We start from the raw sequence: 55,895 nt of genomic DNA, 5'->3' as shown, positions 1-55,895 counted from the left end.
GTTTCACCGGGGCCCTCCGGGCGCTTCCCTTCGTTCTTGCGTTTCCGACTCTATCAGACTCTTTCGTGTCCGATTCCCGGCCGAAGCGGGTCAAGCAGTCTTTGCTTTCCAGGTTCTTCGCTTTCGCGTTTTCCCTTTCCGGCGGTTCCAACTTTACCAGACTCTTTTTCGTTCCGTTTCCGGTCCGAATTTGATTTCCGGTGGCCTGTGGAGCGGCCTTGCCTTTCGGCGTGTTCACTACGTTAGCCGATTCTCTTGGCAGCTCATAATCGAGTCGATGGGGCAAATTACGGGCATGCCGAATTTGCACCCGCCAGGGTGAGTCGTAGGTAGTGGTTTGGCTGCTTCAGGTGGCTCGATCCGATCCGATGGACCGCGTCGAGAGCTGTACCCGTGTCAAGCTGCTCGGACTACATTAGGCGTCCGCCGAAGGTGCGTCAAGTTGCCTCGCGGCTCGGGCGGCGGCGCGGCGCGTGGGCGCGGTACGGGCTCACCGTGGGGTCTCCCTCGATCCAGAAGCGCCAGGGCTGGTGGGCGCCGTCGCCGCCCACCCCGGTGCGGGGGCCACTGCGTACGAGGTCACGGGGCGGCGGGGTGCCGTGCAGTACGGAAAGCGCCGGAGCGGAGCCGTCGAAGAGGTCGCTGCCGTTCAGGTCGCGATCCACGTCGAGGGCGGTGGCGAGGCGGGCCGGGCCCTTGGCCAGTTCCTTGTCGTTGCGGGCCGAGACGCGTCGGTCGCGGGCCAGGCCGGCGCCGACGTCGATCTCACCGGCCCGGAGCAGGACTCCGGCGGCATGTCCTTCCGGGCCGCAGACCAGGTTGAGGCAGTGCCACATCCCGTACGTGAAGTAGACGTACGTGTGACCGGGTGGACCGAACATCACGCCGTTGCGGGCGGTACGGCCCCGGAAGGCGTGCGAGCCGGGGTCGATCTCGCCCGCGTACGCCTCCACCTCGGTCAGGCGCAGCTCGATCGTGCCCTCCTCGGCACGCCGGACGAGCGTGCGGCCCAGGAGGTCGGGGGCGACTTCCAGTACGGAGCGGGCGAAGAAGTCCCGCGTCAGCGGTGTTCGGTCCGGGCTCTTGGTCATGGCGTCCGAGGGTACTGGGATCGCCATGACGGGAACCGGCTACCGTCATGGCGCGTATGTAGGGGTCAGGACCAAGAAGGAGTGACTATGGGCTTCAAGCGGCTGCTCGCGAGCATGGGTGCCGGCGGTGCCTCGGTGGAGACCGAGCTCACCGAGGTGAACGTCGTCCCCGGTGGGGTCGTCCAGGGGGAGGTGCGGATCCAGGGTGGTTCGGTCGCCCAGCAGATCGAGGGGCTCAATGTCGGGCTCCAGGCGCGGGTCGAGGTCGAGAGCGGGGACCAGGAGACCAAGCAGGACATCGAGTTCACCAAGCTGAACCTCGGGGGCGCCTTCGAGGTGCAGGCGGGCGCGGTGCACGTGGTGCCGTTCGGCCTGGAGATTCCGTGGGAGACACCGGTCACGATGTTCGGCGGCCAGCAGCTGCGCGGGATGAACATCGGGGTGACCACCGAGCTGGAGATCGCCCGCGCGCTGGACTCCGGTGACCTGGACCCGATCAACGTGCACCCGCTGCCGGCGCAGGAGGCCATCCTGAACGCCTTCGGGCAGCTGGGCTTCGGCTTCCGCAGCGCGGACATGGAGCGCGGTCACATCCGCGGTACGCGTCAGCGGCTGCCGTTCTACCAGGAGATCGAGTTCGTTCCGCCGACGCGGTACCGCGGGCTGAACCAGGTGGAGCTGACGTTCGTCGCCGACGACCGCGAGATGGACGTCATCCTGGAGATGGACAAGAAGCCGGGGCTGTTCAGCGAGGGCAGCGACTCCTACCGCGCGTTCAAGGTGGGGCTGCACGACTATCAGCAGACCGACTGGGCGGCGTACCTCAACCAGTGGCTCGCCCAGGTCGGCGGACAGCGCAACTGGCTCTAGAGGGCCCTACGCCCCCTAAGGTCGGGGAAGAAGGCAGACGAACCGATCAGGAGAGGTGCGAGACGTGACCGAGCCGAAGAGGGCCCCGCTGCCGCACGACTTCCATCCGGAGGTTCCGTCGTTCACCGTGGTGAGCGACGACCTCGCGCCGGGGGCCGTGCTGGGCGATGCCCAGGTGCTTGCGGGCGGAAACACTTCGCCGCAGCTTCGGTGGGAGGGTTTCCCCGAGGGGACCAAGAGCTTCGCCGTGACGTGTTTCGACCCGGACGCCCCGACGGGCAGCGGGTTCTGGCACTGGGTGCTCTTCGATGTCCCGGCCTCGGTGACGGAGCTTCCGGCCGGTGCGGGCAGCGGAACGTTCGAGGGGCTGCCCGAAGGGGCCGTCCACGCCCGTAACGACTACGGCTCCAAGAACTTCGGCGGTGCGGCTCCGCCGGCCGGGGAGAACCACCGGTACGTGTTCACCGTGTACGCGGTGGACACCGAGAAGCTCGGGATCGACAGCGACGTGTCCCCCGCGGTGGCCGGATTCAATCTCCGGTTCCACACGCTGGGGCGTGCTCGGCTGATCGGTGAGTACACGGCTCCCGTCGGCGATTAGTTCGTTTGCTGTTTGCCCTGCTCCGGTCTTGGAGAGACCAGAGCAGGGCATTTTTTATTGCGTTGTCCATCGCGGCCTGCCCAGCCAGAGTTGATCCGGGCCTGCCAGGGGGCGGGCGGCACACGGGAGGTGGGCAGGATGCGTGACACGCTGGTTCTCAACGCGAGCTTCGAGCCGCTGTCGACAGTGACGCTCAACCGTGCGGTGGTCCTGATCCTCACGGACAAGGCCGTCGTCGAGCAGTCGCATCCCGAGCTCCGTATGCGTGGTGCCGCCGTGGACATTCCGGCGCCCCGGGTGATCAGGCTCTGCCGGTACGTACGGGTGCCGTTCCGAAGACAGGCGCCGTGGTCCAGAAGGGGTGTGCTGATCCGGGACCAGCACCGGTGCGCGTACTGCGGGCGGCGGGCGTCCACCGTCGACCACGTGGTGCCACGCGCCCAGGGCGGGCAGGACACCTGGCTGAACACGGTGGCCTCCTGCGCCGAGGACAACCACCGCAAGGCTGCCCGGACGCCGGAGCAGGCGGGGATGCCGCTGCTGAAGCAGCCGTTCGTCCCCTCCCCCGCCGAGGCGATGCTGCTGGCGATGGGGGCCGGCGACCGCTCGGCACTGCCCGGGTGGCTGGACCGGGCGGCTGCCGCGTAGAGCGGTGCCGTGATCGACGTACGCCTGGTGGTGTATCCCTGGGCCCGTCCCTGTGAGGGGGCGGGCCCACGTGCGTCAGCGGAGCAGCAGTTGGACGATGGCCACCGTGCCGACGGCCACGATGAGGGCGCGCAGGACGGTGGGGCTCAGGCGGCGGCCGACCTTGGCGCCTATCTGGCCGCCGATGGCCGAGCCGGCCGCGATGAGTACGACGGCCGTCCAGTCGAAGTGGGCGACGAAGAGGAAGAACAGCGCGGCGATGGTGTTGACCACGGCGGCCAGGACGTTCTTGACCGCGTTGAGGCGCTGCATCGTGTCGTCGAGCAGCATTCCCATCAGGGAGAGGTAGATGATCCCCTGGGCGGCGGTGAAGTAGCCCCCGTAGACGCTGGCGAGCATCAGGCCCATGAAGAGGAGCGGGCCGCCGTCGGCGCGGGGCGGGGCGCCGATGTGCTCGTGACGGCGCTGGACGGCTTTGCTGATACGTGGTTGCAGGATCACCAGGACGAGCGCCAGGGCGACCAGGACCGGGACGATCGTCTCGAAGGCCGTGGAGGGCAGGGCGAGCAGGAGGGTCGCACCGCAGAGGCCGCCGATCGCCGCGCCGACGCTCAGCTTGAGGATGCGTCGGCGCTGTCCTACGAGCTCCTTGCGGTAGCCGATGGCCCCGCTGATGGACCCGGGGATGAGGCCCAGCGCGTTGGACACGGTCGCGGTGACCGGGGGGAGGCCGGTGGCGAGCAGGACGGGGAAGGTGATCAGGGTGCCAGAGCCGACGATCGTGTTGATCGTGCCGGCTCCGACTCCGGCCGCGAAGACGGCGAGTATTTCCCAGATGGACAACGCCATCTCCTTCGGTGGTCAGTGACGCCTCCCCGCCATGAAGGTCGAGGGGCCTCACTGATCATGCACGAAGGGGGACGGGGTCAGGAGACGGGGGGTTCCTCGCGTCGTTCCACCGCGGGCGCCCCGTAGTTGCCGCCGTTGCCGTTGCCGTTGCCGCCGTTCCCGCCGTTTCCGCCGTTTCCGCCGGTGTTGAAGCCGGGCATGCCTCCGCCGAGGTTGCCGAAGGCTCCGCTGAGGCCCTTGAGGGCGTCGCCGATCTCGCTGGGAACGATCCAGAGCTTGTTGGCGTCGCCCTCGGCGATCTTCGGGAGCATCTGGAGGTACTGGTACGAGAGCAGCTTCTGGTCCGGGTCCCCGGCGTGGATGGCCTCGAAGACCGTGCGGACGGCCTGGGCTTCGCCTTCGGCGCGCAGGGCGGCGGCCTTGGCCTCACCCTCGGCGCGCAGGATCGCGGACTGCTTCTCGCCCTCGGCTGTGAGGATCTGGGACTGCCGGATGCCCTCGGCGGTGAGGATCGCGGCGCGCTTGTCGCGGTCGGCGCGCATCTGCTTCTCCATCGAGTCCTGGATGGAGGTCGGCGGCTCGATCGCCTTGAGCTCGACGCGGTTGACGCGGATGCCCCATTTGCCGGTCGCTTCGTCGAGGACTCCGCGCAGGGCCGCGTTGATCTCCTCACGGGAGGTGAGGGTCCGCTCCAGGTCCATGCCGCCGATGATGTTCCGGAGGGTGGTGACGGTGAGCTGCTCGATCGCCTGGATGTAGCTGGCGACTTCGTAGGTCGCGGCGCGGGCGTCGGTCACCTGGTAGTAGATGACGGTGTCGATGTTGACGACCAGGTTGTCCTGGGTGATCACCGGCTGCGGCGGGAAGGGCACCACCTGTTCACGGAGGTCGATCCGGTTGCGGATCGAGTCGATGAACGGGACGACGATGTTGAGGCCCGCGTTCAGGGTGCGGGTGTAGCGGCCGAACCGCTCCACGATGGCGGCGCTGGCCTGCGGGATGACCTGAATCGTCTTGATCAGGGCGATGAAGACGAGCACCACCAGGATGATCAGAACGATGATGATCGGTTGCATCGTGTCTCTCGTGTCCTTCGGTTGGCAGGTGGATCGCGGTGATCGGGGTCGGTCCTCATGTGCGGCCGGTGGTCGGCGAGTTGCGGGCCGGGCCGGGTTCTCATGATGATCGGCATGATCGACTTCGAGTCTGGCAGACCGCGGCCCGCCTCGTGCACGCTTCGGTCACATGACGACGGCCGTTGCCCCGTCGATGTCCACGACATCGACCTGGCCGCCGGGTTCGAAGACCTGGTCGGCGTCGAGCGAGCGGGCCGACCAGACCTCGCCGGCGAGCTTGATGCGGCCACCGGAGGCCGATACCCGTTCCAGCACGACCGCCTGACGGCCTTTCAAGGCATCGATACCGCTGGCCTGCCCGGTCTGTCCGGCCCGGTGTCTGGCGGCGATCGGGCGCACGACGGCGATCAGCGCGACCGAGACCACGACGAAGACCAGCACCTGGGCGACGATTCCGCCGCCGAGGGCGGCGACGGCCGATGCGGCCACCGCCCCGACGGCGAACATTCCGAATTCGGGCATCGCGGTCAGGACGAGGGGGATGCCCAGTCCCACCGCGCCGATCAGCCACCACACCCATGCGTCGATGTCCACGTGGTCATCGTAGGACTGTCGGTGCGTCACCGACAGGGCGCACGGGTGGCCAACTGCGGTGAACGGCCTGTCGATCGCGGTGCGCAAGCAGTTGCGGTGCCCGGTCGGTCCCGGGGTGGGGCGGGCGGGGCCGTCAGGACAGCGGCAGGCCGCGGGCGGTGTAGCGGTCACCGGTGTGCTCGACGATGAGCGGCAGGCCGAAGCAGAGGGAGAGGTTACGGGAGCTGAGCTCGGTCTCCATGGGGCCGGCCGCGAGGATCTTGCCCTGGCGGATCATCAGAACGTGGGTGAAGCCGGGCGCGATCTCCTCGACATGGTGGGTGACCATGATCATGGAGGGGGCGAACGGGTCGCGGGCGAGACGGCCGAGCCGGCGGACGAGGTCCTCGCGCCCGCCGAGGTCGAGTCCGGCGGCGGGCTCGTCCAGGAGCAGCAGTTCGGGGTCGGTCATCATGGCGCGGGCGATGAGCGTGCGCTTGCGCTCTCCTTCGGAGAGCGTGCCGAACTTGCGGTCCAGGTACTCGGTCATGCCGAGGCGGTCGAGGAAGGCGCGGGCGCGTTCCTCGTCGACGGCTTCGTAGTTCTCGTGCCAGGTGGCGGTCATGCCGTACGCGGCGGTGAGGACCGTCTGCAGCACCGTCTGGCGCTTGGGCAGCTTGTCGGCCATCGCGACGCCCGCCATGCCGATGCGGGGGCGGAGCTCGAAGACGTCGGTGCCGACGCCGCCGAGCTGCTCGCCGAGGATCGTGGCCGTTCCCTTGCTCGGGAAGAGATAGCTGGACGCGAGGTTGAGGAGGGTCGTCTTGCCGGCACCGTTGGGGCCCAGGATGACCCAGCGCTCCCCTTCCTTGACCGACCAGGAGACATCGTCCACCAGAGCACGTCCGTCGCGGACCACGGATACGTCCACCAGCTCCAGTACATCGCTCATGGCGCGTTGTCTCCCCATGCAGTCTCGTCGATCGTCGCGTGCCGGTGGGCACGGCTCCCAAGGGAAAACCTACGCCACCGCGCGAGCGCTTCAGGCGTGAGGGCCGATCCCCGGCCGTTGCCTAGGCTGTCGGCATGCTTGTCGAACCACGTTCAGGGTTGTTGGCCGCTTGGGGAAACGCGCTTCTGGCGGGACTCGTCTCGCCGGACGAGGCGGCCCTCGCGATTGTCGGACAGGACGCGGTGCACCGCGTCGAGGGGGTGCCGGGTGAGGCGGGGCCGGTCGGGCTCACGCTGGCGCTCGGCCGGCTGCGGGGGCTCGGGGCGACCGGGTTGCGGGTCGCGTTGCCGGTGCCGGGGCACCCGCTGGGGCTGAGCGGTCCGCCCGACTTCAATGCGCGGGCGCTGGAGGCGGAGGAGGCGGTGGTCGCGTACGGGGTGCCGTACGGGCTGGTGCCCGAGGTGAGCGGAGTGGGGCCGGAGGGGGATCTGCACGTCGAGGTGGTGTGGCGGGTGCTGCCGGTACGGGAGGCGCCGCCCGCGGACGTGCCGTCTCTGGGCGAGGCGGAGCGGGAGCTGGCGGAGGCGTTGCGGGATGCGACGGCGGTGCTGTCGCGGCTGGACGTGGCCGGGTCCGGTCCGGTGGCGGAGGCGGCGGTGGACGCGTACCGGGCGCGGGCGGAGCGGAGTCGGGGGCGCGAGGTGCTGGCGCCAGGGTATCCGCCGCGGGCGGTGCGGGTGCTGGAGATGGCGCAGCGGGTGGGGCTGCTGGTCTCGGTGGCGTACGAGAACGGGCACGGCGGTGCGGTGAGCGCGTCGGAGATCGCGGCGCGGGGGGAGGCGTTGCGGCCGGTGGAGCGGGTGGCTCGGCGGGCGTTGGTGGCGGCGTACAACGCGTATGTGGAGGGCGGGGAGGTTCGGCGCTAGATGTATTGCCCTGTGAGGTTGGGGACGGCGGCTGGTGGGTGGTTTGCCTGCGAGCGCGCTGGATCGGGTCTCGCCGGGCCGGGGCCTGTCAGGCTCGGGGCCCCTTGGCGAGGGTTCCGTCCTCAAGTGCCGGACGGGTTGGGGTGGTGCGCCGGGCGCGCTGGAGCAGGGCTCCTCGGGCAGGAGCCTGTCAGGCTTCGGGGTCCCCTCGGCCAGGGTCCCGTCCTCAAGCGCCGGACAGACAGGCTGGGGTGGTGCGCCGGGCGCGCTGAAGAGGCCCCGGACCCGCTGGAGTGGTCGCCGGGCGGGCTGCGGGAAGGCCCGCACCGGCTGGGAGCGAGTGCGGCGAAAGCCGGACAGGCCCTTGGGGAGGGAGGACCGTCCGGCTTTCGGGAGGGGCATGGGTCAGTGGTTGAGGCCGAGGTTGCCGAAGGCCGGGTTGAGCAGGCCCACCACGTTGACCGTGTTGCCGACCACGTTCACCGGGACGGCGACGGGAACCTGCACGAGGTTGCCGCTTGCGACGCCCGGGGAGTGGGCGGCCAGGCCGTCCGCGCCGGCGCCGCTGTGGCCGGTGGCGGAGGCGGCTCCGGCACCGGCGGCGACGAGCCCGCCCGCGATCATGGTGACGGCCGCGGCCTTCTTCAGGTTCTTCACTTCAGGATCCTCCTAGAGAGGCTGCGGCAAGCCGCCGCAGCACGCCCTGAAGAACGCCGTGCGGTCCGGAAGGATGCGCCGAATGGGTGACATACACCCGACAGTATGAATCTCGGTCCGGACGGGAACCCGCAGCGGTGCCGACGTCAGCCCGCCGCTCCGTGACGTACCGCCCAGAGCGCGGCCTGGGTCCGGTCGGACAGGTCGAGCTTCATCAGGATGTTCGACACGTGCGTCTTGACCGTCTTCTCCGAGAGGACCAGCGCACGGGCGATCTCGCGGTTGGAACGACCGTCCGCGATGAGGCCGAGGACTTCGCGTTCCCGCTCGGTGAGCGTGCTCCCCCGGCCCGTGCCGGTGCCCGCGTCCTCCTGGGCCAGCAGCGCGCCCGCGACCTCCGGCTGGAGCAGGACGTGACCGGCGTGGACCGAGCGGATCGCCCCGGCCAGGGCGTCCGGGTCGACGTCCTTGTAGACGTAACCGGAGGCTCCGGCGCGCAGAGCGGGGACCACCGTGCGCTGTTCGGTGAAGCTGGTGACGATGAGGACCTTCGCGGGGTTGTCGAGCTCGCGGAGGCGGCGCAGGGCCTCGATGCCGTCGGTGCCGGGCATCTTGATGTCCATCAGCACCACGTCGGGGCGGAGCTCCTCGGTGCGGGCCACGCCCTCCGCGCCGTCGGACGCCTCGCCGACGACCTCTATGTCCTCCTGGATCTCCAGGAACGTACGCAGTCCGCGACGGACCACCTGATGGTCGTCGACCAGCAGCACCCTGATGATCTTGTCAGCCACCGGGAACCTCCATCTCGATCGTGGCGCCCTTGCCGGGCTCCGAGGCAACGGTGAGCCGGCCGCCGACGCCGCTCGCCCGGTGGCGCATGGAGACGAGGCCGAGGTGGCGGCCCGCCCGCCGGACGGCGGTGGGGTCGAAGCCGCCCCCGTCGTCGGTGACGCGCAGGACGGTGGCGGCGCCGCGCCGCGCCAGGGTGACGCTCACGCGCTTCGCGCCGGAGTGCCGCAGGGCGTTGTGGAGGGCCTCCTGGGCGACCCGGAGCAGTGCTTCCTCCTGGGCGGCGGGCAGCGCGCGCACTCCGCAGCTCTCGAAGGCGACCTCGGCGGTGTGCGCCCGGTCCAGAACCTGGATCTGGGTGCGGAGGGTGGCGATGAGCCCGTCCTCGTCGAGCGCCGCGGGGCGCAGTTCCACGACGGCGGCCCGCAGTTCGTCGACCGCCTCGGCGGCGAGGGCGGCGACCTGCTGGAGTTCGCCCTTGGCGCGGGCGGGGTCGCGGTCGACGAGTGCGGTGGCGGCCTGGGCGGTGAGGCGGAGCGAGAACAGCTTCTGGCTGACCGCGTCGTGCAGCTCGTGGGCCAGGCGGGAGCGTTCCTCGGCGATGGTCAGTTCGCGGCTGCGCTCGTAGAGGCGGGCGTTCGTGAGCGCGATGGCGGCGTGCTGGGCGAGGATCTGGAGCAGTTCCTCGTCCTGGGCGGTGAAGCCGCAGCCGCCCTCGGGCTTGGGGCACATCTTGTTGGCGAGGAACAGGGCTCCGATGATCTCGTCGCCGTCCGTGATGGGCAGGCCGAGGAAGTCGGACATGTCGGGGTGGGCGTCGGGCCAGCCCCCGAAGCGAGGGTCCTCGCGGACGTCGGCGAGGCGCTCGGGCTTCGCCTGGTGCAGCATCGCGGCGAGGATGCCGTGCTGGCGGGGCAGCGGTCCGATGGCCTTCCACTCTTCGTCGCTGACCCCGTCGACCACGAACTGGGCGAAGCCGCCGTGGTCGTCCGGGACGCCGAGGGCCGCGTACTGGGCGTCGAGCAGCTCGCGGGCGGAGGCGACGATCGTCTTCAGGACGTCGCCCACTTCGAGGTGCCGGCTCATGGCGAGCAGCGCGGCACTCACCGCGGCGAGGCCCGACGGTGGGCGATGACTCATGGGATCACCGTACCGGCGGCGACCGCGCGGCCGTATCGGGCCGGGGTCGGTGGTGGGCGGGCGGGGACCTAGGTCCGGGCGGCGGGGCCCTCGGCCGGAGGTCGTAGGACCGCCCGGGACCTACGCCGAAGTGCCGGGTACGGGTCCGGCTCCCGGGCGAGGCGCGGCGCGGTCCGGTCTTCCTACGTTGGGGGCGCCGGGGTCTCCCGGTGGACGCCGAGGGTACGAAGGGGACGGTCATCATGCCGGTCGCGATGATCACGGGTGGTTCGAAGGGGCTGGGGCGCGCGCTGGCGGGGGCGCTGGCCGGTCAGGGGTGGGACCTGGTCCTGGACGCCCGGACCGCCGGGGTGCTGGAGGACACCGCGCGGAAGCTGCGCGGGCGGTACGGGACGCGGGTGGTGGCGGTGCCGGGGGACGTCGCGGACGCGGCGCACCGGGCGGAGCTGGTGGTGGCCGCCGGGTCGCTGGGCGGTCTCGACCTGTTGGTGAGCAACGCGAGCGTGCTGGGCGCGGAGCCGCTGGTCCGGCTGGACGCGTTGCCGCTGGAGGGGCTGCGGCGGGCGCTGGAGACGAACGTGGTGGCGGCGCTCGGTCTCGTACAGGAGGCGTTGCCGTTGTTGCGGGCCTCGGGCGCGGGGGCGGTGGTGGTGATCAGCTCGGACGCGGCGGCGGAGCCGTACCCGACGTGGGGCGGTTACGGGGCGTCGAAGGCTGCACTGGACCAGTTGGCGGCGGTGCTGGGCGAGGAGGAGCCGGGGCTGCGGGTGTGGGCCGTCGACCCGGGTGACATGGCGACGGAACTGTACGCCGCGGCGGTCCCGGCGGAGGCGGACGAGCCTCGGCCGTCGCCGGAGAGTGTGGCGCCCGCGTTCCTGCGGCTGGTGCGGGAGCGGCCGGCGAGTGGTCGGTTCGCCGCCCCGGCACTGCTGGAGGGGCGGCCGGCGGGGCCGGGCGGGGGTCCGCGGTGACCGCACGGGGGTGGGACCAGGGCCCGGCAGCCCTGTGCGCTTCGGAGCCGGGCGGCGCGGGCCCGGGCGGGCCGTCCCCGGTCCCGGAGCGAACAGCGCGGCCGGACTCGCCAGACCCAGGCGTGGCGGGAACGGACGAGGGCCGGACCGACGAGGTCGCGCGTCGGTGGGCCGGGGCCGGTGGCCCAGGGGCCCTGGAGGCGTTGCGGGTGCCGGACGTCCTGTCCGCCCGGGTGCCGGCCGAGCAGCGGGGTGCGGGTCGGGACGACGTACGGCTGCTGGTGTCGCGGGGACGAGCCGTCTCGCACCACGCGTTCCGGGAGCTGCCCGGGCAGCTCCGGCGCGGGGACGTGCTGGTGGTGAACACGTCCATGACGTTGCCCGCCGCCGTGAAGGGGCGGGTGGGCGGCGAGCGGGTCGTCGTGCACTTCTCGACGCGGGGTGCGGACGGGCGGTGGGCGGTGGAGCTGCGGGCTCCCGGCGGGGCGGGGGCCACCGGGCCGCGGCCGGGCGGCCCGGCGGGGGCGGTGGTGCGGCTGCCGGGCGGGAACGCCCTGGTGCTGGAGGAGCCGCTGGGGCCGGCGGCGGGGGCCCGGCTGTGGTGGGCGCGGGTGCCGGAGCCGGTGCCGGAGCTGTTGCGGCGGTACGGGCGGCCGATCCGGTACGGGTACACGGAGCGGGATCAGCCGCTGTCGGCCTATCAAACGGTGTTCGCGGCCCCCTCGCCCGACGGGAGCGGCTCGGCGGAGATGCCGAGTGCGGCGCGGCCCTTCACGGCCGCGCTGGTGGCGGAGCTGGTGCGCCGGGGGGTGCTGTTCGCTCCGCTGTCCCTGCATACGGGGGTGGCATCGGCGGAGGCGCACGAGCCGCCGTACCCGGAGCGGTTCTCGGTGCCGGCGGCGACGGCGTGGCTGGTGAACGCCGTACGGGCGGCGCGGGGTGAGGACCGTGCGACGGGCGGGCGGGTGGTCGCGGTGGGGACGACGGCCGTGCGGGCACTGGAGTCGGCGGCGGGGACGGACGGGGTGGTGCGGCCCGCGACGGGGTGGACGGATCTGGTGGTGACGCCCCGGCGGGGTGTGCGGGTGGTGGACGGGCTGCTGACCGGTCTGCACGAGCCGGAGGCCTCGCATCTGCTGATGCTGGAGGCGGTGGCGGGGCGCGAGGCGCTGCGCCGCGGGTACGAGGCGGCGCTCCAGGAGCGGTACCTCTGGCACGAGTTCGGCGACGTCCATCTCCTCCTGCCAGATGAGGAACGTAACCCTCCGGATTGCTTCAGCAACGAGCAGTGAGACCGCCGTGTCGCCGGTGTGAGCCCAGGCATAGGGTCTACGTCACTTACGAACATACCTAGTGGACCCATAAGGGCGATTTGAGCAGGCGCAGTCAGGGGTCATTTCGGACTAACGGGATCCTCTTCCACTACCCGGCTTCGTACGTCACACCTTTGCCACAGGATTTTGCTGCCGCTAAGAATTGCTCTCGTCCCCGACGGAGGTGCGCATCACCGCCTCCGGTCTCGTCCTCCGTGAGGACACCTGAGCTTTCGAAGAGGTAGCCCTACATGTCTGCGACTCGCATTCCCAGCCGTGTCCGTCGCCTGAACAAGGTCCAGAAGATCTCCGTGGCCGGTGTGTCGGCCCTTGGCGTCGCCGCCCTGACCTTCTCGCTCGTCCCGTCGAACGCCGAGGCCGAGATCGCCCCGCAGGCGGCGGCTGCCGCCGCGCCCGTGGCCTTCACCGCCGGCTCCGCACAGGCCAAGACCGTGCAGGACAGCATGATCGAGCAGCACTCCACCGCCGAGAAGCTGGTGAAGGCCGCCGACGCCGCGAAGGCGAAGGCCGCCGCCGAGACCAAGGCCGCCGCCGCGAAGGCCGAGGCCGCGTCCGAGGCGAAAGCCAAGGCCGCCGCGGACGCCAAGGCGAAGGCGAAGGCCGCCGCCGACGCGAAGGACAAGGCCGCCAAGGCCAAGGCGGACGCGAAGAAGCGCGGCACCGAGGCCGCGAACCGCTCCACCGCGCGCAAGCCCGTCTACGCCAACAACCTGGACGGCTGGATCCGCGAGGCCATGTCGATCATGAAGAAGGAAGGCATCCCCGGCTCCTACGAGGGGATCCACCGCAACATCATCCGCGAGTCCAGCGGTAACCGCTGGGCCATCAACAACTGGGACATCAACGCCCGGAACGGCATCCCGTCCAAGGGTCTGCTCCAGGTGATCCAGCCGACCTTCGACCGCTACCACGTGGCGGGCACCAAGAAGGACCTGTACGACCCGGTCGCCAACATCGTCGCCGCCTGCAACTACGCGGCCGACCGCTACGGCTCCATGGACAACGTGAACAGCGCGTACTGAGCCCAGCCGTACACATGCCGGAGGCCGGCACCCCGCGGGGTGCCGGCCTCCGGCGTCGTTCCGGTACCGCTTCGTACGGTCGCGGCGGAACCTACTTGCGCATGACCTCGGGCTCGTGGCGCCGCAGCAGCCGTGCCACCGCGATCCCACAGATCACGCCGAGCGCGAGCAGGACGGTGATGTTGATGCCCCACTGGGTGGCGGTGTGCTCCCACAGCGGGTCGAGGTCGGTGGGGTTCTCCGGGTCCCACGGCGGCATCAGGTGCGCCAGGTCCAGCGTGGTGCCGGCGGCGGCCATCGCCCAGCGGGACGGCATCAGCCAGGCGAACTGCTCCAGGCCGGGCGATCCGTACACCTGGAAGAGCACGCCGGTGAAGACGACCTGGATGATCGCGAACATGACCAGCAGCGGCATGGTCTTCTCGGCGGTCTTCACCAGTGAGGAGATGACCAGGCCGAACATCATCGAGGTGAAGCCCAGCGCGATGATGGAGAGGCAGATCTCCACGGCCGGCGGCATGATCAGGCCCTCCGCCGGCAGCTCGCGGGTGGCGAAGCCGATGCCGCAGATGATCACGCCCTGGAAGGCGGTGATCACGCCGAGGACGATCACCTTGGACATCAGGTACGCGGAGCGGGAGAGGCCGGTGGCCCGTTCCCGTTCGTAGATGACCCGTTCCTTGATCAGCTCTCGTACGGAGTTGGCGGCGCCGGAGAAGCACATGCCGACCGCGAGGATCAGCATGATCGTGCCGGCCTTGCCGTTGAACCGGGACGGCGGGGTGGGCTCGGCGAGACCGAACTCCGCCGGGATGACCACGCTGACCACGCCCAGCACGGCGGGCAGGATCAGCATCAGCCCCATGAAGCCCTTGTCGGACGCGATGACGGAGGAGTACCTCCGGATCAGCGTCCACAGCTGCGCCATCCAGCCCTGCGGCTTCGGCGGGCGCATCTGCTGCGGGGGCGGCATGCTGACCGGCTGGGCCGCGACCGCGTCGATGTCGGCCGCGTACATCTGGTAGTGCTGCGAACCGCGCCAGCGGCCCGCCCAGTCGTAGTCGCGGTAGTTCTCGAAGGCGGAGAACACGTCGGCCCAGCTGGTGTATCCGAAGAAGTTCAGCGCTTCCTCCGGCGGACCGAAGTAGGCGACGGAACCGCCGGGCGCCATCACCAGGAGCTTGTCGCAGATCGCCAGCTCGGCGACCGAGTGCGTGACCACGAGCACCGTGCGGCCGTCGTCGGCGAGGCCGCGCAGCAGCTGCATGACGTCGCGGTCCATGCCTGGGTCGAGGCCGGAGGTCGGCTCGTCCAGGAAGATCAGCGAGGGCTTGGTGAGCAGCTCCAGGGCGACCGAGACGCGCTTGCGCTGGCCGCCGGAGAGCGAGGTGATCTTCTTGTCCTTGTGGATGTCGAGCTTGAGCTCGGCGAGGACCTCGGTGATCCGGGCCTGGCGCTCGGCCTCGGTGGTGTCCGCGGGGAAGCGGAGCTTGGCCGCGTACTTGAGGGCCTTGGTGACGGTCAGCTCCTTGTGCAGGATGTCGTCCTGCGGGACCAGACCGATGCGCTGGCGCAGCTCGGCGAACTGCTTGTACAGGTTGCGGTTGTCGTAGAGGACATCGCCCTGGTTGGCGGGCCGGTAGCCGGTGAGCGCCTTGAGCAGGGTGGACTTTCCGGAACCGGACGGGCCGATGACCGCGATCAGCGACTTCTCCGGGACGCCGAAGGAGACGTCCTTGAGGATCTGCTTGCCTCCGTCGACCGTCACAGTGAGGTGGCGGGCGGAGAAGGAGACCTCACCGGTGTCGACGAACTCTTCCAGCCGGTCCCCGACCAGCCGGAACGTCGAGTGACCGACGCCGACGATGTCGTTCGGGCCGATGAGGGCCGAGCCGGACTTGGGGAGCGGCTGACCGTTGACGTACGTGCCGTTGTGCGAGCCGAGGTCGCGGATCTCGAAGCGGCCGTCGGGCGTCGCGTGGAACTCGGCGTGGTTGCGGGAGACCTGGAGGTCGGAGACGACCAGTTCGTTCTCCAGCGCACGACCGATGCGCATGACCCGGCCGAGGGCCAGCTGATGGAACGTCGTCGGGCTGCGGTCGCCGTAGACCGGCGGCGCCCCCGCGGCACCGCCCTGTCCCGGTCCGGCCGGATGCCCGGGGCCCTGCTGGTGCGGCACCTTCTGGTGCGGGGCCTGCTGGTGCGGGGCCTGCTGGTGCTGCCAGGCCTGGTGCTGAGCCGGGGCCTGGTGCGCGGGTGCCTGCTGTCCGTGCCAGCCCGCGCCGCCGCCCTGGGGCTGCTGGTGGGGCTGGTGCGCCGGAGCCTGCTGGGCACCGGCCGCCTGACCGCCGGCCACACCGGCGCCCGCGGCGGGGCTGAGGCTCACCCGGGGCCCGTCGGTGCCGTTGCCCAGGTGCAGCACCGAACCGGGGCCGATCTCCACCTGCTGGATCCGTTGGCCCTGCGCATAGGTGCCGTTCGTGCTGCCGTGGTCCTCGATGGACCAACTGCGGCCGTTCCAGCTGATCGTGGCATGCCGCCACGACACTCTGGCGTCGTCGACCGTCAGGTCGCCCTGCGGATCACGTCCAAGGGTGTACGACCTGGACGGATCGAGCGTCCAGGTGCTGCCATTCAATTCCAGTACGAGTTCCGGCACTCCGCGCCCCACTAGTTGTCCCCCGTGTTACCCCCGTCGCAGGGAGTCTAGGGATGCTGAACATCGTGGGGAACTATTCCAGGACCAGTCCCCGATCCGAAAGTCGGGCCAGGGAAGAGCGCGCGGAGACCTGCGCGAACACCCCGATACCGGGGGTCGAAACAGCAGCGGAACGGAAGAAGTCCGGATGAAGCTCCGGTTACCGCCCAGAGAATGTCCAGCGACTTCATAACGCCGGATACGGGACAGCTGGCGCGGCCGGACGCAAGACCCGTACCGGCCAGATCTGCGACTCCTGGTGCACCCGGCCGGGACCGCCCGCCCGGCGCCGCGGGTGCGGCCGGGGCGGCACCGGGGGCGGCACCGGGGCGATTGCGTCCGGCACTCGGGACGGGCGGCCGGAGGAGGTGGCGGGACCGATACGGTGGGAGCACCATGAGCGCATCTCAGCCACCTCAGCCCCTCTCGTCTCCTGAGCCCTCTGAGCCCCCTGAGCCCCCTGGGGTCGACGGGACCGGCGACGGGACTCCTCCGGGCGGCGACGCACCCACGCTTCTCGTCAAGATCTTCGGCAAGGACCGTCCGGGCATCACCGCCGGGCTCTTCGACACCCTCGCCGCGTACGCGGTCGACGTCGTGGACATCGAGCAGGTCGTCACCCGTGGTCGCATCGTGCTGTGCGCCCTGGTCACCGCCCCCACCGCGGGCGGGACCACCGAGGGCGATCTGCGGGCGACGGTGCACAGCTGGGCCGACTCCCTGAAGCTGCAGGCCGAGATCATCTCCGGCATCGGCGACAACCGCCCCCGCGGTGACGGCCGTTCCCATGTGACGGTGCTGGGGCACCCGCTCACCGCGGAGTCGACCGCCGCCATAGCGGCCACCATCACCTCGACCGGCGGGAACATCGACCGTATCTTCCGGCTGGCGAAGTACCCGGTGACCGCCGTCGAGTTCGCGGTGTCGGGGACCGGGACCGCGGAGCTGCGGACCGCGCTGGCGACCGAGGCCGCGGAGATCGGCGTGGACGTCGCGGTGGTCTCGGCCGGGCTGAGCCGCCGGGCCCAGCGGTTGGTGGTCATGGACGTCGACTCCACGCTGATCCAGGACGAGGTGATCGAGCTCTTCGCGGCGCACGCGGGCTGCGAGGCCGAGGTCGCCGAGGTGACCGAGCAGGCGATGCGCGGCGAGCTGGACTTCGAGCAGTCGCTGCACGCCCGGGTCGCCCTGCTGGCCGGCCTGGACGCCTCGGTGGTGGACAAGGTCCGCACCGAGGTACGGCTCACCCCCGGCGCCCGCACCCTGATCCGTACGCTGAAGCGGCTCGGCTACCAGGTCGGCGTCGTCTCCGGCGGCTTCACCCAGGTCACGGACGGCCTGAAGGAACAGCTCGGCCTCGACTTCGCCTCGGCCAACACTCTGGAGGTGGTGGACGGCAAGTTCACCGGCCGGGTCGTCGGCGAGGTGGTGGACCGGGCGGGCAAGGCACGGCTGCTGCGGAGCTTCGCCGAACAGGCGGGGGTGCCGCTGGCCCAGACAGTGGCGATCGGGGACGGGGCGAACGATCTCGACATGCTGAACACCGCCGGACTCGGCGTCGCGTTCAACGCCAAGCCGATGGTCCGCGAGGCGGCGCACACCGCGGTGAACGTGCCGTTCCTGGACACCGTGCTCTATCTGCTCGGCATCACCCGTGAAGAGGTCGAGGCGGCGGACGGTCTCGTCGACTGACAGCCCGGACCGCCCCGGACCGCCGGTTCCGGAGGCGTACGCAGGAAGGCCGCCGGTTTCGCAGACGCACGCAGGAGGGCCCCGGCACAGCAGATGTGCCGGGGCTCAGCGCGTTCACGTGGTCATCGGTACGGGAGACCGCTCAGCCGTTCGGGGTCCAGTACTCGGTGAGCTTGCCCGCCCCGTGCTCCACGCTCTTCCAGGAGCCGGGGAACTCCACCACGGCGTAGGCGGCCGTGGGGAAGCCGTCCCGGGCCATCCGGGCCAGGGTGTCGCCCTCGGCCGAGCCGGAGAGGGCGTCGGCGGCCCCGTGCATGCCGGGGTTGTGGCCGATGACCAGGAGGTTGCGCACCTCGTCCGGTGTCTCGTTGAACAGGGCGATCAGTTCGCCGAGGGAGGCGTCGTACAGCCTCTCCTCGTAGACGGTCCGGGGTCGCCGGGAGAATTCATGGACCGCCAGCTTCCAGGTCTCCCGCGTCCTGGCGGCACTGGAGCAGAGGGCCAGATCGAAGTCGATGCCGGAATCGGCGAGCCTGCGGCCGGCCACGGGCGCGTCCTTGCGGCCGCGCTCGGCCAGCGGGCGCTCATGATCGGAAGCCTGTGACCATTCCGCCTTGGCATGCCGGAGAAGGACGATCCTGCGAGGTGTCTCGACGCTCATACACCTCAGCTTCGCATGAAACGCGGCCTCGGGCGCAGGGTGTTGACGTGCTCGTCCGGGAGTTGGCGCGCTGGTCCGGGGCGGCTTCGGCTCAGCGGGACAGCAGCTGGAGGGTGCGCTCGATCAGCTGTCCGAGCGCGGGGTCGCCGGTGGCGGCCTGGGCCTGTCCGGGGCTGAGGATCATCAGCAGCAGAGCGGCGAACGCGACGGCGGGCAGGGCGACGGCCCACCAGGGCAGCCTGATCTCGACGCCGTCCGCCGCCGGCCGGTGGGACCTGGTGTGCGTCGGTGCCGACATGTCCGCCTCCGTTGGGTCATCGGGTCGTTACCGAAGAACCTACGGAGTGGGAGTGCCCGGTCCCATCCGGTGACCCACCGACTTCACCCTGACCCTGGCCCCCTAGGGGAAGGGGGTGCTAGCCCCACCCCGCGGGGTCCACCGGGTCCTCGGGCGTCAGGGCGAGGCGATCGTGGCGATCACACCGATGACGACGGTGATCAGGAGCATCGCCCCGAAAACGAGGAGAAGCTTCTTCTGGCCGTTCTGGGGATTCGGATCGAGCACTGGCATGACGTCAGTGTCGCATCTCAGCATTCGTCCTCGATCGTCCGGTCCCGGCCCGCGAGGATCCCGGCCGCCATCTGGGGAATCATGAGGCCCGCCATCAGGGCGATCGGCAGCCCCCAGCCGCCGCTGTGCTGGTAGAGCACGCCGACGAGCAGCGGGCCGGGGATCGAGAGCAGGTAGCCGGTGGACTGGGCGAAGGCGGAGAGCCGGACGACGCCCGCGCCGGACCGGGCCCGCATGCCGATCATGGTGAGGGCGAGCGGGAAGGCGCAGTTGGCGACGCCGAGGAGCAGGGCCCAGGCCCAGGCGCCGGCGGCGGGGGCGAGGTAGAGGCCGCTGTAGCCGATCAGGCCGCACAGACCGAGGGCGACGACGATCGGGCCCTGCTGCTTGAGCCGGGAGGCGACCCGGGGGATGACGAAGGCGAGCGGGACGCCCATCGCCATGGTGACCGCGAGCAGGAGCCCGGCGGTGCCGGCGGAGACCCCGGCGTCACGGAAGATCTGCGGCATCCAGCCCATGGTGATGTACGCGGCCGTGGCCTGGAGCCCGAAGAAGCAGGCGAGGCCCCAGGCGGTGCGGCTGCGGGTGATCCGGAGGGCCGGCGCTTCCGCGCCCGGCGTACCGGAGACGGCAGGACCGGAGACGGACGGGCCCGAGGGGGAAGTGCCGGGGGCCGGGGTGCGGTCGCGGACGAGGACCACCCAGGGCAGCACCGCGACGGCGGCGAGCCCGGCCCAGACGACGAGACCCGTCTGCCAGTCGCCGCCCAGCGCCCCGGTGACGGGGACGGTGACGGCGGCGGCCAGGGCGGTGCCGAGGGCCAGGGCCATGGAGTAGAGGCCGGTCATGGTGCCGACGCGGTCGGGGAACCAGCGCTTGACGATCACCGGCATCAGGATGTTGCTGACGGCGATGCCCATCAGGGCCAGCGCGCTGGCGGCCAGGAAGCCGGCGGTGGACCCGATGTACGGGCGGATGAGCAGGCCGGCCGCGATGGCGGCCATGCCCGCGCAGACGACGGCGCCCGCGCCGAAGCGGCGGGCCAGGCGCGGCGCCATGACCCCGAAGACCGCGAAGCAGAGCGGCGGTACGGAGGTGAGGACGCCGGCCACGCTCCCGCTCATGTGCAGTCCCTCGCGGACCTCTTCGAGGAGGGCGCCGAGGCTGGTGATGGCGGGGCGGAGGTTCAGGGCGGCCAGGACGAGCCCCACGGCGATGAGGCGCAGCAGCCAGGGTGCGGGGGCCCCGTCGGCACCGGGGAGCCGCTGGGCGCGGAGCTTTTGCGGCGTGCGCGCGGCGGGGCCGCGGTCCAGGGTCGGGGTCTGCGTTTCGTCGTCCGGCATGGAGCCATCATAGAATCATGGGATGATTGGTTGTCCAATCCCGCGGACCCCCGGGATCCCCAGGTTTTCCTTGAGGGAATCCGGCCCTGACCTGACAGCTCACGAGCAAGGAGCACCATGGCGCTGACGTCTCCACGGCGTTCGGCACTCTCCGACCAGGTGATCGCCCAGTTGCGGAACCAGATCACCTCGGGCGAGTGGCCGGTCGGCTCGCGGATTCCGACCGAGCCCGAGCTGGTCGAGCAGCTCGGGGTGGCCCGTAACACCGTCCGCGAGGCCGTGCGGGCCCTCGCGCACAACGGGCTGCTGGACATCCGGCAGGGCTCCGGCACCTATGTGATCGCCACGAGCGAGCTCGCCGGGGTGATGCACCGCAGGTTCGCGGCCGCCGATCCCCGTCACATCGCGGAGCTGCGTTCGACGCTGGAGTCGTCGGCGGCCCGGCTGGCGGCGGTCCGGCGCACGGAGCGGGACCTTCGGCAGCTGGACACGCTGATGGCGCGCCGGGAGGAGGCGTGGGCGTCGGGGGACGCGGAGGCGTTCGTGGCGGTGGACGCGACGCTGCACCTGGCGGTGGTCGCGGCCTCGCACAACGACGTCCTGACCGAGCTCTACGCCGACCTCGGGGATCTGCTGCGCGACTATCTGCGCGGCGATGTGGGCCCCGAGCTGCGGCCGGAGAACCACATGGACCACGGCCGGCTGGTGGAGGCGATCCGCGCCGGGGACGCGGAGACCGCGGCGGCCGAGGCGGCGAGCCATGCGCTGACCTGCCTGACGGACCGGGGGTAGCGGCTCCGCCCGGCCACGCATGGCCGGAGCACCGCTCAGAGGGGGGCGGGGCGGTGGCTTACCCAGGCCGTGGCGACACCTTTCCAGCAGCGGTCCTCCAGCCGTACGGTCCGGCCCGGCTCCACCGCGACCGCCGCGCCGTCCGCGTCGACGTCCCACCAGCGGTCGCATTCGATGTGCAGCCGGACGAGGTCGGTGGAGGGGTAGGGGTTGTGGCAGTACGCGACGACCCGGGAGCCCTCGACGGACGTACGGCACTCGGAGCCGGCCGGTTCGGGCTTCGGGGGCCCCTCCCCCGTACCGGAGTCGGCCCCTCTGGCGGCGTGGACCCCCAGGGGGACGGCGAGTGCGGCGGCGGCGACCGGGACGGCCAGGAGGATACGGGTTCGGCGGCGCGTGGGACGCATGACGATCTCCCTCCCGCAGCCTGACAAGAAGTCCGGTTCCTCCTCAGTCTGCGGTGGATCGGCCGACTTTTCGACCGGAGCGGCAGCGGACGGCCACGGACCGTGAACGGCCCCCGGCCACGTACCGCCTCCGGGAACCGGGAGGGGGTACGCGGCCGGGGGCCGTCTCGCAGGGGTGGTGCGCGGTCAGGCGCCCATCATGTGCACGCCGCTGTCGACGTGGATGATCTCGCCCGTCGTCCTCGGGAAGAAGTCGGAGAGCAGGGCCACGATGCCGCGGCCGGCCGGCTCCGGGTCGGACATGTCCCAGGCGAGCGGGGCGCGGTGGTTCCAGACGTCGGCCAGCTCCGAGAAGCCCGGGATGGACTTGGCGGCCATGGAGCCGATCGGGCCGGCGGAGATCAGGTTGCAGCGCAGCCCGTCCTTGCCCAGGTCACGGGCGAGGTAGCGGGAGGTGGCCTCCAGCGCGGCCTTGGCCGGGCCCATCCAGTCGTACTGCGGCCAGGCGTACTGGGCGTCGAAGGTGAGGCCGACGATCGAGCCGCCCTCGCTCATCAGCGGCTTGCAGGCCATGGCCAGCGACTTCAGGGAGAACGCCGAGACGTGCATCGCCGTGGCGACGGACTCGAACGGCGTGTTGAGGAAGTTGCCGCCGAGCGCGTCCTGCGGCGCGAAGCCGATGGAGTGGACGACGCCGTCCAGGGAGCCGAGCTCCTCGCGCACCAGGCCGGCCAGCCGGTCCAGGTGCTCCTGGTTGGTCACGTCCAGCTCGATGACCTTGGCCGGCTTCGGCAGCTTCCTGGCGATGCGCTCGGTCAGGGTGGGGCGGGGGAAGGCCGTGAGGATGACCTCGGCACCCTGCTCCTGGGCCACCTTCGCGGCGTGGAACGCGATGGACGACTCCATCAGCACCCCGGTGATGAGGATGCGCTTGCCGTCGAGAATTCCGCTCATGGTGATCAGTGACCCATGCCCAATCCGCCGTCAACGGGAATGACGGCTCCAGTGATGTACGACGCGTCGTCGGAGGCGAGGAAGCGCACCGCGGCGGCGATCTCCTCGGGCCGCGCGTAGCGGCCGAGCGGCACCTGGGACACGATGCCCTCGCGCTGCTCCTCGGTGAGCGCCTGGGTCATGTCGGTGTCGACAAAACCGGGGGCGACGACGTTGAAGGTGATGTTCCGCGAGCCGAGTTCACGGGCCAGCGACCGGGCGAAGCCGACGAGCCCGGCCTTGGAGGCGGCGTAGTTGGCCTGGCCGGCCGAGCCGAGGAGGCCGACGACGGAGGAGATGAGGACGACGCGGCCCTTCTTGGCGCGCAGCATGGCGCGGTTGGCGCGCTTGACGACCCGGAAGGTGCCGGTGAGGTTGGTGTCGACGACGGAGGTGAAGTCCTCCTCGGACATCCGCATCAGCAACTGGTCCTTGGTGATACCGGCGTTGGCGACCAGCACCTCCACGGGACCGTGCTTCTCCTCGATCTCCTTGTAGGCCTGCTCCACCTGCTCGACGTCCGTGATGTCGCAGCGGACCGCGAGGACACCGGCCTCGGTGAGCACCTGGGGCGGCTCTCCGGAACGGTAGGTGATCGCGACCTGGTCGCCGTTGTCGGCGAAGGCGCGGGCGATGGCGAGGCCGATGCCCCGGTTTCCTCCGGTGACGAGAACCGAGCGGCTCAACGGATCACCCTTTCCTTGGCGGTGTGGTACGTCGAAAACCTATCGGTACCGTGCGGCGATCGAGGAATCGGGCCCTGACAGTGGCTCGTCCGGGGCGCTGTCGGGTTCCTACAGTCCGGCCCGTGGGTGGTCGCGACAGCCCCTCCGGCTGAAGACGGTGCTTTCAGGGCCTTACGGGCGCACCCGCGCAAGCGTCTCCGCGAGCGCGTCAATGCGACGTCCCAGTTCCCCGTGTGCCAGGCTCAGGTCCAGGACATGCCTGTGCAGCCTGATCTCCTTGCCTGGTACCGGTACGCGTACGACGCCGGGCCGGCCCCCCGCGTACACGAGGTGGCCGTCGTCGAGTCCGAGCCGTACGCAGTAGGCGAGCATCTGGTAGAGATCCTCGCGGCGGAAGTCACGCTTGTACTTGGCATCCACCACGATCGCGGGCACGGGTACCCCCGAGCTGCCGGGCAGGTAGTGCACCAGGTCGGGTTTCAGGACGTGGCGTCTTCCGACGGCGAGGTAGTGATTGCGGTCCGCGGGCTCCGCCCGGCCGCCCACGGCCCTCACCAGCGCCTCACCGAGCGCGCGGCCGAGGAAGTCCTCGTAGACCTGCCACATCCGGAACACCAGGCCGTCGACGGAGACGGTACGCCCGTCCTCGAACTCGTAGGAAGCGCCGTCCAGGATCAGTGCTGCCAGCGCGAGCACCGGCTGGTAGCGCTGGTTGAGGCGGCTGGGCTGCCAGCCTGGAGCGGGCGCCCCGGGGACGGGCGGGTTCACTCCGACCAGTTGTGCGGCGAAACCCTGCAGTTCGGCGCGCAGGCGTGGTTCCAGTCCGGGGACTCGCAGCAGCCTGCGGACGGCACCGAGCAGCAGCCTGTTCTCCGGGATGTCGATGGTGTGCTCGTCGTACGTCACTTCCAGTGGCACCGGGAGTCCTGGGCGTCTGCTCAGCTGGTCGGAGGTCCGTAGCCTGCCGCGTAGTACCGGCAGGGTGTCCTCGGTCTCGCGATAGCCGAACAGCGGCCCCGCCCGCAGAGCCCACCGTGCGGCACGGTTGAACGCGTGCGCGACGGCGGGCAGCAGGTCGGGGCGGGCCGCCGCGTCCACGTTCCGGCCCTGCCACTGAAGCCGGTCGGGCGCGTAACCGAGGAGGTACATCAGGCGGTCGACCGGAATCTTGGGCGCGATGGACAGCCGGACCCTGCCCGGTCCACGCCCGAGTCGGACGGAGCCCACCCTGTCCCTGGCTCGCAGGCGGTAGACGCCCGCACGGCCTGTGGCCCGTATGTCGATGAGTTCGGACCGGTCCAGCTCACCCACCTGCTCAGGGGTCAGCGGCCATGGTGACCACGACGCCCCTTCACGGAGCCGTACGTGCTCCTCCTGGGTCATGCGCCGTCGTCGGGCCGAAGCCCGAGGTGTTCCCTGATGCCGGCCAGGCCGTATGTCTCCTCGATGTCGGTCCCGTCTCCCCAGTGGTATTCCGTGAGCAGCGGTATGACCTGGCTGCGCCAGATGAGGTCCAGAGCGCGCGGGCTGCTGTGGGCCATGGACTGCATGAGATACGAGTGCCCGACGCGGAAGTCCCGGTCGTTGGCCGGGCCTTCGGCGATACGGCGGTTGAGTTCGTCGAGAAGCAGCGCGGCGTCCTGCGGGTGCTGGTTCTCGGTGAGCCAGCGGCTGAGGAGTCCGGTGAGCGGCGGAGCGTCCGGGTGCAGCTCCATGAAGGAGAAACGGCGGCGCATCGCCGCGTCCATCAGCGCCACGGTCCGGTCGACCGTGTTCATGGTGCCGATGATGTAGAGGTTGGGCGGAAGCCGGAAGCCGCGGCCCTCGTCGGAGCCGTAGAGGAGGTGCACGAACTCCTTGCGGTACTCCAGCAGGAAGTACATCTCGCCGAAGACCTTGGCGAGATTGCCGCGGTTGATCTCGTCGATGACCAGGACGAAGACCTCGGCGGGGCGTTCCTCGGCCGAGGTCGCGAGCCTGCGCAGCGGCCCCTGGACGAGGTCGAAGACCAGGCCCGTCGAGGTGTCCGCGTCCCGCTCCCGCTTCTGGGCAGGACTGTCAGGCGACAATTTCTTCGGCAGCCTGGGGCGGAAGCCCTCGAAGAAGTCCTCGTAGGTGTAGGCGGGGTGGAACTGCACCAGCCGTACGTTGTTGAGGCTGCCACCGGTCAGGTGGCGGGCGAGCGCGAGGGCGGTGTAGGTCTTTCCCGTACCGGGAGGGCCATGGAAGATCAGCTGCGGTTTGCCCCGGAGCAGGTCGACGCTCTCCTGCAGCCACGAGGCGTCGGAGAGGAAGAGGCCGTCGGCCAGTTCCTCGGTGGCGTCGGGGAGCACCGCCGTGATGTCCGGCGGGGGTGCGGCACGTTCCGGTTCGGGCCCGACGAGCGGCTCGAGGCGGGAGGCGAATTCGCTGATGTCGACGATCCGCGCATCGGCGTCGGCGACTCGCCCGGTCAGCTCTGCGGGCAGGTCGGCCACGAAGTCGAGCGGTGCGTCGAGGTTCTGCCAGGCGACAGGCCGGGTGAAGTACGCCGCGTCCTGGAGTGGATCCGTGTAGACCGCGGGACCGCGCACCACGCCCAGATAGGCCTTGGGGCCGTCGGTGCACACCACGATGTCCCCTTCCTGTATCCGGGAGAGGAAGGTGTGGAGCTCTTCCGCGCGGCGGTCGCGCTGAACGGAGGTCGCACCGGAGTCGGCGTCGTCGACGGCCTTGCGGACCCGCTGCGGGCCGGTGCCCTGGGAGAGGGCCGGCAGCCGGTGAGCGGGAAGGGTCACCATGCCCTCGTCGCGCCAGAGGGTGCGGATCAGGCTGGCACCACCGGTGTCCGTGCCCCTGATGACCCACACCCGGCGGGGCCGCTGCGGGATGCCGTCCTGTCCGGGCTCCTCCCCCAGCACGAGTGCGGCGAGCGCGTCCGCGGTGAGACGCTTGGCGGGCAGGGCCCGTACGGTGTCGAAGCTGGAGGCCGCTTCGTCGTAGAGCTCGTCCCGCTCCAGCAGGGCGCGCCAGGCATCGGTCTCGGTGGGCAGCAGGGTCAGACCGTACCCTGCCTCGCCCTCGGCGGAGAGTGCGAGGTGCCAGCCCTCGGTGCGGGTTCCCTGCAGGCAGGCGGCCAGGGCCTCGGGGTCGATCTCGTACTCGGCCGCCAGGTCCTCGACGGCCACCCACTGCTCGTCAGGCAGTTCGGAGAGCAGCTTGGCGGCGGTGTCGAAGGATGCGCGCCGGGTCCGCCAGTAGGTGTACCGGGTGGTGGCCTCGGAGAAGAACGTCACCGGGTCCGGGTACGTACGGAGCGCCTCGAAGCCCAGCCCCGTCAGCCGCCAGGTGCGGTTCGCCCGGGTCAGCCAGCCTGCCTTGGTCGGCGCCGTGGCGATGTAGCTGAGGTTGCGGTCGATGTCCGTCTTCACCGTCGTGCCGAGAGCGGCCCAGTCCTGCGCCAGCGCCGGGTCCGCCTGATGGATCCGTGGCCGGAGCTCGCGGAACGGCAGGCCGTCCTGGAGGTGATCGACGAGGACGGTCGCGGCCTGATGCACGGCACGGGCGCTGATCTCGAAGGCGGTGGGCACGGCTTCCTTTCCTGGGGCCCTCAGGGGCTTGCGGCGGCGGTTCAGCCTGCGAGGGCGAGGGGGGTGGTCGGCTGTACGGTGCCGTTCGCGACGACCAGGAGCAGATCACCGACCGTGGCGTTGTCGCCAAGGCCCAGCTCCGATACGGGTCGCGCTCCCGGGACGTCTCGCGCGGCGACCGGCATGAGACGCAGTTCGTTCTTCTCCCCCTGGAAGGCCAGCATCACCCAGGTCTCGTCCCGGCGGATCCGTTCGACGACGGCGCTCAGGCGGTCCGACAGTACGGCGCAGACCACGGTGAGCCGCTGCCGCTCGGCCCGGGGGAACGCGGAGATCATGTCGAGCAGCCCGGGGGCGGAGAGCGTGCCTTCCAGCAGCCGCGCCACCCCCGCACGGCCCTCGGAGCGGTAGTCCTCCACGCAGTGCACGAACCGCACGATCGGCAGGCCGTCGGCCAGCGCCTGCTGCCAGCGGGGCAGCATGAAGTCGATGTGCAGGGCGTCCTCACGGATCGCTCCCGCACCGCCGACCTGCTCCCCGATGCCCGCCAGCCACGCGTTGACCTCCGCCCAGCGCCAGACGAGGGAGCGTCCCGCCGTGCCTTCGGGGTCCGGGAACGCGCCGACGTCCGTGCGCCGCTCGCCGTTCACCCATTGCAGGACGTTCTGCCTGCTGCGGCCTGTCCGCTCGGCGATGTCGGACACGCCGACCAGATCAGGGTCCAGCCGTAGCAGCTTCAGCTGCGGCAGCTCCTTCCGGAGCCGGACGACCAGGCGGTGAGCAGCGTCGATGGCGCCGTCCCCGGACTCGGCAAGGTCGAGCAGATGCTTGTCCCGATGGCGGGTGAGCAGTCCGTCGAACTCGTCGAAGATGACGCCGACCGCCAGGTCGTCGTCGACCGTGATGCCATCTACGACAAACAGAAACTCATACTCCATTTCGCCCTCATCCCCAGTTCGAGCGTGTTCCCGCCGGCCTCCGCGCCAGGGTGCGCCACCCCCCGCAAGGGCACACTTACCCAGCCTCCACCTGTTGTCAAACGACAACACCCCCACTGAGGGCACGGCGCGGGTCGCCCTCGGGGAGCGGGCAGAGATTCGCACGCTGCCCGATACGCCGGGCCGCGCGCCCCGGGTCCTTCGCCGTACCCGGCACCGGGATGGTGGAGCAGCCTCCTCCGGCACAGGGGCAGTACAGCCGCCCCCAGTGCCCTTCCTTGCGCAGCGTCCAGCCGGCGGCCACGAGCCGCTTGAGAACTGCGCGGACTTCCTTGTCCTGGTGATCCGCCGGTGACATGTCACGCCCGACCATCCACCATCTCCCCAACCCTCGGCGCCGTTCTCCACGTTGACGTCAACTCGGCGTGATCGGGAGACTACCCCGCGGGACTGACAGGCGGTCAAATCGCACAGCCTTACGCCAATTGACAGCACCTGCGGTCAGTTCGAGTCACCGGGGAGCAGGCAGCGGATCTGCTTGCCGACCGGCGTCGGAGTGACGTCCCAGCCGGGTGCGAGCAGGTCCATGAGGGGCAGTCCGCGCCCGGACTCGGCGGTGGCATCGTCGAGGTGCACTCCCGTGCGTCGCGGGAAGCGGCGTCGGTCCGGGTCATGGAGCCGGACCCAGACCCCGTCGGGCGTGGACTCGACCTCGGCGACCAGCGGCACGTAGTCGCCGCAGGCGTGGACCGCGTTGCCGTACAGCTCGGAGAGGACAAGTTGGGCCGAGTCGACGAGGTCGGGGGTGACGCCGGCATTGAGGAGCGTCGCCTCGGTGAGGCCGCGCACGGCGCGGAGATTGCGGGGGGAGGCGGACATATGGAGGGAGAAGCCGGTGGGGGTGGGGGTGAGGTAGTGGCCGAGGGCGGCTGCTGGGGCGACCTTGAGAACGGAGTAAGACATCTGACCTCCTTGCGACTTGACCGCCCTCGATGGACTGACGTCTCACGGAGCGGCTACTTGCCTCCAGAGTGCCGACCCAGCATCTCAGTCCGCAAGCTTGTCACCCAGATTGCAAAACCGACTCTTTGTTCCCGTCGACTCGACCATGGTGCTGGTGCCATGCTCTCGATATGCCAAATGTTCGCCCCGTCCCAACAGTCCGTCGGCGTCGACTCGGTGAAGCTCTGCGGCGATACCGCAACGGTGCTGGAATGAGCCTCGACACAGCCGCTGCGACAATGGGGTGGATCGGCCCAAAGTTGTCCCGCATCGAGACGGCCAACGGTCACATCCGCCCCGCCGAGGTAGCTGCGCTGCTGAAGTCGTACGGCGTGGTCGACCCGGAGGTCGTCTCGGCTCTCGAAGGACTGGCCAAGGACGCCCGCAAGCAGGGTTGGTGGCAGACCTACAGCGGTGTCGTCGCCCCGGCCTACGCGGACTACATCTCTCTCGAGTCCGATGCTGCCACTGTCCACGAGTTCGCGCCTCTGCTGATCCCAGGGCTGTTGCAGACGGCTTCATACGCACGGGAAACCATTGCTGCCAACGCAACCACACGTACGGCTGAAGAGGTTGCGGCGCTTGCCGAGGTGCGGCAGGCCCGGCAGGCAGTACTCACCCGCCCTCAAGGCGCTCTGAAGTTCTGGGCGGTCATTCATGAAGCCGTTCTGCACCAGCGCTTCGCGGTGCGGCCTGACACGATGCGCGAGCAGCTGCGTCGGCTGCTCGACGTCACGGACCTCCCCAACGTCACTTTGCAGATCCTGCCGTTGGACGTGACCCCGCATCCCGGAGGCGCCGGAGCGTTCAGCCTTGTCAGGTTCCCCGGCCCTATGCCGGACGTCGTACTGCTGGAGAATCTGATCGGAGCCGCTTACGTTGAAGGGGTCGACGACGTACGTACGTTCGCTGACGCCTTCGAGCGGATCGTCGCAGCGGCCCTGCCGACGGATGATTCGCTGGCTCTGATCGCTCGGATGGAAGAGAGATGCCGCAAGTGAACGACCGTAGGGCGGGCCTGTACGCCTTCGACCTCTCCGCAGTCACCTGGCGCAAGGCAACAGCAAGCGCCGGCGAGAACAACTGCGTCGAGATCGCTGATCTCCCTGACGGGGGACGGGCCGTCCGCGACTCGAAGAACCCTGAGCGCGCAGCGTTGCGCTTCACGGCGTCCGAGTGGGCCGCGTTCCGGGCGGGCGTGCTCGCCGACGAGTTCTGACAGGTGCGGTACACGCGAACGGCCGCCCGACCGGCGTATCCGGGTGGGCGGCCGTCGCCGTGCGCGGGAACGGGTGTGGCTACTCCTCGCGCCCGAAGATGTCGAGCTGTATGTCGACTCCCTCTACTTCGTCCAGGCCGAACAGGGCTCCGCCCACGTGGCCGTCGGTGACCGGCTTGCTGCTCTTCCTCGCAGGCGCGGGCCGGACCGGAGGGGTGGGCGGGGCAACGCGGGTCAGCGGGCTGGTGCCGGGCTCGTGTCGGCGGCCCTGCCCCGGGGGCGGGGTGAGAGGCGTGACGTACGGGCCGGTTGCCATGGTCTCGTAGATGCGGATGATCTCGTCCTTGGTGCGCTGGAAGAGCTCCGGCTTCTTGTTGCGGAAGGCGCGGAAGCTGTCCAGGACGAGATCCAGATCCTTGCGCTCGATGCCGTAGAGGTGGAAGTACGCGGCGTCCAGTTCGGCACGCATGAGGAAGCGGCGGTCTTCGTCCCAGACGAAGGGGGCGCCTTCGTCGCCGAGGTGTTCGGCCCAGGGGCCCATCTCGTATGAGGTGTAGGTCAGCTCAAGGACACGGGTGCGGATCCAGGGCTCAAGCGAGTGGTCTCCCAGCCAGGTGACGGGCTTGGCGTACTCGCCAGGGGCGAGCACTGGCAGCTGTTCCAAGTACGTGTACGTGAGGTGTGCACCCTGGATCTTCTGCCGGGCAGCGAAGTCCAGCACGAAAGACGACAAGTTCGCGAGGAAGGCACCAAGGCATGCGGCCAGGTCTGTGGGCATGAACAGCGGCTCCGTGTGCCCCACCGCAGTACGTGGCAGAACGGACGCGATGACCGTCCGCTCGTCCGAAGCGCGGCAGACGTCACGCCAGCCGAGCAACCAGTCGTGCGGCCATTCCTTCCTCTGGTTCGCCACATCCTCGGCGAGCCGTGCATCGACCTCGGCCTCGTGCACCCAGTGTCGGGGCAGCGGGAGAGCGGTCGGATCCTGATGAGCCTCAGTGTCCAGCCGGGGCAGTGTGCCCTTGTTGATCTGGGCCTGGGTGGCGTTCGCGTAAGTGGCGAAGCGTGCGTCGTAGTGGTGGGCGAACTTGCCCTCGTACAGCGGGAGGTACCGCTCGGAGTCTTTGGTAAAGACCGTCCCGTCGCCAACCCAGCCATCGCGCATCAGTGCGTCGGCAGAGCGGAAAGACTTCGAGTTCGTGGCCATGTCCAGCATTCGGAGAAACGGGCCCAGCCTCCAGGGGTCGGTCTCACCGTGGCCCCTGCCCAGAAGAAGCGGTACGCGCTCGTGGATTCCTTGGAGCACCCGCAGATGCTCCGGGCTCTCGCACACCGGAGCCGTCCGGCTGTTCGGGTTGATCCGGCGGAACCCCTCCGCATCCAGTGTGAACTCCCGCGCATCCAGCTGATCCGGCCGACGTGCCCGGAACGCAAGTCGGACGTGCTCGAACACACGAGCCGGGCCACCGAAGGTGAACAGACAGAACGCAACACGGTTGGTCACGTCGGCGAACAGCTTCTCCTCGTTCTCCAGGTCCAGCACCGTGTGCAACTGCCGCCGCTCCACCAGGTCCGAGAAGAACCCCGACGTCGTCTTGTCCGTCGCGATGCCGGTCGGCAGGACCAGTCCCGCCATCCCCTCCGGACCCACCAGCATCCGGGACTTCTCCGCGAACACCGCGTAGGTGTTGACGTCGCCCTTGCCCGTCAGCGGGAAGATCCCCGAGTCCCTGAGCATGTTCGTCGTGCCCTTGGACTCGCGCTGGGCGATCAGGTACTCCCGGTGCAGCTTCCGGTCACCCTCGATCGCGTCGCCGTGCTCGTCCACCGACGTGAGCAGGGCGCCGATGCGGCGCTCGCGCTCGCTCGCCGTCTCAGCGTCCGCGACGTACGGGTTCTGTGCGGCGAACCACTCCTTCTTCTGGATCTTCACCCGCTCCCACGGCGGGTTTCCCAGCACCGCGTCGAAGCCGCCCTGCCAACCGGTCTCCGCGTTCGCGTCCGGCGCGTCCGTGTCCTCGACGCGGAACACGCGGGGGAACTCCAGGTGCCAGTGGAAGAAGCGGTTACGGGCCACCACCGCGCGCAGCTCCCGCTCCCCCGCCTGTTCCCGCCACTCGCGGTCCTCGTCCGACTCCGGCACGGGATCCTCGCCCATCGGAGGGAGGGGCCGGGCGATGCCCTCCAGCTTCTTGCCCTCCTCCAGCCGCTTCAGCGTCGAGGTGGTGATCGGGGCCGGCGCGTCCTTACGCTTGGGCCAGATGAACGCCGCGCACCACGCGTCGGCCACCTTCTTGAGGCGCTCCAGCTCCGGGTTGGCCTCGAACTCCCGGTGCCGCTTGGCCAGCTCGCGAATCGCGGCTAGTCCACGCCGGACGGGCCTCGCCGCCGCTTCCTCCGCCGCGACACGCACTTTCGCCGTACTCGTGCGGACCGCCGGCTCGCCCAGCTGGCTCTGGATCCAGACCTCGATGCCCTTGCGTTCCTTGCGGTTGCGGTCACGGGCATCGGCCACCGCCTTCGCCTCGTCGCCCTCCAGCTTCTTGAAGGCCTCCTCGCGGATGCCTTCCTCCAGCAGCCGGGGGGTCGTCCCCAGCAACGCGTTGCCGACCTTGATCCGGTCGTCCAGGAAGGCCAGCGGCTCGCCCGGGTTCAGGGATTCCAGCCAGAGGGACACCTTCGCGATCTCGGCGGCCAGCGGGTTGATGTCGACGCCGTGGACGCAGGACCGTACGACCTTGCCCATCGCCTCGCGCACCTTCTCCGGTGCGGGCTCGCGTTCGCCGTCGTACATCTGGCAGTAGCGCAGCGCGATCCGCCGGGCCGCTGCCACCAGCATGTGGCCGGAGCCACAGCTCGGATCCACGAAGCGGATCTTGAGCAGGTCGTCGGGGTTCCCGGACGCCGCGTGCCGTGTGATGGCCGGGTCCAGGGCGTTGTCGAGGAGTTTCTCGATGAGCACGGACGGCGTGTAGTAAGAGCCGGTGGTCTTGCGCTTGTTACCGGCCACCAGGTCCTGGAGCCAGAACTCGTGCTTCGTCACGTCGTGGCGCGGGATGAGCTCCAGCAGGGACTCGTAGACGCTGCCGAGCTCGTCCGCCCCCAGGTGCCGGTAGTCGACCCGGCTGGGACGGCCCTGCTTGTCCCGTACGCGGGAGAGGAGCTTGACCGCGTCGAGCAGGTTCTCGTTGGGGAGCTTCGCCGCGCGCAGGGGTTCGGGGCTGCCGGGGAGCAGGGCGTCGTGGGCCGTGTCCTGGTCGGCGCGGAAGTACAGGCCGCCGAGTTCGGGCAGCGCGAGAGCCGGCAGGCCCCCGTCCTGGCCGAGGGCGTCGAGGACGATCCGCAGCCCCTGCCACAGGTCACCGTTCTGGTCGCCCTTGCGGCGCAGGGCGATGCGGCGGAGCCGGGCCGTGGAGAAGTAACGGGCGTAGTGAACGCGTGCCCGCTCCAGCGTCTCACTCGCCTTACGGGAGGTCTTGGGCTCGGGGCGCAGCAGCAGGGCGTCGCGGTCCTCGGCGACGAACAGGAAGATCAGCTGGTAGGCGAGACGGAGGAGTTCGTGATGGAAGTCGTCCAGCGCGGCCTTGCCGCCCCGGGTGAGCGCCTCACCGAGCTCCGGGTTGGCTCCGAGGAAGCCGGAGCCCAGAATGCTGAGGGCCTGCTTGACCTGGTTGCGCAGACGGTCGCGGGCACGGATGCCGGTCTCGATGGCGTGGACGCGCCACCACTCGATGCGGCAGTCGGCGGGGGTGAGGGCAGCGGCATCGTCGAGGAGGACCTCGTCGGGATCGGCGTCGGTATCGTCGGCGTCCTCCTCGCTGTCCACGGCCGCTGCCGCGCCACGCCGCTTCTTCTCCGGCTTCGCGACGAGTTCGAAGCGGGACGAGTGGAGCATCGCGTAGAGCAGGAGGAAGTCGGCGAACTGGTCACCGCCGAAGATCGCTTCGAGGTTGAACTCGACGTATGCGGAGCCGACGAGCGCGGTGGAGTCGCGCAGGACACGCAGGACCCGGCCGTTGGAGAGCAGCGCCCACAGGTGCTCGTCGGAGACGTTGAGGAGTTCCTGGACCATCGACTGCGGGGCACGGCCGTGGCCGATACCGCGGTCGAGGTCGGTGTTCCAGCCCAGGAGGTGGACGGGCAGGTGCTGCTGCCACTGGTGACTCACCCGGTACGGGTCGGTGCGCCCCGGCACGGGGATGCCCGGCTTCGGGACGGCGGTGCGGCCCTGGTAGCCGAGCTCGTCGAGGAGCACGCCGAGCCATTCCCGGTAGGTGACCTTGACCGGGTCGGTCTGCTCGCCGAGTTCTTCGAGCTGCTCCTGGAAGTTCGCGTAGGTGGCCTTGAGGTACTCCCATTTGCGGCTCGCCGCGTCCTCGACGCGTACGCCACGGGGCAGACCGTAGTCGGCGGGGGCGGCGCCGGGCAGTTCCCGGTCGGCGAAGCGGACCTTGTTGATGAGGTCGGCGGAGAGCAGTGTCCCCTCCACGCGGACGGCTGTGCTCGCCGGGAGGTGGTCGGGGGCGAGAGTGGTCACCTGGATCCTCCGGGACGCTTGACGTACACGTACACACCGAGCAGGTCGGGCTCGCCCGCGGGCACGGCGGTGATGTTGCGGACCGCTGCCGCGCCGCGCGCCCGGCCCCGCTCGCCGGCCGCTTCACGTACGCGCTGGTGGGCTGCTTCCAGGCGGCGGGCTACCTGCTCGCCGTGGGTCCTCAGGTGGTCGCGCACCTCGTCCAGTTCCTCCAGGGCGCGGTCGATCTGCTGTGCCCGCATCGACAGGTTGGTGTTGCGGTCCGGGGACGCGAGGAGCAGCTCGGCGGTCTTCTCGTCGCTGAGCCAGACGCGCCCGCCCTCGGGGTCGTTGCGCCAGGCCAGCAGCTGGGCGTCCTCGGCCACCAGCTCGTCCGGCTTCTCGCCGGCAGGGGCGGCGCGGCGGTGCGGGAGGGTCAGCCGGAACCGGTAGCGGACCAGGAGCAGCACCGTGCGGTGGTCGACGTCGGGAGTGCGGATGACTCCGAGCCTGCGGGCCGGGCGGTCGTTGTCGCTCAGCTTCTCGTCGAGGGCGGAGTCGAGGACGTAACGGGCGACGGCCCGGACGGCGGGGTCCGTGCGGAACAGGGCGTGCTCCCCGGCGGGGACCGGGAGGTCCTGGTGGAAGACCAGGTTCTCCGGTGCCGGTTTGCGGGCCTTGCCCTTGGGGGTGCGGGCCGGGGCCTGGGCCGCGCCGGGGCCGAGGGCCTGGTCGGAGTCCTCGTAGATGCCCAGGGAGTGCCGCAGGCCGCGGGGCAGTGCGCCGGTCGGGGCGGTGAAGCCGGTGGAGCGGGTGTCGGGGCGTACCGCTGAGCCGAGTGCCTTCAGGGACTCCCGGGTGAAGGCGGCGATGTCGGCCGGATCGCCGAAATCCTGGCGCAGGGCGTCCAGTTCCGCCTTGACCTCGTCGGGGCGCAGGCCGCTGTGGGCGAACTTGGTCAGGACCTTGGACTCCCGGTCGGCCGCACTCTCCCACTCGGCCTCCAGCTGCCGGCGGGCGTGGCCGAAGAGTTCGTTCGTGTCGAAGTCCAGCGTGAGCTGGCCGTCGCTCGCGCCCTCGCGGCCCCTGAGCAGGAGAGCCTTGGAAAGCGCCTGCAACACGCCTGCGCCACCGTCCGGGACAGGGACGATGACGCCCACCTGTTCGGCGATCTCCCGGTGCTTGCGGATGAGCACGTCAAGGACGAGGCCGTCGATGCCGGTGTCGGTGTCGTACAGGGTGAGCGCCCGGACGTTCTCCCGGGACTGACCGAAGCGGTCGACACGGCCCTCACGCTGTTCGTGGCGGGTCGGGTTCCAGGACAGGTCGTAGTGGACGACGGCACCGAAGTACTCCTGGAGGTTGACGCCTTCGGAGAGACAGTCGGTGGCCACGAGGACGTGCCGGCCACGCTTGGAGGTGAGCTCACCGATGCGGGCCTGGCGGGCGTCGGGGTGCAGCTTGCCGGTGACGGAGTCGACGTGGGCACTGCGGCCCAGCGCTTCGGCCAGGTGCTCGGCGACGTACTCGGCGGTGGGGATGTAGCGGCAGAAGACGATCGGGTCGTAGCCGTCGACGAGAAGGCCCTTCACCGCGTCGACGAGGAAGGCCAGCTTGGTGTCGTGTTCCGGACCGGCGAGCAGGGCGGCGCGCTCGGCGAACTCGCTCAGCTTGCGGCTGCCCGCACGGGAGCCGGCTTCGTCGTCGTCATCGAGTACGGAGCCGGGGACCGCGTCGAGGCCTTCGTTCGCCTCGTCGTCGGTGAGTTCGAGGACGGCCCTGCGCCCGATGTTCTCGGCCTCCTCGGGGGTGCGGGCAGCCCCTACGGCCGCCCGCACCTTGAGCGTCTCGGCCGCCGCGGCGGGTGAGGAGAGCACACAGCGCAACAGGGCGAGGACGGACCACCAGGTGAGGCGCTGGCGGAGGGCCCCGTCGGGGCGGCGGACCTGCTCGCGGGCGAAGGCGAGGACATCGGTCACGAACCGGGCGTATTCCGTACCGAGTTGGTACGGGGCCGGGCGCAGCTTGCGGTCGCGCGGGAAGGGGGTGTCCTCGTCGAGGTAGCGCCGGATGTCACGCCGACGGCGCTGCACGAAGTGGCGGGCGAGCCGGTCGCGGTGGGCGGGCACTGTCGGGTCGAGTGCCTGGAGGCCGGGGTCGAGGAGGCTGGTGAGCTTGGCGAAGGCCTGGGCGTCGCCACTGTGCGGGGTGGCGGTGACGAGGACCAGGTGGCGGGTCTTCTTCTCGGCGAGGGTGCGCAGCAGCTCGTAGCGCTGCTGGTGTCCCGTTCCCGCCCCGACGCAGGTGTGGGCCTCGTCCACGATCAGCAGGTCCGGGCAGGTGCGGCGGAAGGCTTCACGGCGGTCGGGCTGCTTGATGAAGTCGGTGGAGACGATCGTGCACGGGTACCGCTCGAAGAGCGTCTGGCCCGCTTCCACGCCCTTCTGCAGCCGGGCTGCGGTGGAGGGCAGCACCAGCTCCGCCTCCATGCCGAACTTCTCCCGGAGCTCGGACTGCCACTGTTCGGCCAGGGCGGGCGAGCACAGCACGGCCATGCCCGTCGTCGAGCCCTGCTCGATAAGCTCCTTGGCGATGAGGGCGGCCTCGATGGTCTTGCCGATGCCGACGTCGTCGCCGATGAGGAGCCGTACGGTGTCCATCCGCAGGGCCATCATCAGCGGAACCAGCTGGTACTGGCGCGGCTGGACAGCGATGGAGGCGAGGCTGCGGAAGGGGCCGGCACCGTGCGTCGCGGCGATTCGCAGGGCCGTGCGCAGAAGCCCGGCCGAGGCGAAGTCGCCGATCTCGCCGTCCACCGCGCGCGGCGGGCCGAAGCCGGGCTCCTTGATCTCGTGCGGGAAGAGCGCCGTGATGAACTCGCGGTCTCCGTCCAGGGGCTGGGCGATCACCAGGCCGTCGGAGGCGCCGGGCAGGACCACCCAGTCCCGTCCACGGGCCGAGACCAGGTCGCCGGGGGCATGGGGGACAGTCGTCATCGGATGCTCCGTCCGGGACCGAATACATCCGGGTGCGCGTGCACGGTGTCTTCCCACTCCTTGGGGTCGGCGCCGGCCCGGATCACGAGCCAGCCGTCGTCGATCAGCCGGTACTCGGCAGACTTGTCCAGATGGCGTCCGGCTGCCGCGCCGAGATAGACCGCGACGTCGGCGCCGGGCAGACGGTAGACGACATCGGGGTGGACGGCGGCACCGGTCTGCTCCGGGTGCGTCTCGTCGGGCAGCCGGTGGCCCTGCTCGCCGAGCCATTCCACGAACTCGGCCACCGGTCCCTCAGCGGTGTGGGTGGCCGTGGCCAGCACCTGTGCGCGCTGCGCCGAGGGAGTGGCCTGCCGCTCGCCGCTGGTGGTCGCAGCGGCGAGCCGGAGCAGCAGGGGCACTGCGGTGTGCCGGTCGATGCGGGTGTGGAAACGCTGGTTGCTGTACGAGAGCAGGCAGTCGTAGCAGCCGAGTTCGCAACGCTCGGGTGCGCCCTCGGCCCGGTCCAGGTCGCGGCCGGTGTCCGGGTCGGCGTGGATGATCTTCAGCGCGGCCCGGGCGACCTCGGCGAGGGCGCCCGGGTCGTCGTGGAGCAGCCGCAGGACGCCCGCGCCGCCCTCCGCGCCTTCGACGAAGAGCATGCGGCCGCGCCCTTCTTCGTCGGGCAGGTCCTGGCTGTCGAGCTCGGAGTCCTCCAGCTGGTACCGGGCCTCGATGCCGCGCTCGATGGCGTATCTGAGCGTGACGGCTACGGTTTCATCGGCGACGGGCTCGGCGAGCCGCAACACGGCGATGTTCTTGCGGTCCTCCACGTACGGGATGACCTGGACTGCACGGTCCGCGGAGGAGAACGCCCCCAGGGCCTCGTCCTCGGCCGACGCCTCCTGCGACGCCTCCGCCTTCTTGGCACTCAGCCAACGGCCCTGGGCCGGATCGAGCCAGAATCCGCGGTCGCCAGGGTGCTTGCGCTTGCGACGGCCGATGTTGAAGACACGGACGCGCGCCGTGTCGCCGTAGCTCACCCCCAGGACCGGGCCGTGCCGGTCGGCGGCCACGGCGTCCAGCCGTCCGGCGACCTGGGAGAACTGATAGCCGGTCAGCAGCTCGAAGCCTGACTTGAGGCGCTCCTCCTCGTCGGAGGAGATACGTCGCACCGGTGAGGCCTGCACGGTGCTCAGCGCCATCGTCCGGCTCAGCGTGAGAGTGAGGGGGACGTGGCAGTCGTCGCACCGGTCGGCGCCCTCGGAGCGGTCGTACCAGGTGCCGCAACTGCCGCAGATCCGTACGTCGCTGGTGGCCACCTGGCCGGGTACGGCACCGGTGGGGACCTGGACACGGTCGACGGCGTACCGCTGGCCCTCGTGGTAGATGAGCGCACCGGGACCGAACTCGGAGATGGCGATGAAGCGGGGGCGCTGGATGTACGCCCCGTTCTTCTGGCCGTACCGGCTCTCGCCCCGCTGACCAGGGATGTAGGCGGCCAGCGGCAGTCGCGGGAAGGAGTATCCGGGGAGAAAGCCCTCCGAAGCGAAGTAGCGGTAGGTGTAGAAGTCGCTGAAGGACTCCTCGCTGTCCTCGTTGCGCAGCAGCTTCAGCCGGCTCTCGGCCTCGGCACGGCGGGCCTGGGCGCGGCGCCGGGACTTCGGGTCGACGGAGAGGTCACCGGCGATGCGGTGCTGCTCCTCGCGTTCGGCCAGGGCGGAGCGGTAGAGGCGACGCCAGCGCTCGCAGTCGTCGTCGAAACGCCTCAGAGCCGAGCGCACGACGTCTTCGATCCAGCCGTCGTACCACCAGCCGGCACGCTCCTCGAGGTCGGCCATCAGGGGGCGCAGAACCTCCGCCGCCCTGGTGACGGCGCGCCGACGGGCCGTCTCACTGTCGAGCTGGGTGCGCATGGCGTCGGTGAGCCGCAGAGGTGCCGGGCCGCCTGCGGGATCGAGGGCCTCGGCGTCCACGACATCGGTCATGCGGGACGCCAGCGAGGCACCGGTCTCAGCGAGCCAGATCGCGTGGACATGCGAGCGCAGGAGCTCCTCGTTGGCGAGGTCGAGACGCGGCGGTGTGACACTGCCCGCCACCATCAGCTCGGGGCGGCGGAAGTAGTACTGGTCGTGGGCGCTGCCCGTCGAGCAGTACGTGGTGACCAGGGCAGGCTGACCGGAGCGGCCGGCCCGGCCCGAGCGCTGGGCGTAGTTGGCGGGGGTGGGTGGCGCGTTGCGCATGGCCACCGCGTTCAGGGTGGCGATGTCCACACCGAGCTCCATGGTCGGTGAGCAGTAGAGGAGGCTCAGGTCCCCGTCCCGGAATGCCTCTTCCCGCTTCTCTCGCAGGTCCGAGGGGACCTGAGCGGTGTGTTCACGGGCTTCCAGGCCGACCAGTTCGGCCGCGGTGTCCCGGTAGAGGTTGCGGAAGTACGTGTTGACACGGGGCTCCGCGCCCGAGTCGCTCACTTTGCGCAGCGGGTCCGGTTCGGGGGTGATGCCGTCGCCGGGAAGCCAGCGCAGCGCGGCGGACCTGACCTGATACCCGCGCGACCTGTCGCGCTCCTCCCGGACGACAGCGACCAAGCCGTGGGTTTCCAGCACCTCCAGTAGGCTGCGGATCACCGCACCGGCATCCGCGACCGACATGCGAGTGCCCGCAAGTCCCTTGATCCCGGCGAACTGGCCAGGCCGGCGCAGGAAACGCCCGTATGCCCCCAGGCCGCTGAGGTAAATAGCCTCTCCGGAGGGCGCGCCCTTGGGGCCGCTGCCGGGGAAGGCGACCCGGGAGGGAACGCGTGGCTCCTTGGACGGCAGTGCCCACACACCGAGGAGGTGCCCCTCGGACTGGCGCAGCAGCTGATCGAAGCCTTCCTGCGTGAGCAGTGGATCATCCACGGCGAGCGACCGGCGGAGTTCGTCCAGCAGAACGCGCGCGAGGTGGCCGCGATGCTCGGGCGAATCAGCTGCCAGGGCGGGATGCGCGCCCTGCCAGCATTCCTCGTCGGCCGCGATCTCCGTCAAGTCGGTGTAGTCGAAGCGCAGCAGCCCGGTCTGGGTCAGGTTGGGCATGGTGATGCGCCAGCCGCGCTCCAGGTCGGCATTGGCGCGGTAGGCGAGGACCGTGCGCAGTGCGGACCGCGCGTACTCCCGCTGGCTGTACTTCGCGCCCGGGTGACGGGCGAAGGCATCCATGGGAAGGGCGAGCGCTTCCTCGATGGCCTTGGGCAGCACATCGTGGCGGAGACCTTCCGGTCCTGCGGCCGCCAGGGCGCGGTAGAGGGCGCCACGGATCTGGGTGACCTGGGCGAAGTCGTTGAAGTGTCCCGCCTGAAGGCTGGCATCCTGCCGGTTGTCGACAAAAGTGAGGAGCTTGCGGGCCCGCTCGTCGATGTCCTGTTGACCGCGCAGCGACCGCACCACGCTGGCGCTGATCAGGGAAACCGCCGAGCTCCGGCCTTCGGCCGCGAACGTGGCCAGCTTGACGAAGTCACGGGCGCGCAGCTGCTCATGGCTGACCCGGCAGCGCAGGCAGAAACGGAAGGGGGCCCCGATCCACCAGGCGCGCATTCCGGCTTCTCCAGCAGGGTCGAGCGTGCCGTCAGGCGCGACGCGGACCTCTCGCGGCGTGTCGCCGGAGCGGGCCTGCACGACCGTACGGGAGCCGTCGTCCGAGGTCTCGACCCAGCTGTCGGGCAGCCGGGACAGCCGTTGCGCGGCGTCGTCGGGCCAGGGTCGGTCCTGGCTGACGTAGAGATAGCCGTCGCCGTCCTCGGCCGGGGCCTCCGGGTCGCGGCGTGCGGTGAGACGTGGACCGCCGGCGGTTTCCTCACGGGTCACCACCAGGTATTCGTGCCCGCAGTCGCGGCAGAACGCCAGGGGAATCAGCGGCTTGTCCCGGTGCTCGGGCACGCTGACCTGGTACTGGCTGGTCAGGTGGCGCTGCCCGGACGGCTCGAAACTCGTGTAGACGGTGTCGCCCTTCGACAGGAACTGATGCAGCCGAAAGGCGAACAACGGACGGCGGTGGCGTGGGTGCCGTGCTTCTGCGCCGGCTCGGAGCATGGCCTCGATGGCGTCGCGGCACACCTGCTCCGGCTCCCCGCTCGCCTTCGCCAGCTCGAAGCCGGCTGCCGGCACCGTCACAGGTGTCCTGCGTACCAGCCCTCCCCCGGCCCGCCCGTCCTCCTCCAGGCCGAACGAGTCCTCCACCCACACGGCGAGCGGGTCGGTCCGCAGAACCAGGTAGTCACGGGACAGCGCCTCGGGCTCCTCGGCAGCCCGGCGAACCGCTGCGCCCAGTGCCGTACGGCGCACGTCGGCCGGAGCCCTCTGCGATGGCCCCGGGTCCGTGGCCCGTTCGAGCGTCTCCCCGATCACCCGCTCCGGACGGCCGGTGGTCCCGAAGAGGCTGGTGGCGACGTCCGCGACCTTCGACCGGGCTTCAGCGAGCGTGGCGGCACTGGCCATCGTGGCGGACGTGCCGATGCACTGCAGCTTCGGGGCGGCGCAGGCATCCCGCAACCTGCGTACCAGCAGCGCGACGTCCGCACCCTGTCTGCCGCGATAGGTGTGCAGCTCGTCGAGGGCGAGGAAACGCAGGCCCTGGGCAGCGCCGATCAGCTCTTCGCGCTCCCGGGGGCGGGTCAGCAGGTACTCCAGCATGACGTAGTTCGTGAGCAGGATGTCCGGCTTGGTCCGCAGGACCGCGGTCTTCTTCTCCAGAGACTCCTGCCCGGTGTAGCGGTCGAAGGTCACCTTCCGGTCCGCTTCCGGGATGCCCCACTGCAGGTAGCGTGCCAGCTCGTGCTGCTGGCTGTTGGCGAGCGCGTTCATGGGATAGACGACGATGGCGGAGATGCCGTCGGGGTTGGGACGCCGGAGCACCTCGTTCACGACAGGGACGATGTAGGCGAGACTTTTTCCCGAGCCCGTTCCCGTTGTCAGGACATATGAATCGCCGGAAGCGGCGGCCTCGATGGCCTCTCGCTGGTGGCGATGGAGAGTGAGCGTCCGGGAGCCGGGGTCGTTCTCGTGCTCCTTCGATCGAAAGTAGTTGCGGCAGTCAGGGTGCAGAATGCCTTCGCTCACCAGTTCGGCGACCGTGCCCCCGCTGCGGAAATTCGGGTTGAGCGAGATGCGGGGATCCGGCCAGCGCGCCTTGCGCTCCCGCTCCTCGTCGAGATGCCGCTGGATTTCGCGGTCCCTTACACCGACCAATGAACTGGTGAAGGCGTCGTAGTCACTGATCAGCCTCTGGTGAACCCCGAAAACATCCATGCCGCGTCCGCTCCCCGCTGTACTACGTCGGCCCTGCCTGTACCGCTGCCGGCCCCCAGCCACCCGTGGCAATCAGCCTACTGCCGCTCGGGCATGCCCAAGGTCCGCAAACCGGTAGCCGCCCGGTGGCCATCGGCTTCATGATTCACTGCCGGAACCGTCAAGGAGGGAACACCCTGTGCCCCACGAGGTAGATCAGTCATTCCTGGCCCTGCCGTCACGCGCGCTGGCCGATGCGGCGCTCGCCCGGGCGCGGGCGCTCGGCGCGACCCACGCCGACTTCCGGCTGGAGCGGGTGCGAAGCGCCTCCTGGCGGCTGCGGGACGCCCGGCCGGCCGGGGCGTCGGACAGCACGGACCTCGGGTACGCGGTGCGCGTGGTGCACGGCGGGGCCTGGGGGTTCGCCTCGGGCGTCGACCTGACGATGGACGCGGCCGCGAAGGTGGCCTCGCAGGCCGTCGCGATGGCCAAGCTGTCGGCGAAGGTGATTGTGGCGGCGGGGTCCGACGAGCGGGTGGAGCTGGCGGACGAGCCGGTGCACGGCGAGCGGACCTGGGTCTCGGCGTACGAGGTCGACCCCTTCTCCGTACCGGACGAGGAGAAGGCGGCACTGCTCGCCGAGTGGAGCGGGCGGCTGCTGGGCGCGGAGGGTGTCGCACATGTGGACGCGTCCCTGATGACCGTGCACGAGAACAAGTTCTACGCGGACACGGCGGGCACCGTCACGACGCAGCAGCGGGTGCGGATCCACCCGCAGTTCACCGCCGTCGCGGTGGACGGCACGACCGGTGAGTTCGACTCGATGCGGACCATCGCGCCGCCGGCGGGCCGGGGGTGGGAGTACCTGACCGGGACCGGCTGGGACTGGGACGCGGAGCTGGAGCGGATCCCCGGGCTGCTGGCGGAGAAGATGCGGGCGCCGAGCGTCGAGGCGGGGGCGTACGACCTGGTCGTCGACCCGTCGAACCTGTGGCTGACCATCCACGAGTCGATCGGCCACGCCACCGAGCTGGACCGGGCGCTGGGGTACGAGGCGGCGTACGCCGGGACCTCGTTCGCCACCTTCGACCAGCTGGGCAAGCTGGCGTACGGCTCCCCCGTCATGAACGTGACCGGTGACCGCACGGCCGAGCACGGTCTCGCGACCATCGGTTACGACGACGAGGGCGTCGAGGCGCAGTCCTGGGACCTGGTCAAGGACGGCACCCTGGTCGGCTACCAGCTGGACCGCCGGATCGCGAAGCTGACGGGCCTCGGCCGCTCCAACGGCTGCGCGTACGCGGACTCGCCGGGCCACGTCCCCGTACAGCGCATGGCGAACGTGTCGCTCCAGCCGGACCCGGGCGGGCTGTCGACGGAGGACCTGATCGGCGGGGTGGAGCGCGGGATCTACGTGGTCGGCGACCGGTCCTGGTCGATCGACATGCAGCGCTACAACTTCCAGTTCACCGGGCAGCGGTTCTTCCGCATCGAGAACGGCAGGCTCGCCGGACAGTTGCGCGATGTGGCGTACCAGGCGACCACCACGGACTTCTGGGGCTCGATGGAGAAGGTCGGCGGCCCCCAGACGTATGTGCTCGGCGGCGCGTTCAACTGCGGCAAGGCCCAGCCGGGCCAGGTCGCGGCGGTCTCGCACGGCTGCCCCTCCGCCCTCTTCCGGGGCGTCAACATCCTCAACACGACGCAGGAGGCCGGACGATGAGCCGCGACCACGGAACCGGCCGGAGGTCCGGGGGTCGTCCCCCGGGTAAGCACAGTCTCAACACGACGCAGGAGGCCGGACGATGAGCCGCGTCAGCAAGCCGTACGAGATCGTCGAGCGTGCGCTGGAGCTGTCCACCACGGACGGTCTGGTGGTCATCGCCGACGAGGAGTCCTCCGCCAATCTGCGCTGGGCGGGCAACGCGCTCACCACGAACGGGGTGACCCGGGGCCGGACCCTGACCGTCATCGCGACCGCCGACGGGGCGAAGGGGACGGCCTCCGGCGTCGTCTCCCGGTCCGCCGTGACCACGGACGACCTGGAGCCGCTGGTGCGCGCCGCCGAGGCCGCCGCCCGGGGTGCGGGTCCGGCCGAGGACGCGCAGCCGCTGGTGAGCGGGGTGCCCGTCTCCCCCGACTTCACGGACGCACCCGCCGAGACGGGCTCGGAGGTCTTCGCGGACTTCGCCCCGGCGCTCGGGGAGGCCTTCGCCCGCGCCCGGGCGGGGGGCCGCGAGCTGTACGGGTTCGCGAACCACGAGCTGACCTCCACCTACATGGGTACGTCGACGGGGCTGCGGCTGCGCCACGACCAGCCGAACGGGACGCTGGAGCTGAACGCGAAGTCCCCGGACCGGACGCGCTCCGCTTGGGCGGGCCGGGCGACCCGGGACTTCAAGGACGTCGACCCGGCGGCGATGGACGCGGAGCTGGCGCAGCGGCTGCGCTGGGCGGAGCGGCGCATCGAGCTGCCGGCCGGCCGGTACGAGACGCTGCTGCCGCCGACCGCGGTCGCGGACCTGCTGATCTACCAGCTCTGGTCCTCGACCGCGCGGGACGCCGTCGAGGGCCGGACCGTGTTCTCCACCCCGGGCGGCGGTACGCGGCTGGGCGAGACGCTCGCCCCGCTCCCGCTCACCCTGCGCAGCGACCCGCACGCGCCCGGTCTGGAGTCGGCGCCGTTCGTGATCGCGCACTCCTCCGGCGACAGCGGTTCCGTCTTCGACAACGGGCTGCCGCTGGCCCCGACGGACTGGGTCCGGGAGGGAAGGCTGGAGCGGCTCACGACGACCCGGCACACGGCGGGCCTGACCGGGCTGCCGGTCGCCCCCGGCATCGACAACCTGCTGCTGGAGGGCGGTGGCGAGCGGTCGCTGGAGGAGATGGTGGCCGCGACGACCGGGCGGGCGCTGCTGCTGACCTGCCTCTGGTACATCCGCGAGGTCGACCCGGCGACGCTGCTGCTGACCGGGCTGACCCGCGACGGCGTCTATCTCGTCGAGGACGGCGAGGTGATCGGCGAGGTGAACAACTTCCGGTTCAACGAGTCGCCGGTGGACCTGCTGTCGAGGGCGTCGGAGGCGGGGCGCACGGAGAAGACGCTGCCGCGCGAGTGGGGCGACTGGTTCACCCGGGCCGCGATGCCCGCGCTGCGCGTCCCGGACTTCAACATGAGCTCGGTCAGCCTGGGGGTGTGACCCGCCTAGACTGACCCGTACATCTCTACCAGCGTCTCTGCCAGTCATAAGGAGCACCGGAACCGTGACGGACATCGTCGACGAGCTGAAGTGGCGCGGGCTGTTCGCCCAGTCCACTGACGAGGACGCATTGCGCAAGGCTCTCGCGGACGGTCCCGTCACCTTCTATTGCGGCTTCGACCCGACCGCCGCGAGCCTGCACGTGGGACACCTCGTGCAGGTGCTCACCATGCGGCGGCTCCAGCAGGCCGGCCTGAGGCCGCTCGCTCTGGTCGGCGGGGCCACGGGGCAGATCGGTGACCCGCGGCCCACCGCCGAGCGGACGCTGAACGACCCGGAGACCATCGCCGCCTGGGTGCAGCGGCTGCGGGGGCAGATCGAGCCCTTCCTCACCTTCGAGGGCCCGAACGCGGCGACGATGGTCAACAACCTGGACTGGACCGCGGGCATGTCCGCGATCGAGTTCCTGCGGGACATCGGCAAGCACTTCCGGGTCAACAAGATGCTCACCAAGGACTCGGTCGCGCGCCGGCTGGAGTCGCAGGAGGGCATCAGCTACACGGAGTTCAGTTACCAGCTGCTCCAGGGGATGGACTTCCTGGAGCTGTACCGCCGCTACGGCTGCGTCCTCCAGCAGGGCGGCAGCGACCAGTGGGGCAACCTCACCGCGGGCATCGACCTGCTCCACCGGCTGGAGCCGGGTGCTGTCGTGCACGCGCTGGCGACGCCGCTGATGACGAAGGCCGACGGGACGAAGTTCGGCAAGTCCGAGAGCGGCGCCGTCTGGCTCGACCCGGAGATGACGACGCCGTACGCGTTCTACCAGTTCTGGCTGAACGTGGACGACCGGGACGTCTCGCGCTACCTGCGCATCCTCAGCTTCAGGAGCCGTGCAGAGCTGGAGGAGCTGGAGAAGCTGACCGAGGAGCGGCCGCAGGCCCGCTCGGCCCAGCGCGCGCTGGCCGAGGAGCTGACCACGCTGGTGCACGGCGGTGCGCAGTGCGCCGCCGTCATCGCGGCGTCGAAGGCGCTGTTCGGCCAGGGCGACCTGGCCGGACTGGACGAGGCGACGCTGAGCGCCGCCCTGTCCGAGGTGCCGCACGCCGCGGTCGCCGAGCTGGGTCCGCTGGTGGACCTGCTGGTGGAGGTCGGTCTGGCGCCCAGCAAGTCGGGGGCGCGCCGCACGGTCAAGGAGGGCGGCGCCTACGTGAACAACGTGAAGGTCGCCGACGGCGAGGTCGCGCCGGACGCCGGGGAGCTGCTGCACGGGCGCTGGCTGGTGCTGCGCCGGGGCAAGAAGAACCTGGCGGCCGTGGAGGTCCGCCCGGCGGGCTGACCTCCCGCAGATGACAGCGCCGCGGCCGGACCCGCGTTTCTCGCGGGTCCGGCCGCGGCGCTGTGGTGACTCAAGAGTCAGGTTCTCTGTTTCCGGTTGCCCCGGAACGCCTGCCACGCCATGTCACCGACGGCGACGACCGCCACGGCGCCCGCCAGCTGCAGCAGGTGACGGATCCAGTCGATGCCCTTGGTGTCCTCGACACCGATCCAGCCGGCCACGGCGTTACCGAGGATGCTGCCGAGGATGCCGAACACCGCCGTCAGCCAGAGCGGGATGTCCTGCTTGCCCGGCAGGATCGCTCTGGCGATGACACCGAGCACCAATCCCACGATGATCGCCCACAACCAGCTCATTTCGCCTCCTCGTACGGCGCGGAGTGCGCGTCCGCCCAGTCTTGGCCAGCGGTCCGGGCGGCGCATGCCCGGTTGGGCCGTCCGGGGGACCCCCGGCCCCGTGCGCCGAGCGCGCCCCGGCCGCCCGTCCGGCGCGCGCCGGGCGTACCGTGGATGCGGCCCGGTCCGGGGAGCGCCCGGCGACGAGATCTGGTGGTGGAGCATGCTGCGGAAGAACGCGGGTACGGAGGTCTTCCGGATCACGGGCGCCCGTCAGGGACTGGAGGACGACGTCCGGGGCCGGCAGCGGCGCTATGTGATCTCGATGTCGGTGCGCACGGTGTCGGTGGTGCTGGCCGCGGTGCTGTGGAACGTGGAGCGGCATGTGGCGATCGTGGCGCTCGTGCTGGGCGTGCTGCTGCCGTACGTGGCGGTGGTCATCGCCAACGCGGGCCGGGAGAACGTGACTTCGCTGCCGACGACGTTCGTGCAGATGCCGATGCGGCCCGCCCTGGAGGCCGCTCCGGTGGCCGGTCCGGCGGAGTCCGGGGACGCCGAGGGTGCGTCCGGCCGGGTTCCCCCGCCGCACGAGCACACCTGATCCCGCAGGCCCCGCGAAGCTCAGGAAAAGCTCAGATCAATCATGACGTTCCAGTGCACCGCACCCTGGTCCCCGTGACATACTTCGAGGGCGCTCCGCATCCCCCGTCGGAGCGACGGACCGACGCCGGGCAGCTCCCCCCGTGGCTGCCCGGCGTCGCCCTTTCTCCGGCCGGGGATGCGTCAGAAGGCTCGCGGCGCACCTGCCTTCCTGACTTAGGCTGGACGGCGTGATCTTTCCCGAGACGTCCGCCGAGAGTCCCTCCGGTGCCCCGCTCTGTTCCGCCAAGGGCTGCCGGGCCGCCGCCGTGTGGGTGCTCGCCTGGAACAACCCCAAGCTGCACACGCCCGAGCGGCGCAAGACCTGGCTGGCCTGCGACGAGCACCGGGAGCACCTGTCCTCGTTCCTCGGGGTACGGGGTTTCCTCAAGGACGTCGTGGCGCTGAAGGACTGGGACCCCGGCCCCGAGAGCTCGCGGGACGCCTGAGCGTCAGCCGCCGATCGCCGACATCGGGCGGTCGGGCTGCAGGAAGGACGGGTCGTCCAGTCCGGAGCCCGCCTTCTTGCCCCACATGGCCGTCTCCCAGAGCCGGGCGATCTCCGCGTCGGGCGCGTCCCCGCGCAGTGCCCCGCGCAGGTCCGTCTCCTCGCGGGCGAAGAGGCAGGTGCGGACCTGGCCGTCGGCGGTGAGCCGGGTGCGGTCGCAGGCGCGGCAGAACGGGCGGGTGACGGACGCGATCACGCCGACGCGGTGCGGGCCGCCGTCGACGGTCCAGCGCTCGGCGGGGGCGGAGCCACGGGACTCGTCGCTCTCGGCGGTGAGGGTGAACCGGGTGCGCAGCGAGGCGAGGACGTCCCCGGCGGTGATCATGCCGTCGCGCTTCCAGCCGTGCTGGGCGTCGAGGGGCATCTGCTCGATGAAGCGGAGTTCGTAGTCGTTGGCCACGGCCCAGGCGAGCAGTTCGGGGGCCTCGTCGTCGTTGAGTCCCGGCATCAGGACGGAGTTGACCTTCACCGGGGTGAGCCCGGCCTCGCGGGCGGCCTCCAGGCCGTCCAGCACGTCCCTGTGGCGGTCACGGCGGGTGAGGGTCTTGAAGACGTCAGGGCGCAGGGTGTCCAGCGAGACGTTGACCCGGTCGAGGCCCGCGGCCTTGAGGGCGCCGGCGGTCCGCTTGAGTCCGATGCCGTTGGTCGTGAGCGACATGCGGGGGCGCGGGGTGAGCGCGGCGCACTGCTCGACGATGGAGACGAGGCCGGGGCGCAGCAGGGGCTCGCCGCCGGTGAAGCGGACCTCGGTGATGCCGAGCGAGGTGACGGCGATACGGATCAGGCGCACGATCTCCTCGTCGGAGAGCAGCTCGCTCTTGCCGAGCCACTGGAGGCCCTCTTCCGGCATGCAGTAGGTGCAGCGCAGGTTGCACTTGTCGGTGAGTGACACGCGCAGGTCGGTGGCGACCCGGTCGAAGGTGTCGATGAGCACGGTGGGGCCCTCCCCCGGTGGTGTCCGCGGTGATGCGGTCGCTCTTACGAGCCTACGTGAGAGCAGTGACATCGGAGTGGCCCGTTTGCCACGAGGTGCGGCCGGTCCGCGTCGTAGGACTCTACGACGCGGACCGGCCGCGGGTGTGGGTGATGCGCCGAAGGGGCCCGTCGGTGAAGTGCCGAAGGGGCCCGTTCCGGTGGGTTCAGTGTGCTCCGACGCCGGTGAGGGACTTGACCTCCAGTTCGGCGTACTTGTCCGTGTCGGGCTTCTCCTTGGAGAGCAGGGAGCCGACCCAGCCGAGCAGGAAGCCGAGCGGGATCGAGATCAGGCCAGGATTCTCCAGCGGGAACCAGGCGAAGTCGACGCCCGGGAACATCGAGGTCGGCTTGGAGGAGACGACCGGCGAGAACAGCACCAGCAGGACGGAGGAGGCGAGGCCTCCGTAGATGGACCAGAGGGCCCCCTGCGTGGTGAAGCGCTTCCAGAAGAGGCTGTAGAGGATCGTCGGCAGGTTGGCGGAGGCGGCGACCGCGAAGGCCAGGGCGACGAGCCCGGCGACGTTCAGGTCGCGGGCGAGTGCGCCGAGCGCGATGGAGACGATGCCGATGGCGACGGTGGCCCAGCGTGCGGCGCGGACCTCCTCCTTCTCGGTGGCCTGCCCCTTGCGGATGACGTTGGCGTAGATGTCGTGCGCGAAGGACGAGGAGGAGGCGAGGGTGAGTCCGGCGACGACGGCCAGGATGGTGGCGAACGCGACGGCGGAGATCACCGCGAGAAGGATGGCGCCGCCGGTGGATCCGGAGCCGCCGCCGATCTCCAGTGCGGCGAGTGGCGCCGCGGTGTTGCCCGCCTTGTTGGAGGCGATGATGTCGCCGGGCTTGAGGATCGCGGCGGCGCCGAAGCCGAGCACGATCGTCATCAGGTAGAAGGCGCCGATGATGCCGATCGCCCAGTTCACGGACTTACGGGCGGCCTTGGCGGTGGGCACGGTGTAAAAGCGGATCAGGATGTGCGGCAGGCCCGCGGTGCCGAGGACCAGGGCGACGCCGAGCGAGATGAAGTCCAGCTTCGAGACGCCGTCGGCGCCGTACTTCAGGCCGGGCTCCAGGAAGGCGGCGCCCTTGCCGCTGTTGCTGGCCGCGGTGCCGAGCAGGTCGGAGATGTTGAAGTTGAACTTCAGCAGGATCAGGAAGGTGATGAGCAGGGTGCCCGCGATGAGCAGGACGGCCTTGACCATCTGCACCCAGGTGGTGCCCTTCATGCCGCCGATGGTGACGTAAAGGATCATGAGCACGCCGACCAGGGCGACGATGAGGATCTTCCCCGCGTCGCTGGTGATGCCGAGGAGCAGTGAGACGAGGACGCCCGCGCCCGCCATCTGGGCCAGCAGGTAGAAGATCGAGACGACGATCGTGGACGTACCGGCGGCGGTGCGGACGGGGCGCTGGCGCATCCGGTAGGCGAGGACGTCGCCCATGGTGTAGCGGCCGGAGTTGCGCAGCGGTTCGGCGACCAGGAGCAGGGCGACGAGCCAGGCGACGAGGAAGCCGATGGAGTACAGGAAGCCGTCGTACCCGAAGAGCGCGATGGCTCCGGCGATACCGAGGAAGGACGCGGCGGACATGTAGTCGCCGGAGACCGCGAGTCCGTTCTGGAATCCGGTGAACTGGCGGCCGCCCGCGTAGAAGTCGGCGGCGCTCTTGGTCTGGCGGCCCGCCCACACGGTGATGAAGAGCGTGGCCACGACGAAGGCGGCGAACAGCGTGATGATCAGTGGCCGGTGCTCGCTCGCCCCCTCGGTGGCGGCGAGCTGGACGGTGGGATAGAGGGCGTGGGCGGCGCTCATACGTCGGCCTCCATACGGGACTTGATCGCGTCGGCCTTGGGGTCGAGCTTGGTGGCGGCGTGCCGGGAGTAGAGCCAGGCGATGAGGAAGGTGGTGGCGAACTGGGCGAGTCCGAGGACGAGCGCCATGTTGATGTTGCCGACGACCTTGGTGGCCATGAATGCGCCCGCGTAGTTGCAGAGCAGGACGTAGAGCAGGTACCAGGTCACGAAGGCGATGGTCAGGGGGAAGGCGAAGGAGCGGTGGGAGCGGCGCAGGTCGGCGAAGTCCGGGCTCGCCTGCATCGCGACGAACGCCTCGGTGGTGGGCTGGACGGGTCCGGCGGGCGAACCGCCCTCGGGCGGCGGTGCATCGGTAGCCACGGAATCTCCTCGCGACGCGGGTGCGGTGATCTGGGGGACGGTGGGTGTCATGGGAGGCCTCGTTGCCGGGGGGACGGTGATGTACCTCCTGGACAACGGCACGGAGGGCGCGACGAAGCGGTTCACCGTGTCCTTCGCCTACGCGTTCGCCTTCTCGTTCGCCTTCTCGGAGGTGTCGCGGCTCCTCCGGATGCCCGGACGTCACCCGTTCGCATTCCGCCGCTTCGGTCACTCTTCGAACTCACTTGCCCGTAACCGTTGATGCGCCGGGATGATCAGCGATAGCTTCACTCGTCATGTACGCGACCGGCCACGCCAGGTGTCCGGTCGTTCGGCACGGATGATGTGGAGAACCCATGGCTCATCTGGCATCGAGACGGACCCGCGCACTCGCGGTGCCCGTCGGGCTCGCGCTGACCGCCTCGCTCGGCTTCCTGCCGACGGCGACAGCCACGGCGGCGCCCACCGGCCAGCAGGCCGCCGCGAGCGTGCGGACCGACGGTCCGAAGCTGTCCTACGTGGTCAACACCCGGGGCGGCCACGGCACCGTCAAGAACGTCAAGAAGGCGATCGCCAAGGCCGGCGGCACCGTCGTCATCGCCTATGAGCAGATCGGCGTCATCGTCGTCCACTCGCAGAACCCGGCCTTCGGCGAAACGATCCGCCGGGTACGAGGCGTGGAGTCGGCGGGCGCCACCCGCACGAACCCGATCGTTCCGCAGGCCACCAAGGACGTCGGCTCGATAGCGCAGCCGCTCACCGCCGAGCAGGCGGCGGCCGCCGCCGCGGACGCGACGGCCGACCAGGACCCGCTGGAACCGCTCCAGTGGTCGCTGCCCGCGATCAAGGCGGACAAGGCGCACCAGAAGTCGCTGGGCTCACAGCGGGTGACGGTCGCCGTCATCGACACGGGCGTCGACGACACCCACCCGGACCTGGCCCCGAACTTCGACAGCCGTGCCTCGGCCAACTGCGTGTCGGGCGCTCCGGACACCACCGCCGGCTCCTGGCGTCCGGCGGCGGGCGAGAGCGACCACGGCACGCATGTGGCGGGCACCATCGCCGCCGCGAAGGACGGCGCCGGGGTCACCGGCGTCGCCCCGGGCGTGAAGGTGTCGGGCATCAAGGTGTCGAACCCGGACGGGTTCTTCTACACCGAGGCCGTCGTCTGCGGGTTCCTCTGGGCCGCCGAGCGCGGCGTCGATGTGACCAACAACAGCTACTACACCGACCCGTGGCTGTTCAACTGCAAGAACGACCCGGACCAGGGCGCCCTGGTCGACGCCCTCACCCGCGCCGTGAAGTACGCGGAGCGCAAGGGCACGGTCAACGTCGCTGCGGCCGGTAACTCCCGCCACGATCTGGCGGTCGACGCGATCGAGGACAAGACCAGCCCCAACGACACCGAGCCGGTCACCCGGACGATCGACCCGAGCGCGTGCCCGGACATCCCGACCATGCTGCCGGGTGTCGTGACGGTTTCCGCGACGGGTGCGAAGGGCCTGAAGTCCTCGTACTCGAACTACGGCAAGGGGATCATCGACGTGGCGGCCCCGGGCGGTGACTCGACGGTCTACCAGACCCCCGAGCCGCCGGCCGTCAACGGGCTGATCCTGTCGACCCTGCCGGGCGGCAAGTTCGGCTACAAGGCCGGTACGTCGATGGCGTCCCCGCATGTCGCGGGCGTCGTGGCGCTGATCAAGTCGAAGCACCCCTACGCCTCGCCGGCCGCGGTGAAGGCGCTGCTGACGCTCCAGGCGGACGCGAAGGCGTGCGGTGAGCCGTACGACATCAACGGTGACGGCGTCATCGACGCGGTCTGCGAGGGCGGCAAGAACTACAACGGCTTCTACGGGGCCGGAGTGGTGGACGCGCTGGACGCGGTGCGCTGGTAGGCACGTGACCGAGCAAGGAGCGAGGGCCCGGGGAGGATGTTCTCCCCGGGCCCTCGCCCTGCGTCGAGGGGCTACGGCGTGATGAGCACCTTCAGCGCGGTGCCCTCGAGGAGGCGGTCGTCAGACGCGGCGGCGGCCGGGAGCTCGGCCAGGGTGCCGTCGGCGTGGGGGACGCGGAAGGCCGCGCCCCGGCCGCCGTCCGTCCGACTGCGCGCCGTCCGGGCCGACCGGCCCCCGGAAGCCGCCCCGGGGACAGGAGGTGGTGAGGCCCTACGCCCGGGTTCGCCCGGTTCCCCGGTCCGGCGCCGCAGTGAGCACTCCGAGGGACAGGAGGGCCTGGGCGGCGATGTAGGTGAGCATCACCCAGAAGTCGGGGGCGGGTGCTTGCGGCCAGTCCGCGATGCCGGTGGCGATGAGGGCGTCGGAGAGCAGGAAGAGGGCCCCGCCGGCCGCCGCGCACCGCCCCGGTACGCCCGCCCGCCAGGCCATGGCGGTGAGCAGCAGGCTGTAGCCGGTCAGCGGGATACGCAGGTCCGCCGGGAGGTCCGGCCAGATCAGCACGAGGAAGACGGCGAGGACGAGGACGTATCCGGCCCCCGTGGCCAGCGGGGCGCGCGCCCGGTCGCGGCCGAACAGCGTCAGGTAGCAGACATGGCCGACGGCGAAGGAGCCCATGCCGACGAGGAAGGCCAGGTCGTGGTCGGCGAGCAGGAAGACATCGCCGCCCCACCCGAACAGCAGGGCCGCGACGAGCAGCCGGGGTCCGCCGCGGAGCGCCGCGTACCCGGCGAGCAGCGGCATCAGCAGCGGCTTGGCGACCAGGTGGACGGTCTCGGCCCCGGCGAGGAGCCCGGCCAGGTCGACGGCGGCGGCGAGGAGGAAGGCGAGGAGCACGGGACGGGCGAAGCGCTCGGCGCGTCCGTCGTGTCCGGTGGCCCCGGGGCGGGACGCGGTGGCGGTCACGGAGTGGGCTCCGGGGCCGGGGCGGAAACAGGTGCGGCGGCCTGGGCGGGTACGGAGGCGGGCGCCGGGGCGGTCACGGCGGTGGCGGCCTTCGACGCCGGCTGCCAGCCCGGCCCCCGGAAGACCCGGCCGGCCCGCTCGCTCCAGGTGTCGGCGGCCCGCACGTCCCGGGCGATGGCGGCGTACTCGTGGGTCGCGACGCGCAGCGGGTTGTGGGTGGCGATGTTCTTGGTGAGCCCGTAGACGGGCCGCTCGGTCTCGGCCGCGAAGGACCCGAACATCCGGTCCCAGACGATGAGAATCCCGCCGTAGTTGCGGTCCAGGTAGCTGCCCTGCGAGGCGTGGTGGACGCGGTGGTGGGAGGGCGTGTTGAGGACGTACTCGAAGGGGCGCGGGAGCTTGCCGACGCGCTCGGTGTGCACCCAGAACTGGTAGACGAGGTTGGCCGACTGGCAGAACGCGAGCGCCGCCGGGTGCACGCCGCAGGCGATCAGCGGCAGGTAGAAGGGCCATACGGTCGCGGAGGTCCAGGGCTGGCGCAGCGCGGTGGTGAGGTTGAACTTCTCGCTGGAGTGGTGGACCACATGGCAGGCCCACAGGATCCGGATCACGTGGTGGCCGCGGTGGGACCAGTAGTAGAAGAAGTCCTGGGCGAGGAGCATCAGCAGGACGGTCCACCACAGCACGGGCACCCGCAGCGGCGTCAGCTCGTAGACCCCCATGTAGATGGCCAGGATGGGGATCTTCCACAGCAGGTCGAAGCCCAGGCTGCCGAGGCCCATGGTGAGGCTGGTGGCGGCGTCCTTGGTCTCGTACCCTGCGGCGTCCTCGTCCGGGTGGAGGCGGTAGCTGACCATCTCGATCACGGTGAGCAGCACGAAGGCCGGTATTGACCACAGCACGACATCGGGCAGGTTCGGCTCCATGCGAGCACCGTAGGGCCGCCGGACGGCGAGGGCTAGACGTTGTTACCCACAAGTATGCGAGACCTGGCGTCAGCACCCTTTGGCACCTTCTGCCAATCGCCCGCACCGTAGGATTCACGGATACGC

49 protein-coding genes and 1 pseudogene are annotated in these 55,895 nt (G+C 70.4%); 18 read left to right on the top strand and 32 right to left on the bottom strand.

Translation table 11 applies throughout. The annotated features are described in order from the left end of the window. Both IG90_RS45315 and IG90_RS0128175 read right to left on the bottom strand, forming a co-directional pair. Positions 1-238, bottom strand: a 238-nt coding sequence (locus tag IG90_RS45315; protein WP_209443576.1) for a hypothetical protein, incomplete at its 3' end; no start/stop codon positions are given. 199 nt (positions 239-437) lie between these two features. Further along, positions 438-1,091 carry a DNA-3-methyladenine glycosylase gene (locus IG90_RS0128175; RefSeq protein WP_030590378.1) on the bottom strand — a complete coding sequence of 218 codons (654 nt, stop codon included), beginning with the start codon at positions 1,089-1,091 and terminating at the stop codon, positions 438-440. An 87-nt stretch (positions 1,092-1,178) separates the two neighbouring features. Here IG90_RS0128175 and IG90_RS0128170 point away from each other — a divergent pair, with 87 nt between their 5' ends. The 3 genes from IG90_RS0128170 to IG90_RS0128160 all read left to right on the top strand — a co-directional run bounded on the left by IG90_RS0128170 (position 1,179) and on the right by IG90_RS0128160 (position 3,210). After that, positions 1,179-1,961, top strand: a complete 783-nt coding sequence (locus tag IG90_RS0128170) for a sporulation protein (protein ID WP_030590374.1) — start codon at positions 1,179-1,181, stop codon at positions 1,959-1,961. A 64-nt stretch (positions 1,962-2,025) separates the two neighbouring features. After that, positions 2,026-2,562: a YbhB/YbcL family Raf kinase inhibitor-like protein gene (locus IG90_RS0128165; protein ID WP_030590371.1), complete on the top strand. Its 537-nt coding sequence runs from the start codon at positions 2,026-2,028 to the stop codon at positions 2,560-2,562. A gap of 138 nt (positions 2,563-2,700) precedes the next feature. Beyond that, positions 2,701-3,210 carry an HNH endonuclease gene (locus IG90_RS0128160; protein ID WP_030590367.1) on the top strand — a complete coding sequence of 170 codons (510 nt, stop codon included), beginning with the start codon at positions 2,701-2,703 and terminating at the stop codon, positions 3,208-3,210. A 75-nt stretch (positions 3,211-3,285) separates the two neighbouring features. Here IG90_RS0128160 and IG90_RS0128155 read toward each other — a convergent pair whose 3' ends face one another. The 4 genes from IG90_RS0128155 to IG90_RS0128140 all read right to left on the bottom strand — a co-directional run bounded on the left by IG90_RS0128155 (position 3,286) and on the right by IG90_RS0128140 (position 6,660). Then, positions 3,286-4,053: a sulfite exporter TauE/SafE family protein gene (locus IG90_RS0128155; protein ID WP_030590362.1), complete on the bottom strand. Its 768-nt coding sequence runs from the start codon at positions 4,051-4,053 to the stop codon at positions 3,286-3,288. An 83-nt stretch (positions 4,054-4,136) separates the two neighbouring features. Continuing rightward, on the bottom strand, positions 4,137-5,135 hold the full coding sequence (locus IG90_RS0128150; RefSeq protein ID WP_030590343.1) for an SPFH domain-containing protein: 999 nt from the start codon (positions 5,133-5,135) through the stop codon (positions 4,137-4,139). A gap of 165 nt (positions 5,136-5,300) precedes the next feature. Next, positions 5,301-5,729, bottom strand: coding sequence for an NfeD family protein (locus IG90_RS0128145; protein ID WP_030590340.1), 429 nt, complete (start codon positions 5,727-5,729; stop codon positions 5,301-5,303). 133 nt (positions 5,730-5,862) lie between these two features. After that, positions 5,863-6,660, bottom strand: coding sequence for an ABC transporter ATP-binding protein (locus IG90_RS0128140; RefSeq protein ID WP_030590337.1), 798 nt, complete (start codon positions 6,658-6,660; stop codon positions 5,863-5,865). A 134-nt stretch (positions 6,661-6,794) separates the two neighbouring features. On the opposite strand from IG90_RS0128140, the gene IG90_RS0128135 reads away from it, so the two are divergent. Beyond that, entirely contained in the window at positions 6,795-7,586 is a 792-nt protein-coding gene (locus tag IG90_RS0128135; RefSeq protein ID WP_030590334.1) for a hypothetical protein, read from the top strand. A gap of 405 nt (positions 7,587-7,991) precedes the next feature. Here the strand turns inward: IG90_RS0128135 and IG90_RS0128130 are convergent, their stop codons facing one another. The 3 genes from IG90_RS0128130 to IG90_RS0128120 all read right to left on the bottom strand — a co-directional run bounded on the left by IG90_RS0128130 (position 7,992) and on the right by IG90_RS0128120 (position 10,172). Further along, positions 7,992-8,243: a chaplin family protein gene (locus IG90_RS0128130; RefSeq protein WP_030590333.1), complete on the bottom strand. Its 252-nt coding sequence runs from the start codon at positions 8,241-8,243 to the stop codon at positions 7,992-7,994. A 146-nt stretch (positions 8,244-8,389) separates the two neighbouring features. After that, on the bottom strand, positions 8,390-9,034 hold the full coding sequence (locus IG90_RS0128125; protein WP_030590332.1) for a response regulator: 645 nt from the start codon (positions 9,032-9,034) through the stop codon (positions 8,390-8,392). Further along, complete coding sequence (locus tag IG90_RS0128120; protein WP_030590329.1) at positions 9,027-10,172, bottom strand: GAF domain-containing sensor histidine kinase; 1,146 nt, start codon at positions 10,170-10,172, stop codon at positions 9,027-9,029. Before IG90_RS0128120 ends, IG90_RS0128125 begins: the two co-directional genes overlap by 8 nt. Positions 10,173-10,414: 242 nt before the next feature. Here IG90_RS0128120 and IG90_RS0128115 point away from each other — a divergent pair, with 242 nt between their 5' ends. The 3 genes from IG90_RS0128115 (at position 10,415) to IG90_RS0128105 (ending at position 13,499) form a co-directional block, all read left to right on the top strand. After that, positions 10,415-11,143, top strand: coding sequence for an SDR family NAD(P)-dependent oxidoreductase (locus IG90_RS0128115; protein WP_030590326.1), 729 nt, complete (start codon positions 10,415-10,417; stop codon positions 11,141-11,143). Between the two features lie 194 nt (positions 11,144-11,337). Continuing rightward, on the top strand, positions 11,338-12,435 hold the full coding sequence (locus IG90_RS0128110) for an S-adenosylmethionine:tRNA ribosyltransferase-isomerase (RefSeq protein ID WP_106972992.1): 1,098 nt from the start codon (positions 11,338-11,340) through the stop codon (positions 12,433-12,435). 272 nt (positions 12,436-12,707) lie between these two features. Next, positions 12,708-13,499, top strand: coding sequence for a transglycosylase SLT domain-containing protein (locus IG90_RS0128105; RefSeq protein WP_030590320.1), 792 nt, complete (start codon positions 12,708-12,710; stop codon positions 13,497-13,499). A gap of 91 nt (positions 13,500-13,590) precedes the next feature. Here the strand turns inward: IG90_RS0128105 and IG90_RS0128100 are convergent, their stop codons facing one another. Further along, positions 13,591-16,170: an ABC transporter ATP-binding protein/permease gene (locus tag IG90_RS0128100; protein ID WP_030590317.1), complete on the bottom strand. Its 2,580-nt coding sequence runs from the start codon at positions 16,168-16,170 to the stop codon at positions 13,591-13,593. Between the two features lie 423 nt (positions 16,171-16,593). On the opposite strand from IG90_RS0128100, the gene serB reads away from it, so the two are divergent. Further along, positions 16,594-17,889 (top strand): phosphoserine phosphatase SerB, encoded by a 1,296-nt coding sequence (serB, locus tag IG90_RS0128095; protein ID WP_030590315.1) that lies wholly within the window; start codon positions 16,594-16,596, stop codon positions 17,887-17,889. A gap of 142 nt (positions 17,890-18,031) precedes the next feature. Here serB and IG90_RS0128090 read toward each other — a convergent pair whose 3' ends face one another. The 4 genes from IG90_RS0128090 to IG90_RS0128075 all read right to left on the bottom strand — a co-directional run bounded on the left by IG90_RS0128090 (position 18,032) and on the right by IG90_RS0128075 (position 20,464). After that, positions 18,032-18,550 (bottom strand): SixA phosphatase family protein, encoded by a 519-nt coding sequence (locus IG90_RS0128090; RefSeq protein WP_030590312.1) that lies wholly within the window; start codon positions 18,548-18,550, stop codon positions 18,032-18,034. A gap of 91 nt (positions 18,551-18,641) precedes the next feature. Further along, positions 18,642-18,848 (bottom strand): hypothetical protein, encoded by a 207-nt coding sequence (locus IG90_RS0128085; protein ID WP_030590309.1) that lies wholly within the window; start codon positions 18,846-18,848, stop codon positions 18,642-18,644. A gap of 156 nt (positions 18,849-19,004) precedes the next feature. Further along, complete coding sequence (locus IG90_RS46740; protein ID WP_007446146.1) at positions 19,005-19,121, bottom strand: SGM_5486 family transporter-associated protein; 117 nt, start codon at positions 19,119-19,121, stop codon at positions 19,005-19,007. A gap of 17 nt (positions 19,122-19,138) precedes the next feature. Continuing rightward, the gene (locus IG90_RS0128075; protein ID WP_030590306.1) at positions 19,139-20,464 is read right to left on the bottom strand and encodes a CynX/NimT family MFS transporter; all 1,326 of its coding nucleotides are present in this window, start codon (positions 20,462-20,464) and stop codon (positions 19,139-19,141) included. Positions 20,465-20,581: 117 nt separating this feature from the next. Between IG90_RS0128075 and IG90_RS0128070 the strand changes: the two genes are divergently transcribed. Then, positions 20,582-21,256, top strand: coding sequence for a FadR/GntR family transcriptional regulator (locus tag IG90_RS0128070; protein ID WP_030590303.1), 675 nt, complete (start codon positions 20,582-20,584; stop codon positions 21,254-21,256). A gap of 35 nt (positions 21,257-21,291) precedes the next feature. Here IG90_RS0128070 and IG90_RS0128065 read toward each other — a convergent pair whose 3' ends face one another. The 8 genes from IG90_RS0128065 to IG90_RS0128035 form a co-directional block, all read right to left on the bottom strand. Continuing rightward, positions 21,292-21,663, bottom strand: coding sequence for a hypothetical protein (locus IG90_RS0128065; RefSeq protein WP_030590300.1), 372 nt, complete (start codon positions 21,661-21,663; stop codon positions 21,292-21,294). 186 nt (positions 21,664-21,849) lie between these two features. Then, positions 21,850-22,617, bottom strand: coding sequence for an enoyl-ACP reductase FabI (fabI, locus tag IG90_RS0128060; RefSeq protein ID WP_030590297.1), 768 nt, complete (start codon positions 22,615-22,617; stop codon positions 21,850-21,852). 5 nt (positions 22,618-22,622) lie between these two features. Beyond that, entirely contained in the window at positions 22,623-23,342 is a 720-nt protein-coding gene (gene fabG, locus IG90_RS0128055) for a 3-oxoacyl-[acyl-carrier-protein] reductase (RefSeq protein WP_030590293.1), read from the bottom strand. A 171-nt stretch (positions 23,343-23,513) separates the two neighbouring features. After that, positions 23,514-24,725, bottom strand: coding sequence for an McrC family protein (locus IG90_RS0128050; protein ID WP_030590290.1), 1,212 nt, complete (start codon positions 24,723-24,725; stop codon positions 23,514-23,516). After that, the gene (locus IG90_RS0128045; protein WP_051860290.1) at positions 24,722-26,911 is read right to left on the bottom strand and encodes an McrB family protein; all 2,190 of its coding nucleotides are present in this window, start codon (positions 26,909-26,911) and stop codon (positions 24,722-24,724) included. Before IG90_RS0128045 ends, IG90_RS0128050 begins: the two co-directional genes overlap by 4 nt. 41 nt (positions 26,912-26,952) lie before the next feature. Continuing rightward, positions 26,953-27,849 (bottom strand): helix-turn-helix transcriptional regulator, encoded by an 897-nt coding sequence (locus IG90_RS0128040; protein ID WP_030590284.1) that lies wholly within the window; start codon positions 27,847-27,849, stop codon positions 26,953-26,955. A 97-nt stretch (positions 27,850-27,946) separates the two neighbouring features. Then, positions 27,947-28,222: a hypothetical protein gene (locus IG90_RS42540; protein ID WP_078585443.1), complete on the bottom strand. Its 276-nt coding sequence runs from the start codon at positions 28,220-28,222 to the stop codon at positions 27,947-27,949. A 128-nt stretch (positions 28,223-28,350) separates the two neighbouring features. Next, a complete protein-coding gene (locus IG90_RS0128035; protein WP_030590281.1) occupies positions 28,351-28,812 on the bottom strand; it encodes an ATP-binding protein in 462 nt (153 codons plus the stop codon). A gap of 170 nt (positions 28,813-28,982) precedes the next feature. On the opposite strand from IG90_RS0128035, the gene IG90_RS0128030 reads away from it, so the two are divergent. Together IG90_RS0128030 and IG90_RS0128025 are read left to right on the top strand one after the other, a co-directional pair. Further along, positions 28,983-29,852, top strand: coding sequence for a helix-turn-helix domain-containing protein (locus IG90_RS0128030; RefSeq protein WP_030590278.1), 870 nt, complete (start codon positions 28,983-28,985; stop codon positions 29,850-29,852). Beyond that, positions 29,849-30,070, top strand: coding sequence for a DUF397 domain-containing protein (locus IG90_RS0128025; RefSeq protein ID WP_030590276.1), 222 nt, complete (start codon positions 29,849-29,851; stop codon positions 30,068-30,070). Before IG90_RS0128030 ends, IG90_RS0128025 begins: the two co-directional genes overlap by 4 nt. Positions 30,071-30,149: 79 nt before the next feature. Here the strand turns inward: IG90_RS0128025 and IG90_RS0128020 are convergent, their stop codons facing one another. From IG90_RS0128020 to IG90_RS0128010, 3 genes are read right to left on the bottom strand one after another with little or no spacing between them, the layout of a single operon-like run. Then, on the bottom strand, positions 30,150-34,607 hold the full coding sequence (locus IG90_RS0128020; RefSeq protein ID WP_063739505.1) for an Eco57I restriction-modification methylase domain-containing protein: 4,458 nt from the start codon (positions 34,605-34,607) through the stop codon (positions 30,150-30,152). Further along, on the bottom strand, positions 34,604-37,582 hold the full coding sequence (locus IG90_RS0128015) for a helicase-related protein (RefSeq protein WP_030590270.1): 2,979 nt from the start codon (positions 37,580-37,582) through the stop codon (positions 34,604-34,606). The genes IG90_RS0128020 and IG90_RS0128015 overlap by 4 nt, the downstream gene beginning before the upstream one ends. Continuing rightward, positions 37,579-42,843 (bottom strand): DEAD/DEAH box helicase, encoded by a 5,265-nt coding sequence (locus IG90_RS0128010; protein WP_030590267.1) that lies wholly within the window; start codon positions 42,841-42,843, stop codon positions 37,579-37,581. The genes IG90_RS0128015 and IG90_RS0128010 overlap by 4 nt, the downstream gene beginning before the upstream one ends. A gap of 178 nt (positions 42,844-43,021) precedes the next feature. On the opposite strand from IG90_RS0128010, the gene IG90_RS0128005 reads away from it, so the two are divergent. The 3 genes from IG90_RS0128005 (at position 43,022) to tyrS (ending at position 47,358) form a co-directional block, all read left to right on the top strand. Beyond that, the gene (locus IG90_RS0128005) at positions 43,022-44,545 is read left to right on the top strand and encodes a TldD/PmbA family protein (RefSeq protein ID WP_030590265.1); all 1,524 of its coding nucleotides are present in this window, start codon (positions 43,022-43,024) and stop codon (positions 44,543-44,545) included. A gap of 82 nt (positions 44,546-44,627) precedes the next feature. After that, a complete protein-coding gene (locus IG90_RS0128000) occupies positions 44,628-46,022 on the top strand; it encodes a metallopeptidase TldD-related protein (RefSeq protein ID WP_030590262.1) in 1,395 nt (464 codons plus the stop codon). A gap of 64 nt (positions 46,023-46,086) precedes the next feature. Further along, on the top strand, positions 46,087-47,358 hold the full coding sequence (gene tyrS / locus IG90_RS0127995; protein ID WP_030590256.1) for a tyrosine--tRNA ligase: 1,272 nt from the start codon (positions 46,087-46,089) through the stop codon (positions 47,356-47,358). 77 nt (positions 47,359-47,435) lie between these two features. On the opposite strand, the gene IG90_RS0127990 is transcribed toward tyrS, so the two are convergent. After that, positions 47,436-47,714, bottom strand: coding sequence for a GlsB/YeaQ/YmgE family stress response membrane protein (locus IG90_RS0127990; protein ID WP_030590252.1), 279 nt, complete (start codon positions 47,712-47,714; stop codon positions 47,436-47,438). A gap of 202 nt (positions 47,715-47,916) precedes the next feature. On the opposite strand from IG90_RS0127990, the gene IG90_RS0127985 reads away from it, so the two are divergent. Together IG90_RS0127985 and IG90_RS0127980 are read left to right on the top strand one after the other, a co-directional pair. Continuing rightward, positions 47,917-48,294 (top strand): DUF3099 domain-containing protein, encoded by a 378-nt coding sequence (locus IG90_RS0127985; protein ID WP_030590250.1) that lies wholly within the window; start codon positions 47,917-47,919, stop codon positions 48,292-48,294. Positions 48,295-48,523: 229 nt separating this feature from the next. Beyond that, positions 48,524-48,781 carry a hypothetical protein gene (locus IG90_RS0127980; protein ID WP_030590247.1) on the top strand — a complete coding sequence of 86 codons (258 nt, stop codon included), beginning with the start codon at positions 48,524-48,526 and terminating at the stop codon, positions 48,779-48,781. Between the two features lie 3 nt (positions 48,782-48,784). Here the strand turns inward: IG90_RS0127980 and moaA are convergent, their stop codons facing one another. From moaA to IG90_RS0127965, 3 genes are all read right to left on the bottom strand, one after another. After that, positions 48,785-49,774, bottom strand: a complete 990-nt coding sequence (moaA, locus tag IG90_RS0127975; protein ID WP_030590244.1) for a GTP 3',8-cyclase MoaA — start codon at positions 49,772-49,774, stop codon at positions 48,785-48,787. Positions 49,775-49,979: 205 nt separating this feature from the next. Further along, positions 49,980-51,623, bottom strand: coding sequence for a solute symporter family protein (locus IG90_RS0127970; RefSeq protein WP_030590241.1), 1,644 nt, complete (start codon positions 51,621-51,623; stop codon positions 49,980-49,982). Next, positions 51,620-51,985, bottom strand: a complete 366-nt coding sequence (locus IG90_RS0127965) for a DUF485 domain-containing protein (protein ID WP_030590238.1) — start codon at positions 51,983-51,985, stop codon at positions 51,620-51,622. The genes IG90_RS0127970 and IG90_RS0127965 overlap by 4 nt, the downstream gene beginning before the upstream one ends. A gap of 49 nt (positions 51,986-52,034) precedes the next feature. Here IG90_RS0127965 and IG90_RS0127960 point away from each other — a divergent pair, with 49 nt between their 5' ends. Both IG90_RS0127960 and IG90_RS0127955 read left to right on the top strand, forming a co-directional pair. After that, entirely contained in the window at positions 52,035-52,247 is a 213-nt protein-coding gene (locus IG90_RS0127960; RefSeq protein ID WP_233436104.1) for a hypothetical protein, read from the top strand. Positions 52,248-52,341: 94 nt separating this feature from the next. Next, positions 52,342-53,880, top strand: coding sequence for a S8 family peptidase (locus IG90_RS0127955; protein ID WP_030590232.1), 1,539 nt, complete (start codon positions 52,342-52,344; stop codon positions 53,878-53,880). Between the two features lie 83 nt (positions 53,881-53,963). Here the strand turns inward: IG90_RS0127955 and IG90_RS47160 are convergent. The 3 genes and pseudogenes from IG90_RS47160 to IG90_RS0127945 form a co-directional block, all read right to left on the bottom strand. Then, a pseudogene (locus IG90_RS47160) lies at positions 53,964-54,150 on the bottom strand (IMP dehydrogenase); the annotation flags it as partial. Continuing rightward, positions 54,151-54,843 (bottom strand): lysoplasmalogenase, encoded by a 693-nt coding sequence (locus tag IG90_RS0127950; protein ID WP_030590229.1) that lies wholly within the window; start codon positions 54,841-54,843, stop codon positions 54,151-54,153. Further along, positions 54,840-55,769 carry a sterol desaturase family protein gene (locus IG90_RS0127945; protein ID WP_030590226.1) on the bottom strand — a complete coding sequence of 310 codons (930 nt, stop codon included), beginning with the start codon at positions 55,767-55,769 and terminating at the stop codon, positions 54,840-54,842. Before IG90_RS0127945 ends, IG90_RS0127950 begins: the two co-directional genes overlap by 4 nt. Positions 55,770-55,895 lie beyond the last annotated feature (126 nt).

The organism is Streptomyces anulatus, assembly GCF_000721175.1.
Lineage (GTDB): Bacteria > Actinomycetota > Actinomycetes > Streptomycetales > Streptomycetaceae > Streptomyces > Streptomyces anulatus_C.
The sequence above is the reverse complement of the archived record's forward strand: the minus strand, read 5'-3'. Positions and strand labels throughout refer to the sequence as shown.

Excerpts from the sequence above, each read along its gene's own strand:
- IG90_RS0128085 (WP_030590309.1), bottom strand. The coding sequence starts at position 18,848 with ATGTCGGCACCGACGCACACCAGGTCCCACCGGCCGGCGGCGGACGGC.
- IG90_RS0128075 (WP_030590306.1), bottom strand. The coding sequence starts at position 20,464 with ATGCCGGACGACGAAACGCAGACCCCGACCCTGGACCGCGGCCCCGCC.
- IG90_RS0128035 (WP_030590281.1), bottom strand. The coding sequence starts at position 28,812 with ATGTCTTACTCCGTTCTCAAGGTCGCCCCAGCAGCCGCCCTCGGCCAC.
- IG90_RS0128050 (WP_030590290.1), bottom strand. The coding sequence starts at position 24,725 with ATGACCCAGGAGGAGCACGTACGGCTCCGTGAAGGGGCGTCGTGGTCA.
- IG90_RS0128175 (WP_030590378.1), bottom strand. The coding sequence starts at position 1,091 with ATGACCAAGAGCCCGGACCGAACACCGCTGACGCGGGACTTCTTCGCC.
- fabI (WP_030590297.1), bottom strand. The coding sequence starts at position 22,617 with ATGAGCGGAATTCTCGACGGCAAGCGCATCCTCATCACCGGGGTGCTG.
- IG90_RS0128115 (WP_030590326.1), top strand. The coding sequence starts at position 10,415 with ATGCCGGTCGCGATGATCACGGGTGGTTCGAAGGGGCTGGGGCGCGCG.
- IG90_RS0128150 (WP_030590343.1), bottom strand. The coding sequence starts at position 5,135 with ATGCAACCGATCATCATCGTTCTGATCATCCTGGTGGTGCTCGTCTTC.
- IG90_RS42540 (WP_078585443.1), bottom strand. The coding sequence starts at position 28,222 with ATGGTCGGGCGTGACATGTCACCGGCGGATCACCAGGACAAGGAAGTC.
- IG90_RS46740 (WP_007446146.1), bottom strand. The coding sequence starts at position 19,121 with ATGCCAGTGCTCGATCCGAATCCCCAGAACGGCCAGAAGAAGCTTCTC.
- IG90_RS0127945 (WP_030590226.1), bottom strand. The coding sequence starts at position 55,769 with ATGGAGCCGAACCTGCCCGATGTCGTGCTGTGGTCAATACCGGCCTTC.
- IG90_RS0128000 (WP_030590262.1), top strand. The coding sequence starts at position 44,628 with ATGAGCCGCGTCAGCAAGCCGTACGAGATCGTCGAGCGTGCGCTGGAG.
- IG90_RS0128105 (WP_030590320.1), top strand. The coding sequence starts at position 12,708 with ATGTCTGCGACTCGCATTCCCAGCCGTGTCCGTCGCCTGAACAAGGTC.
- IG90_RS0127970 (WP_030590241.1), bottom strand. The coding sequence starts at position 51,623 with ATGAGCGCCGCCCACGCCCTCTATCCCACCGTCCAGCTCGCCGCCACC.
- IG90_RS0128010 (WP_030590267.1), bottom strand. The coding sequence starts at position 42,843 with ATGGATGTTTTCGGGGTTCACCAGAGGCTGATCAGTGACTACGACGCC.
- IG90_RS0128030 (WP_030590278.1), top strand. The coding sequence starts at position 28,983 with ATGCCAAATGTTCGCCCCGTCCCAACAGTCCGTCGGCGTCGACTCGGT.
- IG90_RS0128070 (WP_030590303.1), top strand. The coding sequence starts at position 20,582 with ATGGCGCTGACGTCTCCACGGCGTTCGGCACTCTCCGACCAGGTGATC.
- IG90_RS0128170 (WP_030590374.1), top strand. The coding sequence starts at position 1,179 with ATGGGCTTCAAGCGGCTGCTCGCGAGCATGGGTGCCGGCGGTGCCTCG.
- IG90_RS0128065 (WP_030590300.1), bottom strand. The coding sequence starts at position 21,663 with ATGCGTCCCACGCGCCGCCGAACCCGTATCCTCCTGGCCGTCCCGGTC.
- IG90_RS0128040 (WP_030590284.1), bottom strand. The coding sequence starts at position 27,849 with ATGGAGTATGAGTTTCTGTTTGTCGTAGATGGCATCACGGTCGACGAC.
- IG90_RS0127990 (WP_030590252.1), bottom strand. The coding sequence starts at position 47,714 with ATGAGCTGGTTGTGGGCGATCATCGTGGGATTGGTGCTCGGTGTCATC.
- IG90_RS0128160 (WP_030590367.1), top strand. The coding sequence starts at position 2,701 with ATGCGTGACACGCTGGTTCTCAACGCGAGCTTCGAGCCGCTGTCGACA.
- IG90_RS0128140 (WP_030590337.1), bottom strand. The coding sequence starts at position 6,660 with ATGAGCGATGTACTGGAGCTGGTGGACGTATCCGTGGTCCGCGACGGA.
- IG90_RS0128090 (WP_030590312.1), bottom strand. The coding sequence starts at position 18,550 with ATGAGCGTCGAGACACCTCGCAGGATCGTCCTTCTCCGGCATGCCAAG.
- IG90_RS0127955 (WP_030590232.1), top strand. The coding sequence starts at position 52,342 with ATGGCTCATCTGGCATCGAGACGGACCCGCGCACTCGCGGTGCCCGTC.
- IG90_RS0128015 (WP_030590270.1), bottom strand. The coding sequence starts at position 37,582 with ATGACGACTGTCCCCCATGCCCCCGGCGACCTGGTCTCGGCCCGTGGA.
- IG90_RS0128120 (WP_030590329.1), bottom strand. The coding sequence starts at position 10,172 with ATGAGTCATCGCCCACCGTCGGGCCTCGCCGCGGTGAGTGCCGCGCTG.
- IG90_RS0128135 (WP_030590334.1), top strand. The coding sequence starts at position 6,795 with ATGCTTGTCGAACCACGTTCAGGGTTGTTGGCCGCTTGGGGAAACGCG.
- IG90_RS0127960 (WP_233436104.1), top strand. The coding sequence starts at position 52,035 with ATGGGAGGCCTCGTTGCCGGGGGGACGGTGATGTACCTCCTGGACAAC.
- IG90_RS0127985 (WP_030590250.1), top strand. The coding sequence starts at position 47,917 with ATGCTGCGGAAGAACGCGGGTACGGAGGTCTTCCGGATCACGGGCGCC.
- serB (WP_030590315.1), top strand. The coding sequence starts at position 16,594 with ATGAGCGCATCTCAGCCACCTCAGCCCCTCTCGTCTCCTGAGCCCTCT.